This is a genomic window from Diaphorobacter oryzae DSM 22780, from assembly GCF_059568935.1.
This window is the reverse complement of sequence record NZ_JCANUL010000001.1, coordinates 111458-167744: the sequence shown is the minus strand read 5'-3', so window position 1 is coordinate 167744 and position 56287 is coordinate 111458. Positions and strand designations below refer to the sequence as shown.

The following is a 56287-nucleotide window of genomic DNA, read 5'->3' as shown; positions in this document are numbered from 1 at the left end:
ATCCGCGACCGCGAAACCATGTCGGCCGCCATCGCCTACGCGCAGTCGGGCCACCTGTGCCTGGCCACGCTGCACGGCAACAACAGCTACCACGCGCTCAACCGCATCCTGTCCTTCTACCCCGTCGAGGTGCGCCCCACCATGCTGGGCGACCTGGCCTCGGCGCTCAAGGCCATCGTCTCGCAGCGCCTGGTGCGCTCGAGCGCCGGCGAGCGCCTGCCCGCCGCCGAGGTCATGCTCAACACCAAGCTGGTGGCCGACCTGGTCGAGAAGGGCGACTTCTCCGGCGTGCGCGAGGCCATGGAAAAGTCCATGGCCGAGGGCTCGCAGACCTTCGAGGAGGCGCTGGCGCGCCTGATCCTGGACGGCAAGATAGACCGCAAGGAAGGCATGGCCTACGCCGATTCGCCCACCAACCTCATGTGGCGCCTGCAAAACGACTTCTCCATCGCGGCCAAGGCGGCGCAGGCCAGCCAGGAGGCCGGCCATCAGTCCGAGGACGACGAGCCCTCGTTCACCGAGATCGTGCTGGACGTGAAGCCCGCCTGAGGCCCATTCCCCAGGGGCCCTGCGCCGCGCAGGGCCCCACCACCCGCTTCCCCCATGTCCCCCACCCTGCTACTGACCGAACAACTCATCGCCCGCCCCTCCGTCACGCCCGACGATGCGGGTTGCCTGGACCTTCTGGCCGACCGGCTGGCCCCCCTGGGCTTTGCCTGCGAACGGCTGGACAGCGGGCCCGAGAGCTTCCGCGTCAGCAATCTATGGGCAAAACGGGCTGCAGCGCCCGCCACTCAAGCGCAAAACGCTATCAAAACAGTAGTATTCGCCGGACACACCGACGTGGTTCCCACCGGGCCGCTGGAGCAGTGGAGCAGCCCGCCGTTCACCCCCACGCACCGCGGCGGCCGCCTGTACGGCCGTGGCGCGAGCGACATGAAGACCTCCATCGCCGCCTTCGTCGTGGCCGTGGAGGAGTTCCTGGCGGCCACCCCCGCGCCCGCGATCGCCATCGCGCTGCTGCTCACCAGCGATGAGGAAGGCCCGTCGGTGGATGGCACCAAGGTCGTGGTCGAGCAGCTGCGCGCGCGCGGCGAGCGCCTGGACTGGTGCATCGTCGGCGAGCCCACCTCGGTCGAGAAGACCGGCGACATGATCAAGAACGGCCGCCGCGGCACGCTGTCGGGCCGACTCACCGTGCGCGGCGTGCAGGGCCACATCGCCTACCCGCAGCTGGCGCGCAACCCCATCCACCAGGCCGTGCCGGCGCTGGCCGAGCTGGCCGCCACCGTCTGGGACGAGGGCAACGCCTTCTTCCCGCCCACCAGCTGGCAGATGAGCAACATCCACGGCGGCACGGGCGCGACCAACGTCATCCCGGGCCATGTGGTCATCGACTTCAACTTCCGCTTCAGCACCGAATCCACGGCCGAGGGCCTGCAGCAGCGCGTGCACGCCCTGCTGGAGCGCCACGGCCTCGAATACGACCTGGCCTGGACGCTGGGCGGCCAGCCCTTCCTCACGGCGCCGGGCGAGCTGGTGACCGCCGTGCAGCAGGCCATCCACGCCGAGACGGGCCTGAACACCGAGCTGTCCACCACCGGCGGCACCAGCGACGGGCGTTTCATCGCCCAGATCAGCCCGCAGGTCATCGAGCTGGGCCCGCCCAACGCCAGCATCCACAAGATCGACGAAAACGTGCTGCTGGCCGACATCGAGCCGCTCAAGAACATCTACCGCCGCACGCTCGACAACCTAAACGCACAGGCCTCGGCATGACGGCGGCGGTTCACGGCTACACCGTGGGCGCGCTGGTCGCCAGCGGGGCGGCCTGCCTGACCGCTGCGGGCGTGGGCTTCGGCCACGGCACCACCAACGCACACGACGAGGCCGCCTGGCTGGTGCTGTGGCGCCTGGGCCTGCCGCTGGACAGCGTGCTCGACGACGGCGCCCCCGATTCAGTGGCAAATCAACCCGTAGCGCCCGCCAGTCAAGCGCAGGTAGCTACACTTTTTGAAGAACGCATCCGCACCCGCAAGCCCGCCGCCTACCTGACGCACGAGGCCTGGCTGCAGGGCGTGCCGTTCTACGTGGACGAGCGCGCCATCGTGCCGCGCAGCTTCATCGCCGAGCTGCTGGCCGACGGCAGCATCGACGGCTGGCTCAGCGACCAGACGCGCCAGGTGCTCGACCTGTGCACCGGCAACGGCAGCCTGGCCTGCCTGGCCGCCATGGCCTGGCCCGACGTGCAGGTGACGGGCGCCGACATTTCGCCCGACGCCCTGGCCGTGGCGCGCATCAACGTGGACAAGCACGGCCTGCAGAAGCGCGTGCGGCTGCAGCTCTCCGACGGCCTGGCGGCCCTGCCCGGCCCGTGGGACCTGATTCTGTGCAACCCGCCCTATGTGAATGCCGCCAGCATGGCAGCGCTGCCTGCCGAATACCGGGCCGAACCCGCGCTGGCCCTGGCCGGTGGCGACGACGGCATGGACTTCGTGCGCCAGCTGTTTGCCGCCGCGCCCGCCTGCATGAGCGAAGACGCCGTGATCGTCCTGGAGATCGGCAACGAGCGCGCTCACTTTGAAGCGGCCTTCCCCCAACTGCCTGTTTTCTGGCTCGACACCAGTGCCGGCGAGGACCAGGTTGTGCTGGTCAGCCGACAGGCCCTGGCCGCCCAAACCCGGCTCACGGCACAATAGAGGGCTGCGCGCCACCGCCTGGGCCATTCATTGGCAGGCGCATTGCGGCCCCCGATTTTTCATGCCACCCGCCGCGCGCGCGGGTGCGCCTTTTTCTGAATCCCGGATGATCACCCTTAAAAACGTCACCTTGCGACGCGGCACCAAAGTCGTGCTCGACAGCGTGTCTACCACCATCAACCCCGGCGAAAACGTCGGACTCGTGGGCCGCAATGGCGCGGGCAAGTCCAGCCTGTTTGCACTGCTCAGCGGCAAGCTGCACGAGGATGGTGGCGATTTCCACATCCCCACGAGCTGGCGCATGGCCGAGGTCGCGCAGAACATGCCCGAGACCGACCAGTCGGCCACCGACTTCGTGCTGGAGGGCGACACCCGCCTGGCCGAGGTGCAGCAGCAACTGATAGCCGCAGAGGCCAGCGATGACGGCATGGCCATCGCCCACGCCTACTCCGACCTGCACGACGCGGGCGCCCACGATGCCGTGGCCCGCGCGCAGGCGCTGATCCTGGGCCTGGGCTTTCGCGTGAGCGAGCTGGACCAGCCCGTCAACAGCTTCTCGGGCGGCTGGCGCATGCGCCTGCAGCTGGCGCGCGCGCTGATGTGCCCCAGCGACCTGCTGCTGCTGGACGAACCCACCAACCACTTGGACCTGGACGCCCTGGTCTGGCTCGAAGCCTGGCTCAAGCGCTACGCGGGCACCATGATCGTGATCAGCCACGACCGCGAGTTTCTGGATGCCATCACCAACGTCACGCTGCAGATCCAGCAGGGCGAACTGAACCGCTACGGCGGCAACTACAGCAAGTTCGAAGAACTGCGCGCCCAGCAGCTGGAGTTGCAGCAGGCCAGCTTTGCCAAGCAGCAGGAGAAGATGGCCCACCTGCAGAAGTTCATCGACCGCTTCAAGGCCAAGGCCAGCAAGGCCAAGCAGGCGCAAAGCCGCGTCAAGCAGCTCGAACGCATGGAGAAGATCGGCCCCGTGCTGGCCGAGGCCGACTTCACCTTCGAGTTCAAGGAACCGGCCAGCCTGCCCAACCCGATGCTGGCCATCAGCGAGGCCTCGTTCGGCTATGTGGACGATGAGGGCACGCCCACCACCATCCTCACGGGCGTCAACCGCTCGGTGCTGGCGGGCCAGCGCATCGGCATCCTGGGCGCTAACGGCCAGGGCAAGTCCACCCTGGTCAAGACCATTGCGCGCACCATGAAGGCCCTGGGCGGCCACATCACCGAAGGCAAGGGCCTGAACATCGGCTACTTTGCCCAGCAGGAGCTGGACGTGCTGCGCCCCGCCGAGAACCCGCTGGAGCACATGATCCGCCTGGCCAAGGAGCTGGGCCCCGACGCCAAGCAGCCCAGCCGCGAGCAAGACCTGCGCAGCTACCTGGGCAGCTTCAACTTCACGGGCGACATGGTCAAACAGGCCGTGGGCACCATGAGCGGCGGCGAGAAAGCCCGCCTGGTGCTGGCCATGATCGTCTGGCAGCGCCCCAACCTGCTGCTGCTCGACGAGCCCACCAACCACCTGGACCTGGCGACCCGCGAGGCCCTGGCCATGGCCCTCAACGACTTCGACGGCACCGTCATGCTGGTCAGCCACGACCGCGCGTTGCTGCGCTCGGTCTGCGAGGACTTCTGGATGGTCGGCCGGGGCGTGGTTGGGCCGTTTGACGGCGATCTGGATGACTACCAGCGCTACCTGCTCGAAGAATCCAAGCGCCTGCGCGAAGAAGCCCGCCTGGCCGAACAGGCCCAGGTGGCGGCTGCCCCGGCTCCAGCCCCTGCAGCAGCCCCGCCTTCTTCACGGGGGGACGGACGCGAACAGCGCAAGCTCGATGCCCAGGCACGCCAGCAGCAGGCAGAAAAGACCCGCCCTCTCAAGAAGGAGTTGGAGCAGATCGACAAGCGCCTGGCAGCCCTGTCCGCCGAGCGGGCGGCCCTGGAGCAAAAACTGGCCGACCCCCTGCCACCCGCTGAGATTGCCGAGTGCGGCCGGCGCCTGAAGGCAGTCCACGATGAAACGGCCCAGTTGGAGGAACGCTGGCTGGAAATTTCTTCGGCGCTCGAAAGCATCTCGGCGGCGGTGGCCAATTGAAGATGTAAATCTTCGTACACAACCCACGGTGTTTTATGGCTCTATCGCTTACTCAACAAGCGTGAATAGCTATTAATTTAATAGCGAATCAAGACGCGTACATTCGGGCACTTGCGGTTGCATCTTTTTGCAGAGTACTGTCAACGGACTGTGGTTTGACCGCGTTGTTGGTGCATCACAGGAGTTTTTCAGCATGAACACCACCGCAATCTTGTCCGCTTGGCCCGAAGACGAACGCGATCGCAAGCGCGCCCCGGCCCGCTTCTGAAGGCGCGGCAGCCCGCCCCCATTCGCAGCCCCTCCAATGTCCGCCACCGCAGTGACGCACGCAACGTACCCAGGTACGGCCAGCGTTTCTACGGCAGGGTGCATTGCCTGAGCCCACCGAAGAAAGGCCCCCGGCAGCCCCTTCCCCCTTGCTCCTTCCCACAAAAAACCCCGCATCGCGGGGTTTTTTGTTGTCCAAAGGGCCTCTGTTCGGCCCCAGGCATCAGCCCATGTGCAGGCCACCGTTGACGGAGAAGTCCGCACCCGTGGCATAGCCGCCCTCTTCCGAGGCCAGCCAGGAGATGATGGAAGCGATCTCGCTGGGCTCGCCCAGGCGTTTGACGGGCACGGTGGCCACGATCTTTTCCAGCACGTCGGGACGGATGGCCTTGACCATGTCCGTGCCGATGTAGCCCGGGCTCACGGTGTTCACCGTCACGCCCTTGGTCGCCAGCTCCTGCGCCAGCGCCATGGAGAAGCCATGCATGCCGGCCTTGGCGGCCGAGTAGTTGGTCTGCCCCGCCTGGCCCTTTTCGCCGTTCACGCTGCTGATGTTGACGATGCGGCCCCAACCCTTTTCCACCATGTCGGCCACGACCTGCTTGGTCACGTTGAACATGCTGTTGAGGTTGGTTTCGATGACGGCGTCCCAGTCCTCGCGCGACATCTTCAGGAACATGCGGTCGCGCGTGATGCCCGCGTTGTTGACCAGCACATCCACCGTGCCGTGCTCGGCCTTGGCCTTGGTGAAGGCCTCCACGGTGGAGTCCCAGTCGCCCACGTTGCCGACCGATGCGTGGAAGGTATAGCCCAGCTCCTTTTGCTCGGCCAGCCACTTGCCGTAGTCACGGGTGGGGCCGCAGCCCGCGATGACCTTGAACCCGTCCCGGTGCAAGCGCTGGCAGATGGCCGTGCCTATCCCACCCATGCCTCCTGTGACGTACGCGATTTTCTGGCTCATTGTGTGCTCCTGGTTTTATGAAGAAATGGACCGACTCGACAGCCACTCTACCCAAGAATCGCGACAGAACCGAGGAGGAAAACGCGGGTGCCATGGCATTGTTGTCATAGCGCACAGATGAGGCATTATGCGGGGTTCGGCGCGGGCGGCATGCCAGCCCGCGCCGGTGCCCCGGCCAGAGGAATCAGCGCTCCAGCGCCATGGACACGCCCATGCCGCCGCCAATGCACAGCGCGGCCAGGCCCTTGCGGGTGTTGCGGCGCTGCATCTCGTGCAGCAGGGTCACGAGCACCCGGCAGCCCGACGCCCCGATCGGGTGGCCGATGGCGATGGCGCCGCCATTCACGTTCACCTTGGCCGGGTCCAGCCCCAGTTCCTGGTTCACCGCGCAGGCCTGGGCGGCAAAGGCCTCGTTGAGTTCGAACAGCTCCACCTCGCCCGCACTCCAGCCCGCGCGCTGCAGGGCCTTGCGCGATGCATGCACGGGGCCCATGCCCATGGTGGCGGGGTCCAGTCCGCTCGTGCCATAGGCGGCGATGCGCGCCAGCGGCGTCAGGCCCAGGGCCGCGGCCTTTTTGGCGCTCATGACCACCACGGCGGCGGCGCCATCGTTGAGGCCCGAGGCATTGCCCGCCGTCACCGAGCCCGCCTTGTCGAACGCGGGGCGCAGGCCGGCCAGTGCGTCGGCGCTGGTCCTGCGGTTGAGGTACTCGTCGGCCGCGAAGACGATGGGATCGCCCTTCTTCTGCGGCAGCGCCACGGGCACGATCTCGTCCACGAAGCGGCCGGCGTCCTGCGCGGCCGCGGCCTTTTGCTGGCTGGCCAGGGCCAGGGCGTCCTGCATCTCGCGCGTGATGCCGTATTGCTTGGCCACGTTCTCGGCCGTGATGCCCATGTGGTACTGGTGATACACATCCCACAGGCCATCGACGATCATCGTGTCGACCAGCTTCCAGTCGCCCATGCGCTGGCCCTCGCGCGAGCCATTGAGCACATGCGGCGCCAGGCTCATGTTTTCCTGGCCACCGGCCACCACGATCTCGCTGTCGCCCGTGGCGACGGCCTGTGCGGCCAGCATCACGGCCTTCAGGCCCGAGCCGCACACGGCGTTGATCGTGAGCGCCGGCGTTTCCTGGGCCACGCCGGCCTTCATCATTGCCTGGCGCGCGGGGTTCTGGCCCACGCCGGCCGTGAGCACCTGGCCCATGATGACCTCGCCCACCTGGTCGGGCGCAACCCGCGCCCGCGCAAGCGCCTCGCGAATGACGATGGCGCCCAGGTCCGTGGCCGGAGTCTTGGCCAATGCGCCGCCGAACTTGCCCACGGGCGTGCGCACGGCGGAAACGATGACGATGTCTTCCATGGTGAGTCCTTTCGGTTCGGCACGAAGGCTCCGGGCTGGGCCTGCGCATGCCATCAGCCGCCCTGCGGCGGCACAAGGACAGCATTTTCCGCCGATCCGGCATCAGGACGATTGCGTACGCACAAGGGGGCCGCAAGCCCCCCGGTTTTCAGGCCTTTTGCTGCACGTAGCGCCCGGGCGCGGGCTCGGTGGCCTTGAATTTCGGTGCCTTGCCGTAGGCCTTGGGCGCCAGGACCTGGCGGCCGGCGTGGCCCTTGAGCCAGGCGCACCAGTCGTCCCACCAGCTGCCGGGCTGCTCCGTCGCTCCGGCCAGCCAGGCATCCAGCGTGGCGGGCAGCTTGCCATCCTCGCGCAGCCAGTGGCTGCGCTTTTTCTTGGCCGGCGGGTTGATCACGCCGGCGATATGGCCCGATGCGCCCATGACGAAGCGCTTCTTGCCCGGCAGCACCTGGGTGGACGCATAGGCCGCCGCGGCGGGAACGATATGGTCCTCGCGCGAGCCGTAGATATAGACCGGCAGCTTGAGCTGGCGCAGATCCAGCTTTTCACCGCACACGGTCAGCACGCCGGGTTGGATGAGGTTGTTTTCCAGATAGAAGTTGCGCAGGTACCAGGCGTAGTAGGGGCCGGGCAGATTGGTGCTGTCGCTGTTCCAGTACAGCAGGTCGAACGGCGGCGGCGTCTCGCCCTTGAGGTAGTTGCCCACCACGTAGTTCCACACCAGGTCGTTGGGCCGCAGGAAGCTGAAGGTGGATGCCAGGTCCTGCCCCTTCATGAGCCCGCCCTGCCCCATCTGCAGCTCGCGCATGCGAACGAAGGGCTCGTCGATGAACACGTCGAGGATGCCGGTGTCGGCGAAGTCGATGAGGGTGGTGAGGAAGGTGGCGCTGGCCACCGGCTCCTGCCCGCGCGCGGCCAGCACGGCCAGCGCAGTGGCGAGCATGGTGCCGCCCACGCAGAAGCCCAGGGCGTTGATCTGCTCGGCGCCGCTGATCTGCTGCACCGTGGCGATGGCGGTGAGCACGGCGCCGTCGATGTAGTCGTCCCAGGTCTTGTGCGCCAGCGAGGCATCGGGGTTGCGCCAGCTCACCACGAAGGTGCGGTGGCCCTGGGCCACGGCGTGGCGGATCAGCGAGTTCTCCGGCTGCAGGTCCAGGATGTAGAACTTGTTGATGCAGGGCGGCACCATGAGGAAGGGGCGCTCGAACACCTTGGGCGTGAGCGGCTTGTACTCGATGAGCTGGAACAGCTCGTTCTCGAACACCACCGCGCCCTCGGTCGTGGCTACGTTGCGGCCCACCTCGAAGCGGCTCTCGTCGGTCATGGAAATGTGGCCCTGGCGCATGTCGCGCAGCAGGTTGGCTACGCCCTTGGCGATGCTCTCGCCCTGGGTGTCCAGCGCCTTCTTCTGGGCATCGGCGTTGAAGGCCAGGAAGTTGCTGGGCGCCATGGCCGCCAGCCACTGCTCCACGCTGAAGCGGATGCGCGCGCGGGTCTTGTCGTCGGCCTCCACCGCATCCACCAGGCCCATGAGGGTGCGTGCCTGCAGCTGGTAGGCCGCCACGGACAGGGCAGAAAGCGGGTTCTGCGCCCAGCCCTCGCCGGCGAAGCGCTTGTCGGCGGTGCCCGGCGCTTCGGGATGCAGGCTGTGGCTCCAGAGGGCGCGCAGTTCATCGAAGTACCGCTGCTGCAGTGCGGCCAGCTTGTCGGGCGCGAAGCCGACCGGTGCGGCATGCGGTATGGACAGCGAGGCGTTCGCCTCCGCGGGCTGCAGGGCCTGCAGCATCTTGCTCCAGCCCTCTCCCAGCGTCTGCTGGAACTGCCGGGCGCTCTCGGCCCAGTCTGCGTCGAAATTCATGCGGCCTCCGTGGATAGACCCGGGCGTGGGCCTTCGCCCTGATTGTTGCCGAGGCGGGCGCGGCGTGGGAATCCGCAGCGGCCCCGCAGGGCTTTGCGTTCCCCGCGCAGTGGCGGGCCCGCCACAATCCCTGTTTTATCGGCGGAAATCGATCATGTACCTGGTGGTTATCGGGTGGCTGTACGTCACCTTGCTGATGGCCGTGGCCGAGGCCACGGCCGCCAATGGCTCGGTGCTGGGCGCCATCGTCACCTTCGTGCTCTACGGGCTGCTGCCCATGGCCATCGTGCTCTACATCCTGGGCACGCCGGCGCGCAAGCGCGCCATCCGCGCGCGCGAACTGGCAGAGGCGGCCGTGCAGGCGCCCGCCGCGTCAGGCGTCCATCCAGACGCAGGCAGCCATGCGGCCGCTGGTGCCGAGCACGGGGGTGTCGCGCCGGTGCGAAAAGAACCGTGAGGGGTTGCCCACGGTGCACCAGGCGGGCGAGCTGTCGTTGCCGTACAGCGCGGTAACGCCCTGGGCGCGCAGGCGGTGGCGCGCCAGTCCTGCCAGATCGGCCAGCAGCTTGCCGGCGCTGCCGTGCGGCCTGAAATACGCGCCGGCCTGCGGGTCTTGCGCGCAGAAGGCGTCGCGCACCTCGGGGCCGACCTCGAAGGCCTCGGGGCCTATGCAGGGGCCCAGCCAGGCGATCACCTCATCCGGCTCTTCGGATGCTATTTTTTTTATAGCCACTTGCGCTTGATCCACCTGCGCTGGAGCACTAAAAGGCTTCAAGGCCGCCTCCAGCATCCCGCCCGCCAGCCCGCGCCAGCCCGCATGGGCCGCCGCCACGCGCGTGCCGGCGCGGTTGGTGAACAGCACGGGCAGGCAGTCCGCCGCCATGACGATGCAGGCCACCCCGGCGGCCTGGGTGGTGCAGGCGTCGGCATCCAGGCCGTCGGGCGTTTGCGGGTCCAGCGGCTGCACGTCTGTTCCATGCACCTGGCGCAGATAAACGGCCCGCACGGCGCAGCCTCCGGCGCTCAGCGCGGCCTGCAGCGTCGCCCAGTTGGCCTGCACGGCCTCGGAGGCGTCGCCCACGTAGCGGCCCAGGTTGAAGCTGCCGTAGGGCGCCGCGCTCACGCCGCCGCTGCGCGTGGTGCACAGCGCCCGCACATGGGGCGGCGCGGGCCAGTCGGGCCGCAGCCAGTCGAAGGGCACGGGGTGTGTCATCGGCTCAGGCCTCGCTGTCCGGGCAGGCCGAGGGCTGGGCGCGCTGGAAGGCCGCCAGCTGCATGCAGGCGTCGTGCGCGGCCATGGTGAGCGGCAGTCCGTCCAGGTCCACGTTGAAGCGCCGGCCGTTGTAGATCTGCGGTACCAGGCAGCAGTCGGCCAGCGTGGGCGTGTCGCCCCAGCACAGGCGCGAGGGCGCCAGCCCGGCGGCGGCGCGCTCCTGCGCCAGCAGCGCGAGCTGGCGCTCGAAGGCTTCCAGCCCGCTGCGCACCCAGTGGCGGTACCAGGCGTCCTTGGCCGCGTCGTCAACCTGCAGCTGGTGCTTGAGGTACTTGAGCACGCGCAGGTTGTTGAGCGGGTGGATCTCGCAGGCCACCATCTGCGCCAGGGCGCGCACATGGGCGCGGCCCAGGGCGTCGGCGGGCAGCAGCGCCGGTGCGGGGTGGGTCTCTTCCAGGTATTCGATGATGGCCATGGACTGCGCGAGCAGGTGGCCGTCATCGGTCTCCAGCGCCGGCACCAGCGCATCGCCCAGGCGGCTGGCGTAGGCCGGCGCGCGGTGCTCGGCCTTCACCAGGTGCACGGGCACGTAGTCGTAGGGCAGGCCCTTGACCTCCAGCGCGATACGCACACGAAACGATGCCGAGGAACGAAAATAGTTGTAGAGCTTCATGCGGTCACAGCATAAGCCAAGCCACAGGGCCCGGAATGCACCGCGGCGCCCATGGCCGCGTCCGCGCCATGGCACACTGCATCCATCCCGAAAACCCCTTCAGAGACAGCCGCTTCCATGAGCTACGTGTTCCCCCCCGCTCCCCAGGCCAGCGTTCCCGTGACGGGCTCCGCCCAGCGTTTTCCGGTGCACCGCATCTACTGCGTGGGCCGCAACTATGCGGAGCACGCCAAGGAAATGGGCTTCACCGGCCGCGAGCCGCCCTTCTTCTTCATGAAGCCGGCCGATGCCGTGCTGCCCGTGGACCAGGGCACGACCGGGCAGTTGCCCTACCCCACGCTCACGGCCAGCCTGCACCATGAGATCGAGCTGGTGGTGGCCATCGGCCGGGGCGGCAAGAACATCGCCGCACAGGACGCGCTGCAGCATGTCTGGGGCTACGCCGTGGGCCTGGACATGACGCGCCGCGACCTGCAAAACGATATGAAGAAGCAGGGCCGCCCCTGGTGCATCGGCAAGGGCTTCGAGGCCAGCGCGCCCATCGGCCCGATCACGCCTGCCGCGCAGGCCGCCGGCGTGGAGCAGGCCGCCATCTGGCTGCAGGTGAACGGCACGGACCGCCAGCGCAGCAGCGTGGGCCAGCTGATCTGGAACATCGCCGAAACCATCGAGCACCTGTCCGCCGCCTGGGAGCTGCAGCCCGGCGACCTGATCTTCACGGGCACGCCCGAGGGCGTGGGCGCCGTGGTGCGCGGCGATGTGCTCGAAGGCGGCATCGACGGCCTGGGCACGTTGCGCATGGCGGTGGCCTGACGCGCCTTGCTATCTTAAGAATAGCTGCTAGCGCTTGATGTATAAGCGCTGCAGCCTTTTTTGATTCATAAACCCCAATGACCTTCCGCCGCCCCATCCAGCATTGCCGCGACTGCGGAACGGCCGTGGCCTACCGCGTGCCCGACGATGGCGACACGCGCGCGCGCGCCGTCTGCCCCGCCTGCGGCACCATCCATTACGAAAACCCCCTGATGGTGGTGGGCACGGTGCCGGTGCTGGGCGACCGGGTGCTGCTGTGCAAGCGCGCCATCGAGCCGCGCTGGGGCAAGTGGACGCTGCCCGCCGGCTTCATGGAGCTGGACGAAACCACGGCGCAGGGCGCGGCGCGCGAGACCGACGAAGAGGCCGGCGCCCAGATCGAGATGGGCCCGCTGTTCTCGCTGCTGAACGTGCCGCAGGTGGGCCAGGTGCATCTCTTCTACCTGGCCACGCTGCAGAGCGACCGGTTCGACCCCGGCCACGAGACCATCGAGGCCCGCCTGTTCAGCGAACACGAAATTCCCTGGGACGAAATCTCCTTTCGCACCGTCAAGACCACGCTGGAACAGTACTTCGCGGACCGGCGCGCGGGGCGTTTCGGCATGCACACCTTCGACATCCTCTAGCCGCGCAGGCCGCACGGGCAGCGCGAGCGCCCTCGCGCCACGCCACGCCTGCCATGCCCGCCTGCTACGCTCGGCAGCACCACCGCTACCGCATCACAGCATCGCCCATGAACACCCTCGCACACCCCGCTCCTTCCACGCCGCGCCGCGCCCTGCGGCAACTGCTGGCCATCGGCCTGGGGCTGGCGGCCGCCAGCGCGGCCATGGCCCAGGCCCCGGCCGAACCCCAGATGCAGCTGCCGCGCACGGAGCTCACGGCCGGCATGCACCGCATCGACGCCCAGGTGGCCGCCGCGCCGCAGGAGCGCCAGACCGGCCTGATGTTCCGCAAGGACATGCCGCAGCACGAGGGCATGCTGTTCGTCTTCGAGCAACCCGCCACGCAGTGCTTCTGGATGCGCAACACCCTGCTGCCCCTGACCGCGGCCTTCGTGGCCGACGACGGCACCATCGTGAACCTGGTCGACATGCAGCCCCTGTCCGAGGAATCGCATTGCTCCGCCAAGCCCGTGCGCTTCGTGCTGGAGATGAACCAGGGCTGGTTCGCCAAGAAGGGCCTCAAGGCGGGCAGCAAGCTGGCGGGCAAGCCCTTCCACGCCGCGCGCCCCTAAATAAGGGCTCCACAACAAAGAAACCGGCCGACCCGCCCCCGCGCAAGGCGGGGTGGGTCGGCCGGTTTCGGCCGTTGCGCGCCAGGGCCGGTCACACGACCGGCTCCGGCGTCACGGCACGGCTCAGGCCGTCAGGGAGGCGATGGCCGCGTTGAACGTGGTGCTGGGGCGCATCACGGCATTCAGCTTGGCCAGGTCCGGCTGGTAGTAGCCGCCGATGTCGGCCGGCTTGCCCTGCACGACGCGCAGTTCTTCGACGATCTTGGCCTCGTTCTCGGCCAGCTGCTTGGCCAGCGGCGCGAACTTGGCGGCCAGGCCGGCATCCTCGGTCTGCGCGGCCAGGGCCTGGGCCCAGTACAGGGCCAGGTAGAACTGGCTGCCGCGGTTGTCGATCTCGCCCACCTTGCGCGAGGGCGACTTGTTCTCGTCCAGCAGCTTGCCGGTGGCCTGGTCCAGCGTCTTGGCCAGCAGCTTGGCCTGGGCGTTGTTTTCCTTCAGGCCCAGGTCTTCCAGCGACACGGCCAGGGCCAGGAACTCGCCCAGCGAATCCCAGCGCAGGTAGTTCTCTTCCACCAGCTGCTGCACATGCTTGGGGGCCGAGCCGCCGGCGCCCGTCTCGTACATGCCGCCGCCGGCCATCAGGGGCACGATGGACAGCATCTTGGCCGAGGTGCCCAGTTCCATGATGGGGAACAGGTCGGTCAGGTAGTCGCGCAGGATGTTGCCGGTCACCGAGATGGTGTCCAGGCCGCGGGCCACGCGCTCCAGCGTGTAGCGCATGGCGCGCACCTGGCTCATGATCTGGATGTTCAGGCCGGTGGTGTCGTGCTCCTTCAGGTACTTCTCGACCTTCTTGATCAGCTCGTTCTCATGCGGGCGATAGGGGTCCAGCCAGAACACGGCGGGCATGCCGGAATTGCGGGCGCGGGTCACGGCCAGCTTCACCCAGTCGCGGATCGGCGCGTCCTTGACCTGGCACATGCGCCAGATGTCGCCCTCTTCCACGTTCTGCGTCAGCAGCACTTCGCCGGTGGCGATGTCCACGATGTTGGCCACGCCGTTCTCGGAGATCTCGAACGTCTTGTCGTGCGAGCCGTACTCCTCGGCCTTCTGCGCCATCAGGCCCACGTTGGGCACCGTGCCCATGGTGCGCGGGTCGAAGTTGCCGTGCCACTTGCAGAAGTTGATCATCTCCTGGTAGATGCGGGCGAAGGTCGACTCGGGCATCACGGCCTTGCAGTCGTAGGTCTTGCCGTCGGCGCCCCACATCTTGCCGCCCTGGCGGATCATGGCGGGCATGGAGGCGTCCACGATGATGTCGTTGGGCGAGTGGAAGTTGGTGATGCCCTTGGCGGAATCGACCATCGCCAGCTCGGGGCGGTGCTCGTGGCAGGCGTGCAGGTCGCGGATGATCTCCTCGCGCTGCGAGGTCGGCAGCGTCTCGATCTTCTCGTACAGCGTGGCCATGCCGTTGTTCACGTTGATGCCCAGCTCGTCGAACAGCTTGCCGTGCTTCTCGAAGGCTTCCTTGTAGTAGATCTTCACGCAGTGGCCGAACACGATGGGGTGCGACACCTTCATCATCGTGGCCTTCACGTGCAGCGAGAACAGGATGCCGGCCTTCTTGCAGTCGGCCAGTTCCTTCTCATAGAAGGAGCACAGGGCCTTCTTGCTCATGAACATGGAGTCGATGACCTCGCCGTCCAGCAGCTTGACCTTCTCCTTCAGGACGATGGTCTTGCCGGACTGCGTCTCCAGCACCATCTTCACCTCGCGGGCCTTGTCCAGCGTCATGGACTTTTCACCGTGGTAGAAGTCGCCCTCGTGCATGTGCGACACATGCGTCTGCGACCACGGCTTCCACTCGCCCATGGAATGCGGGTGCTTCTTGGCGTAGTTCTTCACCGCCAGCGGCGCGCGGCGGTCGGAGTTGCCCTCGCGCAGCACGGGGTTCACGGCCGAGCCCAGGCACTTGGAGTAGCGCGCCTTGATCTCCTTGTCCTGCTCGCTGGTCGGGTTCTCGGGATAGTCGGGAATCTTGTAGCCCTTGCCCTGCAGCTCCTTGATGGCGGCCATCAGCTGCGCCACCGAGGCGCTGATGTTGGGCAGCTTGATGATGTTCACATCCGGCTCCAGCGTCTTCTTGCCCAGCTCGGCCAGCGTGTTGGGCACGCGCTGATCCTCGCTCAGGCAATCGGGGAACTCGCCCAGGATGCGTGCGGCCACCGAGATATCGCTCTCGGTCACGTCGATACCGGCCACCGAGGTGAAGCTGCGCACGATGGGCAGGAACGAGGCCGTGGCCAGGCGCGGCGCCTCATCGGTCAGGGTGTAGATGATGGAGGGTTTTTGGTTGCTCATCTCGTCTCTCAGGTAAACAAAACAGAGGTCTTGCGCCGCCGGTTCGCAGCCTTGCGCGCAGTCATCCGGTGTGACAGGCGGATTGTGCGCGAGTCGCCGCCCGGAAATCGTGTAATTTGCAATCGAATATCGCATTGCAAAAAATCAGAGGCGAAACAGGCCTCTTTTTTTGCAAGTCTTCTACAAGACTGTCCGCCCAGCGCCAAAGCAAGCCTGTCAACCTGACCTCCAGCCTGCCGCAAAAAGCCGCCGCCCCGCAGCGGGCCAACCCGCACACCGACCGGGCTGCACCGGCCATGCAGCCGCCTCACTCCGTTGCCCCCCCGGCAGGCTGTGTCCTGGGCGACGCAAATTACCCAATTTCAGGGATGTTGCAAAACGCCACAAATGCCTACAGTGGCGGAGCCCGGCGCAGTGCGTTTCTCATGTTTTTGGCCTCTAGCGCTTTCAGAGCAATCGCTAGCAGCTATCAAATAAAGAGCAACCCAGCACCCCGCCAGCCCGCGCCGCTTTTTGGCATGAACGCCCCCGGAGACCCTGCACATGGCCATCACCCCCCTGCTTTTTCACCGCAACCGCGTGCCGCACGGCCCGCCCGCCTGGCTGGCGCGGTGGCATCTGGGCCTGCTGTGCTCGGGCGCCCTGCTGCTGTCCTGGGGGGTGCGGGCGCAAACCATCCAGACCGTGGACGAATCCGGCCTGGTGCCGGAAGGGGCGCCCGCCACCTCCATAGCCATCCATTCCCCACAAGCCATCGCCCGGGACGGCGCGGGCAGCCTCTATATCGCGGACACCGAAAACAACCGCATCCGCAAGGTGGATGCCGCCACCGGCGCCATCACCACCGTGGCCGGCAACGGCATCCAGGGTTATGGCGGCGACAACGGCACCACCACCGCCGCGCAGCTGGACTTCCCCACCGATGTGGCCGTGGACGACGCGGGCCACCTCTATATCGCAGACACCTACAACCACCGCATCCGCAAGGTGGACGCCGCCACCGGCGCCATCACCACCGTAGCCGGCAACGGCACAGCGGGCTCCGGCGGCGACAACGGCGCCGCCACCAACGCGCAGTTGAGCTACCCCAGCGGCGTGGCCGTGGACAGTGCGGGCCACCTCTATATTGCGGACACCTACAACCATCGCATCCGCATGGTGCACGCCGCCACCGGCACCATCACCGCCGTGGCCGGCAGCGGCACAACGGGCCTTGGCGACGACAGCGGCACCAGCGCGCAGTCGAACACCCCCAGCGGCGCGGCAGCAGAAGGTGCGGCTCACCTTGATCGCGCGGACCAGGGCAGCCGCCGCTTACGCCAGGTGGCGCCTGCGGCGCCGCGCCCGGCGGGTTCGTCCATGGCGCGGTCAGCGGCGATACCGTGAGCTGCCAGGTGAGCGACAACGGCTCGGACGACAGCAACACCCACCCCGCCACGCCCGGCGTGACCGAAGCCCCTCGCACCATGCTGGGGCTGGCCGCGCTGGCGCCGAGGATTTAATTTTCTCAGGGCTGCAGCGCTTGTGCAGTAAGCGCAAGCAGCTCCTTTTTCAATAGCACCTTCCACCCCGCAGGCGCTGCGGCATGGCGCCCGCGAGGCGCAACAAGAAGGGGCCCGGAGATCGCTCTCCGGGCCCCTTGTCGTGGTGGCCGGCGGCCTGCGCCGGCGCCGCCGCGATCAGGCGAAGTTGGCTTCGGCGAACTTCCAGTTCACCAGCTTGTCGAGGAAGGTTTCGACGAACTTGGGACGCAGGTTGCGGTAGTCGATGTAGTAGGCGTGTTCCCACACGTCCACCGTCAGCAGCGCCTTGTCGGCCGTCGTCAGGGGCGTGCCGGCCGCGCCGGTGTTGACGATGTCCACCGTGCCGTCGGCCTTCTTGACCAGCCAGGTCCAGCCGGAGCCGAAGTTGCCCACGGCCGACTTCACGAAGGCTTCCTTGAAGGCGGCGTAGCTGCCCCACTTGGCGTTGATGGCGGCGGCCAGCGCGCCGGTGGGTTCACCGCCGCCCTGGGGCGCCATGCAGCTCCAGAAGAAGGTGTGGTTCCAGATCTGGGCCGCGTTGTTGTAGATGCCGCCGGACGACTTCTTGACGATCTCTTCGAGCGTCATGGACTCGAACTCGGTGCCCTTTTGCAGGTTGTTCAGGTTCACCACGTAGGCGTTGTGGTGCTTGCCGTGGTGGTACTCCAGCGTTTCCTGGCTGTAGTGGGGAGCCAGGGCGTCGATGGCGTAGGGCAGCGGAGGCAGGATGTGTTCCATGGTGAGGTCCTTCGTGGGTTGGGATTCTGGGCGGTCACCGGCGCGGGGCGCGCGGTGCAGCAACGGGCATTGTAGGAAAGGAATCGCCGGCGCCGCTGCGCGCGGCGCGCGACTCCCGCCGCCGGGTGCGGGTATGGCGGCGCTGGCGGCGCAGGTGGCCCGCGGTCACAGCAGGCCGCGCTGCGACACGGTGAGGTCAAGCTCGCCCTCGGCCAGGGCAGCGTGCACGGCGTCGCCCGGGCGCACCTGGGCCGGGCGCGTCACGGGCTGGCCCCGCTCGTCGGTCAGCAGGGCGTAGCCGCGGCGCAGCACCAGTTGCGGGTTGAGCAGCTCCAGGCGCAGGGCGGCGCGCTCCAGGCGCTCGGTGCGCTGCGCCAGGCCGCGCCGCAGGATGTGGGGCAAATCGGCCTCCAGCGCTTTCTGGGATTGCGCAAGGCGCTGCGTTTTCAATAGCAACCCATGGCGCATGCGCTGGGCCAGGCGGGCCAGCTGCATCTGCTGGCGGGCCACGAAGCCCGAGGGCCGGCCCAGGCGCTGCGCCGCCAGGTCCAGCCGCTGCAGGCGCAGGTCGATCTGGCGCTGCGCCCCGTCGGCCAGCCGCTCGCCCAGCAGGTCCAGCGCCCCCAGCCAGACGGCGCGCGGCTGGGCCACCAGCTCGGCGGCGGCCGTGGGCGTAGGCACGCGCAGGTCGGCGCAGAAGTCGGCGATGGTGAAGTCGGTCTCGTGCCCCACGCCGCTGACCAGCGGCACCGGGCTTTGCACGATGGTGCGGGCCACGCGCTCGTCGTTGAAGGCCCACAGGTCCTCGATGGAGCCGCCGCCGCGCACCAGCAGGATGACGTCGATGATTGGCGGCGCCTCCGCGTTTGCAGCCAAATCGCCCTCTGGCGCCCGCCCCTTCTGCGCAAGCAGATACAGTTTTGATAGCGCATCGGCGATGGACGCGGGCGCCTGCGCGCCCTGCACCAGGGCCGGCACCAGCACCACGGGAATATGGGGTACGCGCCGGCGCAGCGCCGTCACCACGTCGTGCAGGGCCGCCGCCCCGGCCGAGGTGACCAGGCCGATGCCGCGCGGCAGGGCCGGCAACGGCCGCTTGCGCGCGGCGTCGAACAGGCCCTCGGCCTCCAGCTGGGCCTTGAGGCGCAGGAACTGCTCGAACAGCGCGCCCTGCCCCGCGCGCTGCAGCCCCTCCACGATGAGCTGCAGGTCGCCGCGCGCCTCGTACACGCCCAGGCGGCCGCGCACCTCCACCAGTTCGCCGTCGCGCGGCGTGAAGTCCAGCTGGCCCGCCGCGCGGCGGAACATGGCGCAGCGGATCTGCCCCTGCCCGTCCTTGAGGGTGAAGTAGCAATGTCCGCTGGACGCGCGCGAGAAGCCCGTAATCTCGCCGCGCACCGCGACAGGGTTGAACCGCGCCTCCAGCGCATCAGCAATGGCGCGGCACAGCGCGCCAACTTCCCAGACAAGCGGCGCCGCGCCTGCATTCGTGCGCTCAAACATAGGCGGCTCCAGGCTTTGGCGCGCCAGCGGGGGCGGCATTAGTCCACAGATACTGGCGAGCGGCGGCCAGCTCGGCCACAGGGCACGCAACCCGCCCGAAATCACGAATACACATGCAAGTCATTGATTTCCATTGATTTTTTGCTGCGCGATTTTTCATCAATCTAGCCAAACCACGCAACGGCGCCGTCTGCAGCGGTCTGTCCAGGCGGTTTCCCACAAAGTTATCCACAGAAAATGTGCGTGAGCGGCCCGTCAGGGGCGGCCGGGGTATCACCCCGCGGCGTGAGCGTCCGGCCCGCGGGGGCATCCGCAAGCTGCGCCATAATCCCCGCTGCTTTTATCGTGAGCGGAGTGAGAATTGCTGTCGATCATACAAGCCGCAGGCTGGCCGATCTGGCCCCTGATTGCCTGCTCCATCCTGGCGCTGGCGCTGGTTTTCGAGCGCTTCGTGGCCCTCAAGACGGCCCGCGTCGTCCCCCCCAAACTGCTGGACGAGGCCATCTCGGTCTCCTCCAAATCCGTTCCCGCGCCCGACGTGGTGACCCAGCTGGCGCAGAACTCGGCCCTGGGCGAGGTGCTGGCCAGCGGCCTGCGCACCCTGAACGGCAATCCGCAGAGCAGCGAGGCCGACCTGCGCGCCGCCATGGAGGGCACGGGCCGCGCCGTGGCGCACCGGCTTGAGAAATACCTCACGGCCCTTGCCACCATCGCGTCGGCCGCGCCGCTGCTGGGCCTGCTGGGCACCGTGATCGGCATGATCGAGATCTTCGGCTCCCAGGCCGGCACGGGCGCCGTGGGCGCCACGGGCGGCGGCAACCCGGCGCAGCTGGCGCACGGCATCTCCATCGCGCTGTACAACACGGCCTTCGGCCTGATCGTGGCCATTCCCACGCTGATCTTCTGGCGCTATTTCAGGAGCCGCGTGGACGCCTACCTGCTGGCGCTGGAGCTGGCCTCCGAACAGTTCGTGCGGCACATCAACCGCCTGCGCAAGTAAGCGCCCAAGGCACAGGCCCGCCATGAACTTTCGCCCCCGCCAGAAGGAAGAGCCGGAGATCAACCTGATCCCGTTCATCGACGTGCTGCTGGTGATCCTCATCTTCCTGATGCTGTCCACCACCTACAGCAAGTTCACCGAACTGCAGCTGTCCCTGCCCGTGGCCGATGCGCAGCAGCTGCGCGACCACCCCAAGGAAGTCATCGTGGCCGTGGCCGCCGACGGGCGCTACGCCGTCAACAAGACCACGCTGGAGGGCAAGCAGGTCGAGCAGGTGGCCCGCGCCCTCGCCGAGGCCGCCACCGCCGGGCCGAACAGCGTGGTCATCATCAGCGCCGACGCCTCGGCGCCGCACCAGTCCGTGGTCACGGTGATGGAGGCCGCGCGCCGCGTGGGCCTGTCGCAGATCACCTTCGCCACCCAGTCGTCGGCCACGGCCCGCAAGTAAGGCCCATGGCCGCCGACGGCCGCGCCCCCACCCTCTCCACGCGCCTGCGCCAGGCCTGGCTGCGCCGCGGCCCGCTGGCCATCGCGCTGTGGCCGCTGTCGCTGCCCTACCGCGCGCTCACGGCGCTGCGCCGCGCGTTCTACCGGCGCGGGCTGCTGCGCAGCGAGCGCCTGCCGGTGCCGGTCATCGTCGTCGGCAATGTGATCGCGGGCGGCGCCGGCAAGACCCCCGTGACCCTGGCCGTGGTGCGCCACCTGCAGGCCGCGGGCTGGCACCCGGGCGTGGTGTCGCGCGGCTACGGGCGCACCACCACCGACTGCCGCGAGGTGCTGCCCGCCAGCACCGCCGCCGAGGTGGGCGACGAGCCCGCGCTGATCGCCCGCGCCGGCGCGGTGCCGGTCTTCGTGGCACGCCGGCGGGCCGAGGCCGGCCGGGCGCTGCTCGCGGCCCATCCGGCCACCGACATCCTGGTGTGCGACGACGGCCTGCAACACCTGGCGCTGGCGCGCGACGTGGAGATCTGCGTCTTCAACGACGAGGGCACGGGCAACGGCTGGCTGCTGCCCGCTGGCCCGCTGCGCGAGCCCTGGCCGCGCGCCGTCGATCTGGTGCTGCACGCCGGCCCCGCGCCCGGCGGGCCGGCACCCCAGTTCGCGCTGGCGCGCACCCTGGCCCCGCATGCGCTGGACGCCGCCGGCCGCCGCGTGCCGCTGGCGCAGCTGCGCGGCGAGCCCCTGCACGCGCTCGCGGCCATCGCCCGGCCCCAGGATTTCTTTGCCATGCTGCGCGCCCAGGGTCTGGCACCCGCCACCGAAGAGGCACTGCCGGATCACTATGATTTTCATAGCTGGAAACGATTACCAGACAAGCGTGAAAGGCTTGTTTGCACCGAAAAGGACGCCATCAAGCTCTGGCCCGCGCACCCCGACGCCCTGGCCGTGCCGCTGGCCCTGGAGATCGCGCCGGCCTTCTACGCCGCGCTGGACCAGCGCCTGGCATCGCTATCATCGCCACGCCATTGAGAGCGTGCACACGTTCTGAGGAACACCATGGACCCCAAACTGCTTGAACTGCTGGTCTGCCCCGTCACCAAGGGCCCGCTAACCTATGACCGCGAACACCAGGAACTCATCTCGCGCAGCGCGCGCCTGGCCTACCCCGTGCGCGACGGCATTCCCGTGCTGCTGGAAAACGAAGCCCGCACCCTGACCGACGAGGAGCTGGAGCAGTGATCGCCGCCGCGCCGTTCACGGTGCTGATACCGGCGCGCCTGGCCTCCACCCGCCTGCCCGACAAGCCGCTGGCCGACATCGCCGGCCTGCCCATGGTGGTGCATGTGGCGCGCCGCGCCGCCCGCAGCGGCGCGCAGCGCTGCGTGGTGGCTGCCGACGACGCCCGCATCGTCGACGCCTGCCGCACCCACGGCGTGGAGGCCCTGCTCACCCGCACCGACCACGCCAGCGGCAGCGACCGCCTGGCCGAGGCCTGCGAGCTGCTAGGCCTGCAGGGCGACGACATCGTAGTCAACGTGCAGGGCGACGAGCCGCTCATCGACCCGCAGCTGATCAACGCCGTGGCCGCGCTGCTGCACCACCGCGCCGACGCCAGCATGGGCACGGCCGCCCATGCCATCGACAGTGCAGCCGACTTTGCCAACCCCAACGTGGTGAAGGTGGTGCTGGACGCACAGGGCCTGGCGCATTACTTCAGCCGCGCCCCCATCCCGCACGCGCGCGACCACGCCGCGGGCAGCGCCTGGTGGCAGCAGGGCCAGGGCGTGCCCGCGGGCTTCGCGCCGCTGCGCCATGTCGGCATCTACAGCTACCGCGCGGGCTTTCTGCGCCGCTTTCCGCAGCTGCCGCCCGCCCCCACGGAGATGCTGGAGGCGCTGGAGCAGCTGCGCGCCCTCTGGCACGGGCACCGCATCGCCGTGCATGTGACCGGCAGCCCCCCCGGCCCCGGCGTGGACACGCCCGCCGACCTGGAACGCGTGCGCGCCCTGCTAGCCGCCTAGCCCGCGCCTCCTGGCGCCGCTCCGGCGCGCGTCAGTCTCGTGCATGCCACGCGTGCTATCCTTGACCGCCTCAAGAGCACATGTCCCGCGCAGGCGCGCCGGCGGCAGCCGTGCCCGCTGATTTCAAAACACAAGAGGACATCCATGAGACTGATTCTGCTCGGCGCTCCCGGCGCCGGAAAGGGCACGCAGGCCGCGTTCATCTGCCAGAAATTCGGCATTCCGCAAATCTCCACGGGCGACATGCTGCGCGCCGCCGTCAAGGCCGGCACGCCCCTTGGTCTGCAGGCCAAGGCCGTCATGGACGCCGGCCAGCTCGTGAGCGATGACCTGATCATCAATCTGGTGAAGGAGCGCATCGCCGAAGCGGATTGCGCCCAGGGCTTCCTGTTCGACGGCTTCCCGCGCACCATCCCCCAGGCCGACGCCATGAAGGCCGCCGGCGTGAAGCTGGACTACGTGCTGGAAATCGACGTACCGTTCGACGCCATCATCGAACGCATGAGCGGCCGCCGCTCGCACCCCGCCTCGGGCCGCACCTACCACGTCAAGTTCAACCCGCCCAAGGTGGAGGGCCTGGACGACGTGACCGGCGAACCCCTGGTGCAGCGCGAGGACGACAAGGAAGAAACCGTGAAGAAGCGCCTGCAGGTCTACAGCGACCAGACGCGCCCGCTGGTGGACTACTACTCCGGCTGGGCCCAAACCGACCCCGCCGGAGCCCCCAAGTACCGCGCCATCCAGGGCACGGGCAGCGTGGAAGAGATCACCGCACGCGCCTTCGAGGCCCTGGCGAGCTGATCCGCCCCGCCCCCATGGCACAACGCCCCGCTCTGCGGGGCGTTGTGGTTTGTGGCGCGTGGTTTCTCAGGCCTGGGCGATGGCCGCCTGCATCAGCTCCAGCAGCAGGCTCACACGGGCCTTCACGGGGCTGAGCCCGTCCGCGTCGCGCCACGGCGCATCGCGCAGGCTCACCATGCGCCCCTGCGGGCAGCGCGACGCCACGCGCACCTGCACGCCGGCGGCCGCGGCGCGCGCCAGGGCGGCCTCCAGGGCATGGTGCAGCGTGCCATCGCCCGTAGCGGCCGCCACGATGCCCTGCACCTGCCCGTGCACCAGACAGTCCACCAGCCTGCCGTCGGCGCCGGCATGGCTCATCACGATGTCCACCCGCGGCCAGGCCACGCCGTCCAGGGCCGGCACCAGCGCGCCATGGAGCGGCACGCCCGCCTGGGGTGCGCAGCCGCGCGCCCAGCGCACGCGCCCCGCCTCTATCCAGCCCAGGGGGCCCACGTCGCTCGACTCAAAGGCGTCCAGCCGCAGCGGATGCACCTTGCTCACCTCGCGCGCGCCGTGCACCACGCCCGCGGCCACCACCAGCACGCCGCGCGCCGACGCCTCTGCCGCCAGCGTCACCGCGTCGAGCAGGTTCTGCGGCCCGTCCGGCGCGAGCGCGGTGGCCGGACGCATGGCACAGGTCAGCACCACCGGCTTGGTTGCGTCCAGCAGGTTGTGCAGCAGCCAGGCCGTTTCCTCCAGCGTGTCGGTGCCATGCGTGACGACGATGCCGGCCACCGCCGGGTCGGCCAGCAGCGCCGCGCAGCGCTGCGCCAGGCGCGTCCAGACATCGAAACCCATGTCCTTGCTGTCGAGCTGCGCGAGCTGCTCGGCCTCCAGCACGCCGCCCGCCGCCTGCGCCAGGCCGGGCACGGCGGCCAGCAGCTGCGCCACGCCGATCTGCGCCGCCGTGTAGCCCACGTTGGCACCGGGCACGTTGGACGTGCCGGCAATCGTGCCCCCGGTGCCCAGCACCACGATTTTTCTGTCTTGTCCCACTTGCATCCCTTTGGAAACTGTTTAAAAATACAGATACTGGATTAAAAAACAGTTGTTCATCCACCCGCCTGCATTGGATCGCACCATGCTCGACAGCCCCAAGCTCACCGCCCGCCAGCAGCAGATCCTGGACTTGATCCAGACCGCCATCGCGCGCACCGGCGCGCCACCCACGCGCGCCGAGATCGCGGCCGAACTGGGCTTCAAGTCCGCCAACGCCGCCGAAGAGCACCTGCAGGCCCTGGCGCGCAAGGGCGTCATCGAGCTGGTGAGTGGCACCTCGCGCGGCATCCGGCTGCGCGGCGAAACCGTGCGCAACATCAACGCCGCACGCGGCACCCAGTTCAGCCTGCCGATTCCCGGCCTGTCGCAGCTCACGCTGCCGCTGATAGGCCGCGTCGCCGCAGGCTCGCCCATTCTCGCCCAGGAGCATGTGGACCAGACCTACACCGTGGAGGGCAGCCTGTTTGCGCACAAGCCGGACTACCTGCTCAAGGTGCGCGGCATGTCCATGCGCGACGCCGGCATCATGGACGGCGACCTGCTGGCCGTGCAGACCACGCGCGAGGCGCGCAACGGGCAGATCATCGTCGCCCGACTGGGGGACGACGTGACGGTCAAGCGCCTGCGCCGCACGGGCAGCGCCATCGAGCTGCTGCCCGAGAACCCCGACTACCCCGTGATCCGGGTCGAGCCCGGCGAGCCCTTCGAGATCGAAGGCCTCGCCGTGGGCCTGATCCGCAACACCATGCTCATGTAGCGCGCACCCCTCCGGTGCGAGCGCCGCCGCAGGTGGCGGGCGTCTGGCATGGAGGTGCGCAGCGGGCATCACGCCCGGCGGCGGCCGCATGCCAACCCTGCGGATGCGCGCTTTTTTGGCAATCCTGCCTGTGTTCCACCTTCATGCCCCTGGCATGCCGGAGTTTTCACATGGGATTTGCCCTCTCCACACTTTCCGCCCTCTACCGCCCCCTGCGCCGCGTCGCCGTATGGGTGCGGTCGCACGCCTCCCGCCCTGTGGCCGGGGCCTGTACGGAAGCCTTGCGCGATGGCGTGCCAGGCGCCACGGCGTTGCGCCCCCTGCACGTGCAGCGGCTGCCAGCCTTGGCCAGGCCGCTGCCTGTTGGCCAGAGCGCACGGCTGGCGCCGGCCGGGGAGCTGGCCCGCTGCGCCGCTGCATCACCGCCGACCCGTCCGCTGCGCGTGATCCTGAACCGCCACGAAGGCAACGCCTGCCGCCTGGTGATTTCCGGGCGCATGGCCGATGTGTGCGCAGAGCTGGAGCGGCTCGCCCTGCCTTAATGGCCGCTGCGTGGCCGTGCTGGCGGCCGGCGATGACGGGAACGGGCACCCAGCGCATGGCCTGTTCCTACAATGGCTGGCACCGCACCCCGCCCGCCCACCGCCATGCCCCATGAATCCCGCCTGGACCAGTCCCTGCGCCAACTGCTGCAGGGCCGCCGCACCGCTGCGCTGGGCACGCTGCAGGCAGCGCCCCCGGAAGCAGGCGCCACAGGCCAAGTCGCCGCGGTGTCGTTCGTGCCCTATGCCATCGACCCCGCTGCTCGGGTGCTGTTGATCCATGTGAGCGCCCTCGCCGCCCACAGCCGCAATCTGCAGCACTCGCCCCTGGTGTCGCTGCTGATCACCGCGCCCGAGGAGCCAGACCAGCCGGTGCATGCGCTGGAGCGCGTCACGGTGTACGGCCGGGCCACGGTGCTGGCGCCAGAGGCGGCCGGCGCGGCCCGGGCGGCCTACCTGCGGCGCTTCCCCGAGGCCGAGCCCATGACCGCCCTGGGCGACTTCCGCTTCGTACAGATCGCGCCGCTGGGCGCGCGCCATGTCGCGGGCTTTGGCGCCGCGCGGGATCTGTCGGCCGACGCACTGGCCGCGCTGCTGGCGCCTTGACCGCCCCCGCGCCCCGGCAGGTGACGCCGGCGCGGCATGCCAGCCGCTATGAGGCTATGAGGCGAGCTGGAACCAGACCTTGTCCAGCCGCTTGATGCTGACCGGGTACGGCGTGCGCAGCTCCTGCGCGAAGAAGCTCACGCGCAGCTCCTCCAGCATCCAGCGGTACTCCTGCATGCGCGCGTCCACCTGGCCCTTGCACTCGGCCACCAGGCGCCAGTAGCGCTGCTCCAGCGGCTGCAGCTCCTTCAACTTGGCGGCGTCGCGGGCCGGATCGGCACGCACCTTGTCCAGGCGCGCGACGATGGCCTTCAGATAGCGCGCGTAGTGCTGCAACTGCACCCAGGGCGCGGCGGCGATGAACTGGCGGGGCATCAGCCTTTGCAGCTGCTGGGCCGCATCGGCCGTGGCCTCGGGGGCGTTCTTGGTGTCCTTGATCTTGCGCTGGGCCGCCGCGTACTCGACCAGGATCACGCCGGCCATGCGCGCCACTTCGTTGGCGATCAGCGTCAGCCGCCCGCGTCCGTCCTGCACACGCTGCTGAAACTGCGCCGCGTTGGCCGGCAGCGGCTCCTGCAGGAAGGCGCGGTCGATGGCCACGTCGATGATCTGGGCGCGCAGCTCCTCCTGCGTGCCCAGCGGCATGTAGGCCACGGCCATTTTCTGCAGGTCGGGGATGTTCTTCTCCAGGTACTTGAGCGCATCCTTGATCTGCAGCGCAAACAGCCGGCGCAGGCCGACGCGGTGGCGGGCGGCCGCGGCCTCGGGTTCGTCGAACACCTCGATGCCCACGGCATCGCCCTGGTCGATGAGCGCCGGAAAGCCGATCAGCGTCTGGCTGCCCTTCTGGATTTCCATCAGCTCGGGCAGTTCGCCAAAGGTCCACTGGGTATAGCGCGCGTCCACCTGGCTGGCCTGGCCGCCCTTGGGGGCGGCGCCCTCATTTTTGATAGCTGCTTGCGCTTGCCTTCCCTTGGTTTCAGGTACTTTTTTATCTGAAACTGGCTTCTGGTCTGCGCCAGCAGCTATCTTTAATGAGGCCAGCGCCTGGAAGGCGCCCCGGGCCTTGGCGCCCAGCTCGGCTTTGAGCGCGCCCAAGTTGCGGCCCTGGCCCAGCTGGCGGCCATGCTCGTCGGTCACGCGGAAGTTCATGAACAGGTGCGGGCTCAGCATGTCGAGCTTGAAGTCCGCGCGTTTCACGTCGAGCGAGGTCTCGCCCTGCACCTGCTTGAGCAGCGCGTCGATCAGCCCGCCCTGGGCCCAGCGCTCTTCCGAGGCGAACAGCGCGGCCAGCCGCGCCGCGCTTTCGGGCAGCGGCACGAAGCGGCTGCGCGGGCGCTGCGGCAGGCTCTTGAGCAGGGCCTGGATCTTGTCCTTGAGCATGCCGGGCACCAGCCATTCGGCGCGCTCCTCGCTCACCTGGTTGAGCACGAACAGCGGCACCGTCACGGTGACGCCGTCGCGCGCATCGCCCGGGCTGTGCAGGTAGGCGGCCGTGCAGTCCACGCCGCCCAGCTTGACGGTCTTGGGGAAGTTGTCGGTGGTGATGCCCGCGGCCTCGTGGCGCATCAGCTCGTCCCTGGACAGGCGCAGCAGCTCCGGCCGGCCCCGGCTCTCCGCGCGGAACCAGTGGTCGAACGTGGCGCCGCTGTAGATGTCCTGGGGCAGGTGCTGGTCGTAGAAGGCGTAGATCAACTCGTCGTCCACCAGCACGTCCTGGCGGCGGGACTTGTGCTCCAGCTCCTCCACCTTGCGCACCAGCTTCAGGTTGGCGGCCAGGAAATGCCACGGCGTCTCCCACTCGCCCTCCACCAGCGCCTGGCGGATGAACAGCTGGCGCGCCTCGTAGGGGTCGATGCGCCCATAGCTGACGCGGCGGCCGTTGTAGACCACCAGGCCGTAGAGCGTGGCCCGCTCCAGCGCCACCACGTCGGCCTGCTTCTTGGACCAGTGCGGGTCCAGCAGCTGCTTCTTGAGCAGGTGGCCGCCCACCTCTTCCAGCCACTGTGGCTCAATGGCGGCAATGCCCCGGCCGTACAGGCGGGACGTCTCCACCTGCTCGGCCGCCACGATCCAGCGCCCGGGCTTCTTGCTCAGGTGCGCGCCGGGGTGCGGGTGGAACTTGATGCCGTGCGCGCCCAGATAGGCGTCGCTTTCCTCGGCGCGGTAGCCGATGTTGCCCAGCAGCCCCGACAGCATGGACAGGTGCACCGCCTCGTAGCCGGCGGGCTCCACGTTCACCTGCCACTTGTGCTCCTTCACCACCGTGAGCAGCTGGCTGTGGATGTCGCGCCACTCGCGCACGCGGCGGATGTTGATGTAGTTCTGCCGCAGCAGCTGCTCCCACTGGCGGTTGCTGATCTTGTGCGTGGCGTCCAGCGGCTCGGCGGGGTCGAACAGCGCCAGGCGCTCCTGCACCGAGCCCTGCACCTGCGCGCCGCTGCTGCGCTGGCTGACGGGCAGGAAGGCCTGGTTGCGCGGCTTGGCCGCGGGCGCGCTCTGCGCCGCCATCTCCTTGCGCGTCTGGGCCACCACCTTGCCGCCGCGCGCGTCCTGCAGCCACTTCCACAGCCGCAGGTAGCCGGTGAACTCGCTTTTCTCGTCGTCGAACTTGGCATGCTGCTGGTCGGCCTGCTGCTGCGCCTCCAGCGGCCGGTCGCGCACGTCCTGCACCGACAGGGCCGAGGCGATGACCAGCACCTCGGCCACGGCGCCGCGCCCGCGCGCCTCCAAAATCATGCGGCCCACGCGCGGATCCAGCGGCAGGCGGGCCAGCTCCTGGCCCATGGGCAGCAGGTTGCCGCGATCGTCCACCGCGCCCAGCTCGGCCAGCAGCTGGTAGCCGTCGGCAATCGCGCGGCCCGAGGGCGCCTCCAGGAATGGGAAGTTCACCACATCGCCCAGGCCCAGCGACTTCATGCGCAGGATGACGCCGGCCAGCGAGCTGCGCAGGATTTCAGGGTCGGTGAAGCGGTCGCGCTGATTGAAATCCGCCTCGTCATACAGGCGGATGCAGATGCCGTTGGCCACGCGCCCACAGCGGCCCGCGCGCTGGTTGGCCGCCGCCTGGCTGATGGGCTCTACCAGCAACTGCTCCACCTTGCTACGAAATGAATAGCGCTTCACGCGCGCCGTACCTGCGTCAATGACGTATCTGATGCCTGGGACCGTGAGCGAAGTCTCGGCCACATTGGTGGCCAGCACGATGCGCCGGCCCGTGTGGCCGTCGAAGATCCGGTCCTGCTCGGCCTGCGACAGGCGCGAGAACAGCGGCAGCACCTCGGCAGAGCGCAGCACCGGCGAGTGCTGCAGGTGCTTGCGCAGGTGGTCGGCCGCCTCGCGGATCTCGCGCTCGCCGGGCAGAAAGACCAGAATGTCGCCGCCCTTGCCACCTTGCCAGAGTTCATCGACCCCATCGGCGATCGCGTCGTTGAGGTCGAAGTCCTTTTTTTCCTCGAAGGGCTTGTAGCGCATCTCCACCGGGTAGGTGCGGCCCGAGACCATGATCACCGGCGCCGGCCCGGCCTTGCTCTCAAAGTGCTTGGCGAAGCGCTCGGCGTCGATGGTGGCCGAGGTCACCACCACCTTCAGGTCCGGGCGCTGGGGCAGGATCTGCTTGAGGTAGCCCAGCAAAAAGTCGATGTTCAGGCTGCGCTCGTGCGCCTCGTCGATGATCAGCGTGTCGTAGGCGCGCAGCAAGGGGTCGGTCTGCGTCTCGGCCAGCAGGATGCCGTCGGTCATCAGCTTGACCGAAGCGCCCTTGTGCAGCGTGTCTTGAAAGCGCACCTTGTAGCCCACCACCTCGCCGGGCGGCGTGTTCAGCTCCTCGGCAATGCGCTTGGCCACGCTGCTGGCGGCAATGCGGCGCGGCTGGGTGTGGCCGATCAGGCGCCCGCGCGTGCCCTCGGGCGCATTGCACCGGCCGCGCCCCAGGGCCAGGGCGATCTTGGGCAGCTGCGTGGTCTTGCCCGAGCCCGTTTCGCCGCAGACGATGATGACCTGGTGCCGCTGCATGGCCTCCATGATTTCCTCACGGCGGCTGGAAACGGGAAGTTGCTCGGGAAAAGTGATCGTGAGGGGCATAGGGGCCGGGATTATCCCAGCCCCCAGCCGGCCGCGCCGTCCCCCTGCCGGTCAGCCGGCGAACATGGCCTCCATCTCGCGTCGGACCCGGTAGGCGTGGGTGGTGGTGTCCATCGCCACGTCGTCCCAGGAAAGCGACTGCCCCCGGGCCACGGGGCGCACCACGCGAGCGTTGTGCGCCATGCCCAGCGGCAGTCCCTTGATCTGGCGCGAGGTGGCGGCCGGCAGCAGCTTGCCCCAGACGGTGTAGCCGCCCTCGCCGTCCAGCATGTCGCCGGGGCGCAGGTCGCGCTTGGCGGTGGCCACCACGTCGGCGTTCCAGTCCAGGGGCACGCCCGTGGGCTCGCCGCGCAGGGCCACGCTGGCCACCGACATGCCCACCTCCAGCCCGATGAGGTGCCAGCGCTTGTACAGCGTGAAATAGCGGCCGGACGGGTCGGTGTGGGCGTTGTACTCCTCGAAGCAGTGCTTGATGTAGTCGGTCTCGGCCTCCACGGTCACCCACACGCCCATGCGGATGTCGTAGGGAATCTTGCGGCCGTCCTTCTCCAGCGAGGAGACCACCTCCACCATGCCCTTCTGCTCCAGCACCCCGCCCTCGCTCACGGGCCGCGTGACATAGGGAATGTCTTCCACGCTGGCCGGCGGGTACAGCAGGCCGTTGCTGGGCACGGCCAGGCCCGTGGCGTTAGACACCGCCGTACTCTCGATGCTGGGCTTGGAGCCGTCGAGGAAGCTGTTGAACATCTTGGGATTCAGGCCGCCGCGCTGCGCCTGCTCGGGGCTCAATCCGTAGTGGCCCCACACCGTCTCAGGCGTGGACTCGCAAAAGTGCGGCAGCCACTTGTGGCCGCGCCCCGCCGCCACCACCGGAAAGCCGCAGGTGCGCGCCCAGTCCACCAGCTCGCAGATCATGGCGGGCTGGTCGCCATAGGCCATGGAATACACCACGCCCGCCGCGGCCGCCTTGCGCGCCAGCAGCGGGCCGCAGAAGGCATCGGCCTCCACGGTCACGTTCACCACATGCTTGCCGTGCTCGAAGGCGTGGAGGATGTGGTCCACCGCCGCCATGGGGTTGCCCGTGCACTCCACGATCAGCTCGATCTGCGGGTGGCTCACCAGGGCCTGCCAGTCCTCGGTGATCCAGGTCGTCCCTTGGTCCAGCGCTTCCTGCGCCGTCGCCGCAGACGACTGCCCGGGCTGCCAGCCCACGCGCGCCAGGCTGGCGCGGGCATTGGCGGGCGACAGGTCGGCAATGCCGACCAGGTGCACGCCGGGCATGCGCGGCACCTGCGCCAGGTACATGGCGCCGAACTTGCCCGCGCCGATCAGGCCAATACGAACGGGGCGCCCTTCCTGGGCGCGCTGCAACAGTTTCCGATGGAGGTTCATGGACACACGGGTCGAGGTGAGCGTCGCCGGGGACGCAAGGCCGGCGCCTGCGGGCAGCCGGAGCGGAGGTCAAGCCGCAGCCACCCTAACCCAGGGGGCGGCCGGCGTCTCTCGGGACAAGACCTGAGCCCACCGCCCGCGCCTCGCGGCGTTCAGCGCAGCACGGTGAAATACCGCGCCAGCGCCTCGCGCTCGGTGCGGGCTCGGTTCACCGGCGCCTGCCCGTCCTCCCAGCCCAGGGCCATGCCGCACACCACCAGCTCGGTGGCGGGCAGGCCCAGGGCGTCGCGCACGATCTGCGGGTAGCTGGCCAGCGCGCCAATGGCACAGCTCGCCAGCCCCCGGGACTGCGCGGCCAGCATCAGCCCATGCAGGCACATGCCCAGGTCCATGAAGCCGCCGGCGCCGAAGTCGCGGTCGATGGTCACCACCAGCGCCACGGGGGCATCGAAGAAACGGAAGTTGCGCTCGAACTGCAGCGCCCGCCCCCGGCCATCGCCCCGCGCCACGCCCAGGGCGCCGTAGAGGGCCTGCGCCGCGGCCACCTGGCGCTTGCGCAGGACCAGCGGCATGGGGCGGGGAAAGTAGCCGTAGTCCTCGGCCTCGGGAACCTGGTCGCGCCAGGCCTGAGTCAGTGCGGCGCTGAGCCGTTCGCGCGCCGCGCCCTCCACCGCCCAGAAGCGCCCGGGCTGCAGGTTGGCGCCGCTGGGCGCCAGCCGCGCCGTGACCAGCAGGCTTTCCAGCATGGCAGCGGGCACGGGCAGCGGCAGAAAGGCGCGCACGGAATGGCGGGCGCGCGCCAGCGCCTCGAAGGAGTCCTCCGCCTGGGGTGTCGCCAGGGGCTCGGACCTCAACATGCCGCCACCTCCACCCATGTGGCTGTGCCCAGGCCGCCCGCGCCGGCAATGCAGGCAAGGCCGCGCAGCGCGCGCCGCAAGCCCGTGCGCTGCTGCGCCTGCAGCTGCGCCAGCACGCGTACCAGGGCGATGGCGCCCGATGCGCCGATGGGGTGCCCGCGCGCCAGGCCACCGCCCTGGCGGTTGACGGCCTCGTGCGGCAGGCCGAAGGCGTTGCAGAACGCCAGGCCCTGGGCGGCGAAGGCATCGTGCAGCTCCAGCGCATCCAGCGCATCCAGCTCTTCCAGGCGCCAGCCGCTGCGTTCGCGCGCAGCGCGGGCCGCGTCGATGGCGCACAGCATGGGCGCCTCGGGCGATCCGCCCACGCTGGCGCTGCCGCACCAGTGCGCGCGCGGCCGCAGGCCCCAACGTGCGCAGGCGGCCGGCGTGGCCAGCAGCAGCAGGGCCGCGCCGTCGGCCTTGGGCGATACCGCGACGGTACTGACGCCGCAGTCCACGCCATCGGGCGCCTGGCCCTGTACCACGGCGGGCATGCGCGCCACGCGCTCGGCGCTCAAGCTGCGGGGATAGGTATCGTGCGCCAGCCCGTGCAGCGGCACGATCTCGGCCGCCATCGCGGCGCGCGCGGCCACGGCGCGGGCATGGCTGGCCTGGGCGTAGGCGTCCTGCGCGGTACGCGTCAGCCCCTGGCACCGCGCCCAGGCGCCTGCGGCCTGCAGCATGTCGGGGTCGCGCGTGGGCCAGGGCGTGAATGCGGGGCGCTCGTAAGCCACGGGCGCGGCGCCGGCCTGCGCGGGCCGGTGCAGGCGCAGGGGCGCCCGGCTCCAGGCCTCCGCACCGCCGGCAATCACCACCTGCGCCTGACCCAGGGCCAGCAGGCCGCAGGCATGGGTGACAGCGTCCAGCCCTGCGCAGCATTGCGTGTCCAGCGTCACGGCGGGAATGCGCTCGGCCAGTCCGGCCGCCAGTGCCAGCACACGCGCGGGGTTGCCGCCCGCGCCCAGCGCGTTGCCCAGCACCACGGCATCCACGGCCTGCGGCGGCAGGCCGGTATCGGCCAGCAGGCGCGCCACCAGCGGCGCCGCCAACTCATGCGGTTGGCAGCCCGCCAGCGCCCCACCCACGGGGGCCACCGGCGTGCGTGCCCAGGCCAGGATGGGCATGGGCGCGCCCTTCATTTCCAGGCCTCCAGCACGGTCGCTGCCTCCTGCCCGGTGGCCGCCCGCGCCTGCAGCGTGCGGCCGATGGCCGCATGGTCGGTCTTGCCGCTGGCCGTCTGGGGCCAGTCGCCCGTCCATACCCACCAGTGGCGCGGCGTCTTGAAGGGCTCCAGCGCCTCGCGGCACCACGCTGCCAGCGCCAGCCCGCCGGGCGGCCGCGCCTGCCCGCGCCACTGCAGCACCGCATGCACGCTGGCGCCGCGCAGGCCGTCGGCCACGCCCTGCAGGCTGGCCTGCGCGACCTGGGGATGGGCCAGCAGACGCGTCTCCACCTCTTCGGGAAAGAGGTTCTTGCCCTGCGTGACCAGCATGCGGTTTTCGCGCCCGCACAGGTGCAGCAGGCCGCTGTCGTCGAGGTAGCCCATGTCGCGCACCGACAGCCAGTCGCCCTCGCGCAGCGCGGCCGTGGCATCGCTCTGGTTCACATAGTCCATGAACAGCATGGGACTGCGCACCCAGATCAGCCCCGGCGTACCCGGCGGCTGCGCCTGGGCATGCGGGTGCGTGCCGATGTGCAGGTCCACGTTGCTGAAGCGCCGCCCCACGGCCTGCGCGGGGGCGCCGGCGTCCGCGTCCATCCAGGCGACGTAACTGGCCTCGGACGCGCCGTAGAACTCCACGATGCGCGCCCGCGGGAACAAAAGGCGCAGCGCGGGCGTGCGCTCGCGCAGCCAGCGCGCGCCGCTGATAAGCACCAGCTCCACGCCCTCGATGGGGGCCAGCCCCCGCCGCTGCGCCCATTCCAGCATCAGCACCAACTGGCTGGGAACGGCCACCAGCAGGCGCGCGGCGCCCGACTGCAGCGCGGCCAGCGCGCGCGGCGCGGAAAAGCGCTCCTGCAGCACAGCGCCCGCGCCGGTCCACAGGCCCAGCAGCGCGCCGAACAAGAACAGCGAGTGCGACATGCGCCCCGGTGCCAGCACGCGCGTGGCGGCGGCGGGGCCGAAGTCCTGCAGGCTGACGCGAAAGCTCTCGGCCCACGAACGGTGGTGGCGCATGAAGCCCTTGGGCACGCCCGTGCTGCCCGAAGTGAAGCCGATGTAGAACGGCGACTGTGGCGTGGCCGCTGCCGCCCGGGCCTGATCGAGGGGCAGCCGCCCGGCCACGGCCTGGGCCACGCCTGCCGGCCACTCCGGATCGCCCATGGCCGCGCAGCGCCCGCTGGCGATCACGCCCAGAAAGGCCAGCACGCTCTCCAGCGTGCCGCCCTGCCCGCGCAACAGCACGGTGGCGGGTGCGCCTTCGGCGTCCAGCCGGCGGGCCTCGGCCTGCACGCGCTCATGCAGCTCGGCAAAGCCGATCTGTCGTGTCTCGTTGGCCAGCGCCAGGGCATGGGGCCGCGTGCGCGCCCAATGGGCCAGCGGCCCGTGCACCCAGTCGAACAAGGCCGGCAGCGCCTCGCCGGCCAGCAGCTGCGCCATGGGCATATCCGGCTGCTCCTGCATACAAAGGCCGGCGCTCAACGCTGGCGCCCACCGAACTGCCAGTCCGGCAGCGCCTTGGCGACGGTGTGCACCACCACCGCGCACAGCACGCACTTGACCAGGTCACCCGGCACGAAGACCAGGTCGGCCCAAATGGCCTTGTCCAGCGGCATCTGCGCGACCAGCACCAGCCCCGCGATGCCCATGGCATGCAGGAACACCAGGCCGCCCAGCACCGAGGCGATGAACGCGCTGAGCGCCGTGCGCAGCGGCGTGGTATGCGGCAGCAGGCGCATCAGCGCGCCCGTCACACCCGCCGCCACCGCATAGCCCACCAGGTAACCGGCCGACGGCGCCATAAACACCCCCAGGCCGCCGCGCCCGCCCGCCAACAGGGGCAGGCCCGCCGCCACGGCCGCCAGGAACAGCAGCATGGATTGGAAGCCCCGGCGCGCGCCCAACAGGCAGCCGGCCAGCATGACGCCCAGCGACTGCAGGGTGATGGGCACGCCCAGCGGCAGGTCGATCTTGGGGATCAGCCCCATCACGGCCATCAGCGCGGCGAACAGCGCGACCAGCGCCATGGAGTGGGAGGTCTTGCGGGATACGGCAGTCGTCATGAAAACATCCTTGTTCAAAATGAGAAAGGGCCAGGCTTATCCACCCAGACGGACATAAATGGCGTCGGCCACGCGCTGCGCGCCCTGCAGCATCTGCACCGTGAGTGGCGCAATCAGCCGCAGGCCGCCTGGGCGGCCGGTGCGCAAGCGGTGGGCCTCGTCCAGCTTTTTCCACTGCACGAAGAAATGTTCGGTAAAGCGCAGCATGAGCGCGAGCTGCAGCGACACGCGCTCGGGCCGCAGGCCCAGCCGGGCCAGGGGTGCCAGCAGCGCGTCCAGCACCTGCAGCAGGTCGGTGGGGCGCGTGCTCACGGTGAGCGCCACGCCCAGCGTGGAGGCGCAGGCCAGGCGCAGCGCGCTCACAGCCGCCACATCGGGGCGACCCATCCACAGGTGGAACCCCGCCACCAGCAGCGCCGCCACCAGCACCGACACGATGAGCCGCCGCGCCACGCGCGTGGCCGCGCCCAGGCCGAACCACAGCAGCGCGCAGACCAGCCCCGCTGCCGCCAGGGCCCATGGGCTGGACACCAGGAACAACAGCGTGCCCAGCACCGCCATGCAGGCCAGCTTGCGGCCCGCGGGCCAGCGGTGCAGCCAGGTGAGGTGTTCGCTGTAGAGGCTGCCCATGGCTTCGGCCCTCGCTTCAGGCCGCCCGCGCTGTGCGCATGCCGGCACGCCCGGCGCGGGCCTGGTGCACCTCGTGCGCGACGCTAGCCTCGTAGGCGGCGCACACCTCGCGCCCCGGCCCATCGGCACGCACGCACCCGCCGTCCAGCCAAATCACCCGCGGATAGTCGCGCACATGGTCCAGCACATGGGTGGACACCAGCACCTGCCGGTCGCAGGCCTCAATGTCGTCGGACAGCCGCGCCTGGCCCGGCAGGTCCAGGCTGGCGTAGGGTTCGTCCAGCAACAGCGTACGCGGCCCGGCCAGCAGCAGGGCCAGCCAGCAGACCTGCTGGCGCTGACCCTGGCTCAACGATGCCACGGCACGCACGGCCCAGTCCGCCAGCCCGCGCTCGGCCAGAAAGGCCCGGGCGCGCGCCAGCGCCTCGCGCCGGGACAGGCCCTGGGGCTGCAGGCCCAGCGCCAGCTCTTCCTCCACCGTGGGAAAGATGATCTGGTCGTCCGGGTTCTGGAACATCATGCCCGCGCGCTGGGCGCGCAGCTGCCCGTGCGGCAGTGCATGCAGATCCTGGCCCTGCGAAAGCACCTGGCCGGCGTCCGGCACCTCCAGGGCGCACAGCAGCCGCAGCAGGCTGGTCTTGCCCGCACCGTTGTGGCCGATCAGTCCAATGCGCGGCTGTGCCAGCGCCAGGTTCAGGCCGGCAAACACCTGCGTGATGCCGCGGCGCAGATGCACCTGCCGCAGCTCCAGCAAGGGCACGGCGGTGGAAACGGTGGCGCAAGGGGACAGGGTCATCCGGCGAGCAAAAGAAACGGTGGGGCCGGAAACCGTCATTGCCATGAACCGTCCCGGCAGAGAAATGACCACCCGTGGTGGCCATGCGATGCGCAAATTCTAACCACCAAAAAATCTGCCATCACACGCCAAAAATACCTCTTTTACATTTAACTCCATTCATTTTTCACCCAAAACCAGATGCCATCAGCATGCATTTGACAGCAAAGATATCGGCGGATCGGTGCAATTGACAGGCATCTACTGCAACGAACAATAAATGGCCGCCTTCTTGTGCACATTTGCCGTCTTTGCCACCAAAAGTACGGCGCAGCAATCTTCAGAAGACACCTGCGGCCGAGCACACCCAGGGAAGCACGCACAATACGGGCCGTGCGCGAACTCGCCGCCTCCCCCGTCCGCCCCCCAAATTCCATGACCACATCCGACACCCCCGCGCAGGAGCGCCGCAATCTGGGCCTGCTGGTGGCCGCCCAGTCACTGGGCGGCGCATCGCCCCCGATCATCATTTCGCTGGGGGGGCTGGTGGGGCAGATGCTGTCGAGCTCGCCCACGGCCTCCACCCTGCCCGTGAGCCTGTACCAGCTGGGCCTGGCGCTGTCCACGCTGCCCGTGGCCTGGCTCATGCACCGCGCCGGGCGGCGCACGGCCTATGCACTCGGTGCCGTGATGGGCGCGTTGTCGGGACTCGTCGCAGCCTGGGGCATTGCCCAGTCGGACTTCGTGCTGTTCTGCCTGGGCACAGCCCTGGCGGGCTTCTACGGGGCCTGCGTGCAGAGCTATCGCTTCGCTGCCATCGATGCCGTGGGTGAGCCCGCGCGGCACGCCGGCGCCATCTCGCGCGTGATGGTGGGCGGGCTGATCGCCGCCATCATCGGCCCGCAGGTGGTGATCTGGACGCGCGACAGCCTGCCCATGACCCCGTTCGCCGGCAGCTTCTACAGCCAGGCCGCCCTGGCCCTGCTGGCTTTGCCCCTGCTGCTGGCGCTGCGCCTGCCGCCCGCACCGCCCAAGGCCGCCACGCACGGCGCACGGCCGCTGTCCGAGATCGCCCGCACGCCGCAGTTCATCGTGGCGGCCACGGCGGGCGTGGTGAGCTACGGCCTGATGGCCTTTCTCATGACCGCCGCCCCGATGGCCATGGTGGGCTGCGGCCACAGCGTGGGCGAGGCGGCGCTGGGCATCCAGTGGCATGTGCTGGCCATGTTCGCACCCAGCTTTTTCACCGGGCGGTTGATCGCGCGCTTTGGCAAGCGCACCATCACCGGCCTGGGCCTGGTGCTGATCGCGGCCTCGGGCGCGCTGGCGCTCATGGGGCTGGCGCTCACACATTTCTGGGGGGCGCTGGTGCTGCTGGGAGTGGGCTGGAACTTCGGCTTCATCGGCGCCACCGCCCTACTCACCGAGTGCTACCGCCCGTCCGAGCGCGCCAAGGTGCAGGCGCTGAACGATTTTCTGGTGTTCGGCACCGTGGCCCTGGCCTCGTTCGGCTCGGGCCAGCTGCTGCACAGCGTGGGCTGGAGCGGCATCAACGCCGGTATGCTGCCCATGGTGGCGGCCGTACTGGGACTGCTGCTCTGGCAAGGCGTACGGCAACACCGCCATGCACACGCACAGCCCTGAGCGGGCACCCTCCGCCGCACCCAGGACGACCAGGCGGTCGACCTCCCCCTGGCGTCAGAGCTGAAACTTCAGCTTGGACTTGCGCACCCAGTCGTTGCTGAAGGTCTTGTCCAGCTCCACCCGGGCCGGCGCAAACTCGGGCTGCAGCCGTGCCACCGCGCGCAAGGCCGTGGTGGGTCCGTCGTCGGGCATCAGTCCGTCGGGCGACCAGGTCTCGCGCACCTTGTGGAAGGCCGCCATGTAGGCGCTGCGATCGCCGAGCAGATGGGCTGCCGGCACCACACGCGCCAGATCGGCAGGGCTGGCCGTCTGCAGCCACTTGAGGGCATGCACCATGGCATGGACCAGGGCCTGCACCTCGCCCTGACGGTGCTGCACGAACGCTTGCGGCGCATACAGGCAGGCGCCCGGCATGGTGCCGCCAAAGATGTCGGACGAGCCCTTGAGCGTGCGCGTATCGGCCAGCAGGCGCACCTCACCGCGCTGCTCCAGCAAGGTGATGACAGGGTCGGCATGGCACAGCGCGTGGACCCGCCCCTGGCGCAGGGCCGAAACGGCCGAGCTGCCCGACCCCACACCCACGAAGCGGACCTCGTTGAGCGGCACGCCCGCCTGACTCAGCCACAGGCTGGCCAGAAACTGCGTAGAAGACCCCGGCGCCGTCACGCCCACGCGCAGCCCCTTGAAACCGGCAACGCTTTTGAGCGGCCAGTTGCGCACCGAAGCCGCCAGCGCCAGCTGCGGCGCGCGCCCCAGCAGCGCCAGGCTGCGGTGCATCACCCCCCGCGGCTGCTGGCGCACGACGTGGTCATAGGCGCCGCAGCACAGGTCGGCCTTGAGATCATGAACCGCCTGCAGCGCCGGCGCACCGCCCGGATAGTCCACGACCTCCACGTCCAGCCCTTCTTCGCGGAAGAAGCCCAGCCCCACCGCCACGGTCAGCGGCAGGTAGTACAGCACCGACTGCCCTCCCACGGCGATGCGCACCGGAGCGGCCGACCCCAGGCGCGACTGCGCCCGCAGCACGGCGGGCCCGGCCAGGCAAGCCGAAGCGGCGGACAGCGCGCAGAACTGGCCCAGCTGGCGGCGTGTGATGGACAGGGATGGCATTCTTGAGAGCAACGGACATACTGCATGTTGCAGCGCAACAATCGTGCCCGATGCCCTTGAAGACAGCATCGGGGGGAACCCTTCAGGAGGACTACGTACAAGGCCGCGCGGCCGGATGGCAGGGGCATTCCATCCCCTGCCACACCAGCGCTGAAATCGGCGAGGGCGGGATTGTGCCAGCCCCGGCGCCCGCGCGCCGCTCCCCGGCGGGGGAATCGCCAGGTGAATTCCCACTCACGCCCGGCGCAAGGCATGCCTTGCCCTACCAGGTCATTGAGATAATACGGACATGCCCCAAATTCAATTGACGCCCGCCGAGCGCCGGGAACACCGCGCCAACGCCCACCACCTGGACCCCGTGGTCCTGATCGGGGGGGACGGCCTCACGGCCGCCGTCCAGAAAGAGGTCGATGCCGCGCTGAATGCCCACGGCCTCATCAAGGTGCGGGTGTTCAGCGACGACCGCACGGCGCGCGAGCAGATGTACCAGCAGCTTGCCGATGCGCTGAATGCCGCCCCCATCCAGCACATCGGCAAGCTGCTCGTGCTGTGGCGCCCCATACCGGAGAAGGAAAAGACCATCGACGAGGACCGCAAGCCCGGCCCGCGCGATGTGAAGGTGCTCAAGTTCAGCAAACGCGGCGGCCAGCGCCCCGAGGTCAAGCAGCTGCGCGTGCTGGGCAACCAGCGCCTGACGCCCGGCGGCCAGATCAAGCGCGCCAAGCCCAAGCAGAAGTCGGTGAAGAAGCGCCAGGCCGACTGACCTCATGAGCGCACCACAGCCCCCAGAGGCGCGCCAGCGCCACATCCTGTGCATGAAATGGGGCACGAAGTACAGCCCCGAGTACGTCAACCGCCTCTACGCCATGGTGCGCCGCCACTTGAGCGGCGACTTCAATTTCGTCTGCCTCACCGACGACGCCACCGGCATCCACCCCGAGGTGCAGTGCCTGCCCATCCCGGCGCTGAACCTGCACCTGGCCCCGGGCCAGCGCGATGGCGCCTGGAAGAAGCTCACCACCTTCGAGGCCGATCTGCACGGACTGCGCGGCACCGCCCTCTTCCTGGACGTGGACGTGGTGATCGTGGGCTCGCTCGATGGTTTCTTCGAGCAGCCCGGCGAGTTCCTGATCATCCACGACTACCCGCGCTTCTGGCGCTTCGGCCAGCGGGTCACGGGCAACTCCTCGGTCTACCGCTTCGAGCTGGGGGCGCATGCCGACGTGCTGGCCCATTTCCGTGCGCACATGGACGAGGTGCAGGCCCGGCACCGCAACGAGCAGTCCTTCCTGTCGCAGTTCCTGCACGCGCAGGGCAAGCTCTCCTACTGGCCCGCCGCCTGGTGCCCCAGCTTCAAGTACCACGGCATCCCCAGCTGGCCCAGCAACTACTGGCGCGAGCCCTTTGTGCCGGAGGGCGCGCGCATCATGATCTTCCATGGCGAGTGCAACCCGCCCGATGCGCTGGCGGGCCGCCGCAACAAGCGCTTTCACTTCATCCGGCCGGCGCGCTGGGTGGAGCGCCACTGGCACGAGTGAGGCCGCCGCCCGCCGGCGACCTCAGGCGGGCGCCGCTTCCACGCCGTAGAGGGGCCGACCCATCAGCCGCGTGAGGATCGCCAACGGGCTGGCGCCCGGGTCGTACGCATGGCCTGGCGGCAGGTGCAAGGTCTGCTCCAGCATGTACTGGCCCGACATCACCGCGTGCGAGGCCTGGTCCGAAAAGCACACCCACACCGAGCCCGCAGGAAACGGCACCGTCTCCTGCGGGCCGTGCTGCTGGTAATCCTGGTCGCGCTTCATGCCGTCGTGCAGCTGCAGCATCAGGTGGTCGTACTCGGTGCGAAAGGACTTGGTCACGCCTAGCTTCTCCAGCAGCCTGGCCTGCCAGGCCACGTAGGGCCTGGCCCTGGGCAGGAACTTGCGGGCCACCGTCTCGAAGGGCTCGCCCACCCGCCACACGCGGGGAACGCCGTCGGGGTTGATGTTGGCGAACACGCGCAGAATGCGCTCGCCATGGTTAGGGCGGGATGGGAAGGCGTCCACATGCAGCCGCCGGTCATCGGCCCGCCATGACTGCTGGCGGGTCTCCACCTGCATGGGCCGAAAGCTCGTCAAACCGAGGCGCAGCGCCGGCGAGTAGTGGGGCAGCAGCGCCCCGATCAGGTTCAGCGCATGCGCCCGAAAGCGCGTGACCATGGCCAGCAGCGCGGCCTGCGTGGGCCCATCGCCCACGGCGCCCTTGAGCTGCCCGTTGGCATCCAGGCTGATGTTGCGCGCTCCGGGATCGAGGATATCGGGCCGCAGCAGCGCGCGCTCCGGGGGCGGCAACGCAAAGCCGAGATGCGGGAAAAGCAGTACCTTGCCGGCCTCCAGCCCTGCGCGCCAGGCGTCGTTGTCCGTCACGGCCCGCCATTCGCAGGAGGAAATCCGAATGATCTGGGGTTCCATGATCCGTCAGCTCCCGGGGCCCTTGCTGCGCCCCCTTCAAGTGGCGGGTTGCTTACCCGCCGTTATCCACAAAGTGACCCCTGCACACAGCCACTGCACCAGGTACATGCCGCTGCCCACGGTGTGCCACAGGCGCAGATTGTCGCGCGCCACGATGCGCGGCGCCACTCCGTACTGCACCAGCAGCGCCAGCAGCAGGCCCAGGATCACAAAAATCATAGCTGCTCGCGCCCATTCCTCCTGGTGTTCAGCGTGTTTTCTCTTTGAAATCACCAGCAGGAAAGCGCAACATGCTATGGAAATATAAGTCTGCGCCTCGAACAAGCGGGCCGCCATGTGGCCCGCCATGGCCGGCGTGGGCAGGTGCGCAAACAGCATCGGCACGGCCACGAAGCCGATGGCCGACAGGCTGCCCCACCACAGGGCGGCGGCCAGCACGGGCAGGCGTTCGCGCATGGCGTGCGGCCCTTCAGATGTAGCTGACGGCCACCACCTCGTAGCGCCGCACACCGCCCGGTGCCTGCACTTCCGCGGTGTCGCCCTCTTCTTTGCCGATCAGGGCGCGGGCGATCGGGCTGGAGACATTGATCAGGCCATGCTTGAGGTCGGCCTCGTCCTCGCCCACGATCTGGTATTTGACGGCATCGCCCGTGTCCTCGTCCTCCAGCTCCACGGTGGCGCCGAAGACCACGCGGCCCCCCGCGTCCAGCGCCGTGGGATCGATGATCTGGGCGGCCGATAGCTTGCCCTCGATCTCCAGGATGCGGCCCTCGATGAAGCCCTGGCGGTCCTTGGCCGCCTCGTACTCTGCGTTCTCGCTCAGGTCGCCCTGGGCGCGCGCCTCGGCGATGGCATTGATCACCGATGGGCGCTCCACGGTCTTGAGCCGGTGCAGCTCTGCCTTCAGTTTCTCGGCGCCTCGCTTGGTGATGGGAATGGTGGCCATGGGTCAGTCTCCAGATTCCAGATACAAAAAGCAAACCGCCGCGCGTTGCCGCGCGGCGGTCTCATGTCAGTGGCGAATTATGCCGCGTTTGCCGCGGCCGTCATCCGCCAAAACCGCTCACGCCACTCAGGCAGCGGCCAGACGCGCGTGCAGTTCCTGCACCGAATACACGTCCAGGTTGTCCAGGTGCTTCATGCCTTCCACTGCCGCCTCGGCGCCGAAGATGGTCGTGAAGGTGGTCACGCGCGCCAGCAGCGAGCTGGTGCGGATGGCACGCGAGTCGGCGATGGCGTTGCGGCGCTCCTCCACCGTGTTGATGACCATGGCGATCTCGTCGTTCTTGATCATGTCCACGATGTGCGGGCGGCCTTCGGTCACCTTGTTAACCACCTGCACCGGCACGCCGGCGGCCTCGATGGCCGCGGCCGTTCCCTTGGTAGCCAGCAGCTCGAAGCCCATGGCCGCCAGGTCGCGGGCAATCGCCACCGCGCGCTGCTTGTCGGCGTTCTTCACGGTGAGGAACACCTTGCCCGAGCGCGGCAGGCGCGTACCCGCACCCAGTTGGCTCTTGACGAAGGCCTCGCCAAAGGTCTTGCCCACGCCCATGACTTCGCCGGTGGACTTCATCTCGGGGCCGAGGATGGTGTCCACACCGGGGAACTTCACGAACGGGAACACGGCCTCCTTCACGCTGAAGTACGGCGGCGTGACTTCCTGGGTCACGCCCTGCTGGGCCAGCGTCTGGCCGGCCATGCAGCGCGCGGCCACCTTGGCCAGTTGGATGCCGGTGGCCTTGGAGACGAAGGGCACGGTGCGCGAGGCACGCGGATTCACCTCCAGCACGTAGATCACGTCGCCGCCGTCCGTCTCCTGGATGGCGAACTGCACGTTCATCAGGCCCACCACGCCCAGCGCATTGGCCATGGCGGCGGTCTGGCGCTTGATCTCGGCCACGGTCTCGGCCTTGAGGTAGTACGGCGGCAGCGAGCACGCCGAGTCGCCCGAGTGCACGCCGGCCTGCTCGATGTGCTCCATCACGCCGCCGATGAACACGGCGCCGGCCTGGTCGCGCACGCAGTCCACGTCGCATTCGATGGCGTTGGACAGGAAGTGGTCCAACAGCACCGGCGAGTCGTTGCTCACCTTCACGGCCTCGCGCATGTAGCGCTCCAGGTCGCGCTGCTCATGCACGATTTCCATGGCGCGGCCGCCCAGCACGTAGGACGGGCGCACGACGAGCGGGTAGCCCAGGCCGGCGGCCTTCTCCAGCGCCTCGGACTCGGTACGGGCCGTGGCGTTGGGCGGCTGGCGCAGGCCCAGGTCGTGCAGCAGCTTCTGGAAGCGCTCGCGGTCCTCGGCGGCATCGATCATGTCGGGCGTGGTGCCGATGATCGGCACGCCTTCTGCCTCCAGGCCCAGGGCGAGCTTGAGCGGCGTCTGGCCGCCGTACTGCACGATCACGCCGACCGGCTTTTCCTTGTCCACGATCTCCAGCACGTCTTCCAGCGTCACGGGCTCGAAGTACAGGCGGTCGGAGGTGTCGTAGTCGGTGGAGACGGTCTCGGGATTGCAGTTGACCATGATGGTCTCGTAGCCGTCCTCGCGCATGGCGAGCGCGGCGTGCACGCAGCAGTAGTCGAACTCGATGCCCTGGCCGATGCGGTTCGGGCCACCGCCCAGCACCATGATCTTCTTCTTGTCCGACGGCTCGGCCTCGCACTCGTCCTCGTAGGTCGAGTACATGTAGGCGGTATTGGTCGCGAACTCGGCCGCGCAGGTGTCCACGCGCTTGTACACCGGGCGCACATGGAGCGCGCGGCGCGCATCGCGCACGGCCTTCTCGCCGGTCTTGAGCAGCTTGGCCAGGCGGCGATCGGAAAAGCCCTTCTTCTTGAGCGCGCGCAGCGTGTCGGCGTCGATGGCCGCCAGGGCGCCCTCGCCCTTCTCGGCCGTGAGCTGGTCGAGTTCGAGCTCGATCTTCACGATCTCCTCGATCTGCACCAGGAACCACTTGTCGATCTTGGTGAGGTCATGCACCTCGTCCACCGACAGGCCCATGGCGAACGCGTCGCCCACGTACCAGATGCGCTCGGGGCCGGGCTCGCCCAGCTCCTTCTCCAACACCTCGCGGTCCTGGGTCTTTTCGTTCATGCCGTCCACGCCCACTTCCAGGCCGCGCAGGGCCTTCTGGAAGGACTCCTGGAAGGTGCGGCCCATGGCCATGACCTCGCCCACGGACTTCATCTGCGTGGTCAGGCGGCTGTCGGCCGTGGGGAACTTCTCGAACGCAAAGCGCGGGATCTTGGTGACCACGTAGTCGATTGAGGGCTCGAACGACGCTGGCGTGGCGCCGCCGGTGATCTCGTTCTTGAGCTCGTCCAGCGTGTAGCCCACGGCCAGCTTGGCCGCGACCTTGGCGATCGGGAAGCCCGTGGCCTTGGAGGCCAGCGCCGACGAACGCGACACGCGCGGGTTCATCTCGATCACGATCATGCGGCCGTCCTTCGGGTTCACCGAGAACTGCACGTTGGAGCCACCCGTGTCCACGCCGATCTCGCGCAGCACCGCCAGGCTGGCGTTGCGCATGATCTGGTATTCCTTGTCGGTCAGCGTCTGCGCGGGGGCCACGGTGATCGAGTCGCCCGTGTGCACGCCCATGGGGTCGAGGTTCTCGATGGAGCAGATGATGATGCAGTTGTCCGCCTTGTCGCGGACCACTTCCATCTCGTACTCCTTCCAGCCCAGCAGCGACTCTTCGATCAGCAGCTCGTTGGTGGGCGAGGCCTCCAGGCCGCGCTTGCAGATGGTCTCGAACTCTTCCGGGTTGTAGGCAATGCCGCCGCCCGTGCCGCCCAGCGTGAAGCTGGGGCGGATCACGGTGGGAAAGCCCACGGCCTTCTGCACGGCCCAGGCTTCGTCCATGCTATGGGCGATGCCGGAGCGCGCGGAGCCCAGACCGATCTTGGTCATGGCGTCCTTGAACTTCAGGCGGTCCTCGGCCTTGTCGATGGCCTCGGGCGTGGCACCGATCAGCTCGACCTTGTACTTGTCGAGCACGCCGTTGCGCCACAGGTCCAGCGCGCAGTTCAGCGCGGTCTGGCCGCCCATGGTGGGCAGGATGGCGTCGGGGCGCTCCTTGGCGATGATCTTCTCGACCGTCTGCCAGGTGATGGGCTCGATGTAGGTGACGTCGGCCGTGGCCGGGTCGGTCATGATCGTCGCGGGGTTGCTGTTGATCAGGATGACCTTGTAGCCCTCCTCGCGCAGCGCCTTGCAGGCCTGCACGCCCGAGTAATCGAACTCGCAGGCCTGGCCGATGATGATCGGGCCGGCGCCGATGATGAGGATGCTTTTGATGTCTGTGCGTTTTGGCATGGTGTATCTGTCAATCGGTCGCTGAGACGGAAGTCTGCGCGGCGCTGGCCGCCGCGGGGCGCCGGGTACTGAGCCTGTCCAGCAGTGCCTGGGCGCGTCCGGCGGGCAGGTTCTTCTGCATCAGCTGCAGCAGGCCGTCGCCATGCACCAGGGGGCGCAGCACCTCGGCCTCGGCCTCGTAGAACGTCACGTCCCACTCCTGCATGGCCTCGGCGAAGGTGGCATCGTCCCAGGTCTTGCCCTTGGCGATCAGCGTGACCAGGGGCATGGCCTTGTTCTCAACGAAGGCCTTCTTGTAGGGCTTTTGCTGCCAGCGCTCGGTGAACCATTCGCGGTGTGGCGAAGCCAGCGTGAGCACGCGCTTGTGGATCGCCTTTTCGAGTGCCGCGGCCGGAAAGCTGAAGAGTTTCATTGCGCCAGACTTCCTTGAAACTACTTGGACTGGGCGGCCTGCATCAGCGCCGCGAAGCGGTCGAACAGGTACGCGATGTCATGCGGCCCGGGCGATGCCTCCGGGTGGCCCTGGAAGCAGAACGCAGGCTTGTCCTTGTGTTCCAGGCCCTGCAGCGTGCCGTCGAACAGACTGATGTGCGTGGCGCGCAACGTGGCGGGCAGCGTCTCCATGTCTACCGCAAAGCCGTGGTTCTGGCTGGTGATGCTCACGCGGCCGCTGTCCAGGTCCTTCACGGGATGGTTGGCGCCATGGTGGCTGTTGTCCATCTTGAAGGTCTTGGCACCGCTGGCAAGGGCCATGATCTGGTGTCCCAGGCAGATGCCGAAGGTCGGTACACCGCTGTCGATGATCTGCTGAACGGCTGCAATCGCATAGTCGCAGGCGGCCGGATCGCCGGGGCCGTTGGACAGGAACACGCCATCGGGGTTCATGGCCAGCACCTCGGCGGCCGGGGTCTGCGCCGGCACCACGGTGAGCTTGCAGCCACGCTCGGCCAGCATGCGCAGGATGTTCTGCTTCACGCCGAAGTCATAGGCCACCACGTGAAAGCGCGGCGCGGTCTGCGTTCCATAGCCCGAGCCCAGCACCCATTCGGTCTGGTCCCAGGTGTAGGTGGTGGGCGTGGTCACGACCTTGGCCAGGTCCAGGCCGTTCATGCTGGGGGCGGCCTTGGCAGCGGCCACGGCTGCGTCAATGCGCGCCTGCGTCACCACCTCGCCCGCGGCCAGGCCGACGATGACGCCGTTTTGCGCGCCCTTGGTGCGCAGCAGGCGGGTGAGCTTGCGGGTGTCGATGTTGGCGATGGCCACCGTCTTCTCGCGCACGAGGTACTCGGACAGAGTCTCTGTCTTGCGAAAGTTGCTGGCCAGCAGGGGCAGGTCCTTGATGACGAGGCCTGCGGCATGGACCTTGTCGGCCTCGATATCCTCACCGTTGACGCCGTAGTTGCCGATATGCGGATACGTCAGGGTGACGATCTGCTGGCAGTAGCTGGGGTCGGTGAGGATTTCCTGGTAACCGGTGATGGCGGTGTTGAACACCACCTCGCCGACTGCGGTGCCCGTGGCACCGATCGAGTTGCCGATAAAGACCGTGCCGTCTGCAAGCGCCAAAATGGCGGGCGGGAAAGTTCCCTTGAGAGACAAAAGCACTGGGTTCTCCGAATGGTTACGGGTCGCCCGGGAGCCCGCAGGACGACACATCCTGGGACTGCTGCTAGTTGAAGATTGCTTTGGATGCGGCCGGGCGACTTTTTTGCGGGAAAGCCCCCAATTGTAGCGCGAGAGTCACATCGTCACACCGACTGGAGCCCCATTGCCCGACACATTCCGACGTGCATCCGGGCCTCGGGCGACCCGCCACAGGCCGCGCCCATCGGCGCTGCGGCCCGCGGCGGCGCCCGGCCGCCGGCTCAGTCCTCGATGCCGCGCTGGGCCGGCACGCCGGCCTTGAAGGCGTGCTTGATGAGCCGCATTTCGGTCACCGTGTCGGCGATTTCGATGATCTCCTCGGGGCAGCGGCGACCCGTGAGGCACACATGCACGTCGCGCGGGCGGTTCCTGAGCGTCTCCAGCACGCCTTCGAGCGGCAGCCAGCCGTAGATCAGCGGGTAGGTGATCTCGTCGAGCACCACCAGGAAATGCTCGCCCGAGAGGATGGCGGCACGCGCCTTCTCCCAGCCGTCGCGCGCCAACTGGGCCGAATGCTCCAGGTCCCTGCTCTTCCAGCTGAAGCCGTCGCCCAGCCCTTCGACGGGCAGGCCAATCTGCTCGAACATGCGGTGCTCGCCGAAGCGCGCCGTGGGCACCTTCATGAACTGGTACACCTTCACGGCCTTGCCCCGGCCGTGGGCGCGCAGCGCCAGGCCAAAGGCCGCCGTGCTCTTGCCCTTGCCGTCGCCGGTGTTGACGATGATGAGGCCGCGGCGCTCGCCCTCGGGCTTTTCGTAGCGCTTCTCGGTCGGTGGGGTTTCGATCTGCATGGGATTCCTTGCGATAGGGGTCGGGGTTCAAGCGGGCCGCGGCGGTGCGCCCAGCGCCTGACGCGCCGCGCCCGCAGCCATGACCAGGGCCATGAGCAGCAGTGCGATGGCACGCGACATGCGTTCCAGCACGGTAGGGTCCGCCATGGGGGTATCGGGCTGGCGCTCCAGCAGCACGCCCTGCAGCGGCGCACTGGGCTGCGCCGCGGCCTCGGGCACCGGGGGTGCGGGCGGCGGCGCAGCCCGGTCGAGCGCGGCGGCGGCCAGGCCCGCCAGGGCCTGGGGGTGCGCGGGCTCGCCCCCCTTCTGCGCCCAGCGGCGTACCGAATTCAGTTCATTGGCGAGTGGCGCGGCCTGGGTCAGCTCGCGGTACAGGCCGGCCAGTTGGGCGCGCGTGGCGGCATCGGCCTGCCAGTAGCCCTGCTGCTGCGCCTGCACCAGGCGCTCCAGCGCCTGGGCGTAGGCCTGGGGGTGCTCGCGCAGCCACGCCGGCACGCCCAGCTGGTGCTTGTCCTGCACCAGCACGTCGTAAAAACTTTGCCAATGGTCGCTGCGCACCGTGCCGGGCTCGACCGACTGCCAGCCCCAGGCGAACTGCACGGCCTTGAGCACCTGCAGCGTGCCGGCGTAGCCCTCGGCCTGCTGCGCCTGCAGCCAGCCGGGGTGCAGGTAGCGCGACTGCATCTCCAGCGCAATGGCGCGCTGCGCGCTCTCGGTCGTGGCCTCGCCCACATCCTGCAGCTGGCTCACATGCAGCTCCAGCCCGTCTTTGCGGCCCGCCGCGCGCGCCGCCGCCGAGAGGCCGCCCAGGTACTGGAACGGATCGTCCGAGCTGGCCATGGCGTACAGGTGCGAGCTGCGCGACATCAGCGCCGCATCGGTGCGGCGCAGGTGGGCCGACAAGGCGCGCACCGCCGCCCCGTCGGACGCACCGGCCTGCGTGCCGGCCAGCGGCGAGCCATCCAGGTACGGCTGGCTCATGCGCTGCAAGAACATCTCGCCCAGGCGCGCGTCCTGCGCGCGCAGCCCATCGGACTGCACGGCATTCGCCAGGCCCGTGCCGTAGTCGCCCGCCGCATTGCCAAACGCCCGCACACGCGCCAGCTGCGCCGCCTGCGCGCGCGGCACGCCGGCACGGCGCAGCTCGGCGCCGACCTCCTCGGTGTGGCGCGCCACGGCGTTGCCGGGCTCGGCTACGGCGGCCCCTTCCACGGCCCGGTCGATCAGCGCCATCAGGGCCGGGAACTGGTCGCGGTACGAGCCCGTGATGGACAGCAGCACATCCACCCGAGGGCGGCCCAGCTGGTTCGCCGGGATGGCCTCCACACGCACCGGGCGGCCAGAGGCATCCCACACCGGACGCATGCCCAGGGCCACCAGGGCCTGGGCCTCCATCACCCCCTGGTGGCGCAGTGTTTCGCCGGCCCACAGCGACAGCGCCAGGCGCGCGGGGGCGCGGCCGCCGTGGCGTGCGCTGTAGTCGGCAAACCAGTCCTTGAACAGCTGCTGCGCCACGGCATAGGCCTGGCGGGTGGGCAGGCGGCTCGGGTCCAACCCGGTGAGGTTGCGGCCCGTGGGCAGGCTCTCGGGGTTGCGGATGGGGTCGCCCCCATAGGCCGCAGGCAGGTAGCGCCCCGCCAACGCCGCCAGCAGGCCGGGTATTTCGCCCTCGGTGGCCAGCAGGCGCTCCAGCTCCTGGGCGCGCTCGGCCAGCGCCAACAGCGCCGGGGTGTCGATGGGTTGGCGCGCGGCGCGGTTGGGCACAAAGTCTTCGGCGCGCACCAGCGCCCCGCCCTGTGCAGCGGCACCGGGCCCATCAGGCTTGTCGGGCAGCGGGGGGCGCAAGTCCAGCCGGCTCGCGGCCTCGGCGTCTTGCAGCGCCACCTCCAGCCAGCGCGCGGGACGGGCGGCGGCCACGGCGTCGTAGCGGATGAGAAAGGCTTCGTCGATGTCTTCGCCCAAGGCGTCGATCAAGGGCTTGCGCAGGGCCTGCAAGATGGTCTGCTGGCGTTGCGCGGGCGGCGGCACCCGGCCGAACACGGCCAGTCCTTTGGGCTGCGAGCTTTGCGCCAGTTGGTCCAGGTAAGGGTGCAGGATGTCCAGAAAGCCGGCAAAGTCCGCCGCAATGCGCTCGGCGCTCCAGCCCAGGTCGCGGTGCAGCTGGTGCTCGACAAAGTGCGCCACCAGCTGCCGCTCCAGTGCGCGGCGCGTGGGGCCTTCGTCCACGGTTTCCCACTCGTGCATGACCTCGTGCATGTGGCCCATGCGCGCGTTGAAGCCTGCGGGCGACAGCGTGGGTGTGCGGTGGCTCACCAGCACGGCGCGCCCGCGCCGCTTGGCGGTGAGGGCCTCACCCAGGTTGTCCACGATGTAGGGGTAGACCACGGGCAGGTCGCCCAGGGGCAGCAGGGCGTCGTCGTGCACGTCCAGCGCGCGCGCCTTGCCGGGCGCCCATTCCTGGGTGCCGTGGGTGCCAAAGTGCACCAGCGCGTCGGCCTCGCGCTGCGCCCACAGGTACACGGCCAGGTAGTGGTGCGACAGCGGGGCTTTGCTCTTGTGCATGAACGGGTTCTGGCCCCGGTGCAGCGTTTCCTCGCGCGGCGGCTGGGGCAGCACGGCCAGGTGGCCTACCTGCAGGCGCGGCACCACGAACACGGGCGCGCCCTGCCAGTCCACCACGTAGCGGCTGCGCGCGGGCTCGCCCCAGTGCGCCAGCATGCGCCGCTGCACCTCGGCCGGCAGTTGGTCGAAATGGCGCTGGTACGCCGCCAGGGGCAGCGCAGCGGCCTGGCCCGAGGCCAGCAGCCCCCGCAGGTCGGCCCCTGGGTAGTAGGCGCCCAGCAAGGGCTGCAGCCCGCTGATCCACTGCGCCTCGGGCACCCGCTCGGTGCGGTAGCCGGCCTGCGCCAGCGCGCCGGACACCTCCTCCAGGCTGCGCGGCACGTTGAGGAACGAGGCGCCAAAGTTCGTGCCCCCCGGGGGGTAGTTGTAGACCATGGCCACCACGCGCTTGTCGGCGGCCGGCAGCGTTTGCAGCGTCACCAGGCGGCGCGCCTTGGCGGCCACGGCATCGGCCTGGCGCTCGATCAACTGGGGGCCCTCCCCCGGCTGGCCTGCGGCGCCGTGGGCCACGGCGAGCACGGGGTCAATGGCACCGGCCGCCTCGGGCTGCGCCAGATAAAACGGCACATCCGACAGGGCCAGACCCGTTGCGTTGCCCGCCCACGCGGCCTCGTCGCCCGCGCGGTAGGGCTGCGTGGCCAGCACGGGCACGCCCCAGCGCGCCAGCAGCGGCTGCAGCGCCGCGGCCTGGGGCACCAGCTGGTGCAGCACCAGCACGGCCGGGTGCGGGCGCCCTGCTCCGCCTGCGTCCTGGGTCGGCACTTCGAGCAGCGCCTGCAGCGACGCGGCGTTGAGCTGCTGGCCAAACACGGCATAGGCCGCCAGGCCCTGGCGCTCGAAGCGGCGCAGCCAGGCGTCGATCCAGGCCGTGCTGCCGTTGACGACATGGTGACGGTGCACCAGCAAGGCCACGGCGGGGCGGCCCGCCAGACCGGCCGGTGCGGCAGAGGCCGCACGCCAGGCATCGAACGCGGCAGCATCGGCCAGCAGGTCGGGGGCATCGGGGTGGTACAGGCCGCGCGCGGGCCAGGTCTGCGGCGGCGGCAAGGCGGGTGCGGGCTGCCCCACCACCACGGCCTGTGCCAGTTGCAGCGCATGGCCCAGGTTGCGCGTGCCCCCGGCCTGCAGGTACGCGGCCATGCGCGCACCCGCGGGCTGGGCCTGCCAGGCGGCCACATCGTCCACCCGGGGCTCGCCGGCGGGCACCCACACCAGGCGCTGCGGCGCCCTGCCCGACCAGGCCTGCAGCTGCGGGCCGACCAGCTGGCGCATGCGCGCCTCCACGCTGGCATGCGGCACATCCACCCAGACCATGGACGCGCCGCGCAGCGCCTGCTGCAGGGCGGCGGTCTGCGCCGAAGACAGCTCGGCCGGGCCGCCCAGCGGGTAGTCGATGTGCGCCAGCGACCACCCCTGGGCCTGGGCCCCCTGTGCCAGAGCGGCCGTGCGTGCGGCGGTAGTGATGTCAGAGGTGATCCACAGCAGGCGGGGGCTGGCCGGTGCGCCCTCCTGCGCCCGCGCCACGCTGCCCCACAGCACCGCCCACCCCAGCAGCACCATCCAGCCGGCCGTGCGCAGGCCGCGCAGCAGCGTCATGGCAGGCCCTGCGGGGCGGCGGGGGCAGATGCCGAAGCGGCCCCTTCCGGGATGTAGACGATGTTGCCGTCCTCCAGTTTGTAGGCCACGCCCGCGCGCACGCCCGCGCCCTGGGCAGCGCTGCCCGCACCCTTGTAGCGCACCTCGCGCCCTTGCTCGCGCACCACGATCTCCATGTCGGGCTTGCCAGGGTTGCGGATGATGGTCACGTCCTCGTGCGCCGTGGCCTGGCTGCGCACGGCCACCGCCGTGAGCAGCGCCACCACCAGCACCAGGAACACGTCCACCAGGTTCACGGCCGAGAGCATGGGATCGTCGTCGTCCTCGGCCAGGATGTTCACGTGCTGCAGGCTCATGCCGGCACCTGCGCGCGGCGCTTGCGTTCGGCCAGCAGTTCGGCCAGCAGCCAGCGGCGGCGCACCGAGTACACCACCAGCCCGACCGAGGCCGCCGCCAGCGCCAGCACCACGCCCGCAAAGGCGCCGCTGAACACGGCCAGCGCCTGCTGCCCCTGGCCCTGGGCTACGCTTTGCAGCGCCGGGCCCAGCGGCACCATGGTGGCGATCAGGCCCAGCATGGGGGCCAGGCGGCTGAGCAGGCGCACGGGCTCGATCTGGCGCACCAGCTGCAACTCCAGTTCCTCCATCGACAGCTCGGGCGCCACGCGCAGCGCGCGGTAGTGCGGCTGGCGCCAGCGCTGCCACGCCTCCATGAGCGTGGCCCCGCCCACCCACAGGGCATAGGCAAAGGCCAGCCCCACCAGCACCAGCACCGGCCACAGCAGCAACTGCGCGACCTGGGCAAAACCCGCTTCCAAATCCATTTCTGACTCCCTGAATGCCCCACACCGGCGCGGCGGCCGGATCCGGCGTTTGTCTGATTCGATCGAACGGCCCTAGCGGCCCATGCGCGGCAGCGCGACCCACATGCCATCGATGTGGCGCACATGGATGCGGTGGTCGAACACGCGCTCCAGCGCCGCGTGCGTGGCCGGGTCGCCGCAGGCGCCCTGGTGCACCACGCGGCCCCGGGCCATCACCACCAGGTCGTCGGCCTGCAGCGCGATCGATACCTCGTGCAGCACGCTGACCACGGTGCCACCGCCCGCCACCAGGCCGCGCACGGTGTGCAGCCAGTCGGTCTGGTGCGGCGGGTCGAGGTTGGCCAGCGGCTCGTCCATGAGCAGCACCGGCGCCTGCACGGCGAGCGCGCGCGCCAGCAGCACGCGCTGGCGCTCGCCGCCCGACAGCTCCGACAGCGGGCGATCGCGCCAGTCCCAGGCCTGCGTGGTGTGCAGCGCCTGGCGCACGGCGGCGTGGTCGGCGCTGCTCGCCGGCGCCATCCAGGCGCGGTGCGGCAAGCGGCCCAGCATGGCCACGTCGTAGGCGGGCAGGTCTTCGGCCGCAGCCTCGTTCTGGCCCAGCCAGGCCAACTGGCGCGCCCGCTCGCGCGCGGGAATGTCCATCAGCGGGCGGCCCAGCAGCTCCACCCGCCCCTGCACGCGCGCGTGGCGCAGCAGGCCCGCCAGGGCCTTGAGCAGCGTGGACTTGCCCGCGCCGTTGGGACCGACCACGCTGGTCCAGCGCCCCGCGGGCAGGTCGAGGTCGATGCCGTGCAATATGGAGACTTTTCCGATGCCGGCGCTTATCTGGCAAGCGCGAATAGCTATGCTTTTCATAGCGAACTACCCAGCGATCGGCGGTGCATCAGCCACAGGAGGTAGCTGCCGCCCAGTGCCGCGGTCAGCACGCCCACGGGCAGTTCCTGCGGCGCGATGACCCAGCGCGCCAGGATGTCGGCCGCCAGCAGCAGCACCGCCCCCATGAGGCTGGACAGCCACACATGCCACTGGTGCGTGACCCGCGCCATCGACCGCACCAGGTGCGGCGCCGCCAGGCCCACGAAGGCGATCAACCCCGTGTGCGCCACGGCCGTGCCCGTGGCCAGCGCCATGGCCAGCACCAGGCCAGCGCGCATGGGCAAGAGCGGCAGGCCCAGGCTGGCGGCCGTGGCCTCGCCCAGCATCAGCCCGTCGAGCAGGCGCGACAGCGCCCAGGCCGCACCCGCGCACAGCGCCCAGGCCGCGGCCATGAGCAGACAGGCCTGCCAGCCCACGAAGGCCGAGCTGCCCATGGTGAACACCTGCATGGCCTCCAGGATGTTGGGCTTGGCCACCTGGATCAGATCGCGCGCGGCGCTGAGCACCACGCCCACGATCACGCCCGCCAGCAGCAGCCGCAGCGTGTGCTGCACGCCGCGCGCCAGCACCAGCGTGAGCAGCACGGCCCCGGCCGCGCCGACGAAGGCCATGCCAGTCACGCCCAGGCGCGCCAGCCAGCTCGCCGTGCTGGGCGAGACACCCAGCATGGCCATGGCCACGGCGCCGCCCAGCGCCGCGCCCGATGCGCTGCCCAGCAGGTACGGGTCGGCCAGCGGGTTGCGAAACAGCCCCTGCGCCACCGAGCCCGCCAGCCCCAGCAGCGCCCCCGCCAGCCAGGCGCCCAGCGTGCGCGGCAGGCGGATGTCCCACACGATCTGCCGCGCCAGCGGGTCGCCCGCCATGTTCAGCACGCTGTCGAAACCGGTGCTGCCCACGCT

At 69.2% G+C, this 56287-nt stretch carries 51 protein-coding genes (2 of these 51 cut by a window edge); 21 read left to right on the top strand and 30 right to left on the bottom strand.

Features of this window, described 5'->3' with window-relative positions; genetic code table 11:
- The 4 genes from BP68_RS00805 to BP68_RS00790 all read left to right on the top strand — a co-directional run.
- Window positions 1-549: the final stretch of a PilT/PilU family type 4a pilus ATPase gene (locus BP68_RS00805; protein WP_496368101.1), read on the top strand. Its footprint begins 615 nt before the window's first position; the window shows 549 of its 1164 coding nt (coding positions 616-1164); the start codon falls outside the window, past its left edge; the stop codon is at window positions 547-549.
- Between the two features lie 54 nt (window positions 550-603).
- A complete protein-coding gene (gene dapE, locus BP68_RS00800; protein ID WP_496368099.1) occupies window positions 604-1779 on the top strand; it encodes a succinyl-diaminopimelate desuccinylase in 1176 nt (391 codons plus the stop codon).
- Window positions 1776-2699 carry a 50S ribosomal protein L3 N(5)-glutamine methyltransferase gene (prmB, locus tag BP68_RS00795; RefSeq protein WP_496368097.1) on the top strand — a complete coding sequence of 308 codons (924 nt, stop codon included), beginning with the start codon at window positions 1776-1778 and terminating at the stop codon, window positions 2697-2699. The genes dapE and prmB overlap by 4 nt, the downstream gene beginning before the upstream one ends.
- Window positions 2700-2805: 106 nt before the next feature.
- Complete coding sequence (locus BP68_RS00790; protein WP_496368095.1) at window positions 2806-4794, top strand: ATP-binding cassette domain-containing protein; 1989 nt, start codon at window positions 2806-2808, stop codon at window positions 4792-4794.
- Between the two features lie 490 nt (window positions 4795-5284).
- Here the strand turns inward: BP68_RS00790 and phbB are convergent, their stop codons facing one another.
- The 3 genes from phbB to BP68_RS00775 form a co-directional block, all read right to left on the bottom strand.
- Window positions 5285-6022: an acetoacetyl-CoA reductase gene (gene phbB / locus BP68_RS00785; protein WP_496368093.1), complete on the bottom strand. Its 738-nt coding sequence runs from the start codon at window positions 6020-6022 to the stop codon at window positions 5285-5287.
- Between the two features lie 184 nt (window positions 6023-6206).
- Entirely contained in the window at window positions 6207-7385 is a 1179-nt protein-coding gene (locus BP68_RS00780; protein ID WP_496368091.1) for an acetyl-CoA C-acetyltransferase, read from the bottom strand.
- Window positions 7386-7533: 148 nt separating this feature from the next.
- Window positions 7534-9243: a PHA/PHB synthase family protein gene (locus BP68_RS00775; protein ID WP_496368089.1), complete on the bottom strand. Its 1710-nt coding sequence runs from the start codon at window positions 9241-9243 to the stop codon at window positions 7534-7536.
- 154 nt (window positions 9244-9397) lie between these two features.
- On the opposite strand from BP68_RS00775, the gene BP68_RS00770 reads away from it, so the two are divergent.
- Window positions 9398-9700 (top strand): hypothetical protein, encoded by a 303-nt coding sequence (locus BP68_RS00770; protein WP_496368088.1) that lies wholly within the window; start codon window positions 9398-9400, stop codon window positions 9698-9700.
- Here BP68_RS00770 and pgeF read toward each other — a convergent pair.
- Both pgeF and maiA read right to left on the bottom strand, forming a co-directional pair.
- The gene (gene pgeF / locus BP68_RS00765) at window positions 9617-10456 is read right to left on the bottom strand and encodes a peptidoglycan editing factor PgeF (RefSeq protein WP_496368087.1); all 840 of its coding nucleotides are present in this window, start codon (window positions 10454-10456) and stop codon (window positions 9617-9619) included. The two genes, BP68_RS00770 and pgeF, sit on opposite strands and share 84 nt — an antisense overlap.
- A 4-nt stretch (window positions 10457-10460) precedes the next feature.
- Entirely contained in the window at window positions 10461-11129 is a 669-nt protein-coding gene (gene maiA / locus BP68_RS00760) for a maleylacetoacetate isomerase (protein WP_496368085.1), read from the bottom strand.
- 117 nt (window positions 11130-11246) lie between these two features.
- Between maiA and BP68_RS00755 the strand changes: the two genes are divergently transcribed.
- The 3 genes from BP68_RS00755 (at window position 11247) to BP68_RS00745 (ending at window position 13179) form a co-directional block, all read left to right on the top strand.
- On the top strand, window positions 11247-11942 hold the full coding sequence (locus BP68_RS00755) for a fumarylacetoacetate hydrolase family protein (RefSeq protein ID WP_496368083.1): 696 nt from the start codon (window positions 11247-11249) through the stop codon (window positions 11940-11942).
- A 77-nt stretch (window positions 11943-12019) separates the two neighbouring features.
- Window positions 12020-12568, top strand: coding sequence for an NUDIX hydrolase (locus BP68_RS00750; protein WP_496368081.1), 549 nt, complete (start codon window positions 12020-12022; stop codon window positions 12566-12568).
- 107 nt (window positions 12569-12675) lie between these two features.
- Entirely contained in the window at window positions 12676-13179 is a 504-nt protein-coding gene (locus BP68_RS00745; protein WP_496368079.1) for a DUF192 domain-containing protein, read from the top strand.
- Window positions 13180-13302: 123 nt separating this feature from the next.
- Here BP68_RS00745 and BP68_RS00740 read toward each other — a convergent pair whose 3' ends face one another.
- Entirely contained in the window at window positions 13303-15540 is a 2238-nt protein-coding gene (locus tag BP68_RS00740) for an NADP-dependent isocitrate dehydrogenase (RefSeq protein ID WP_496368077.1), read from the bottom strand.
- Between the two features lie 543 nt (window positions 15541-16083).
- Here BP68_RS00740 and BP68_RS00735 point away from each other — a divergent pair.
- Window positions 16084-16926, top strand: coding sequence for an NHL domain-containing protein (locus tag BP68_RS00735; protein WP_496368075.1), 843 nt, complete (start codon window positions 16084-16086; stop codon window positions 16924-16926).
- 293 nt (window positions 16927-17219) lie between these two features.
- Here BP68_RS00735 and BP68_RS00730 read toward each other — a convergent pair whose 3' ends face one another.
- On the bottom strand, window positions 17220-17801 hold the full coding sequence (locus BP68_RS00730) for a superoxide dismutase (RefSeq protein WP_496368073.1): 582 nt from the start codon (window positions 17799-17801) through the stop codon (window positions 17220-17222).
- A gap of 165 nt (window positions 17802-17966) precedes the next feature.
- Window positions 17967-19304 (bottom strand): exodeoxyribonuclease VII large subunit, encoded by a 1338-nt coding sequence (gene xseA / locus BP68_RS00725; protein ID WP_496368071.1) that lies wholly within the window; start codon window positions 19302-19304, stop codon window positions 17967-17969.
- Between the two features lie 361 nt (window positions 19305-19665).
- On the opposite strand from xseA, the gene BP68_RS00720 reads away from it, so the two are divergent.
- The 6 genes from BP68_RS00720 (at window position 19666) to adk (ending at window position 23567) form a co-directional block, all read left to right on the top strand.
- Window positions 19666-20304, top strand: a complete 639-nt coding sequence (locus tag BP68_RS00720; RefSeq protein WP_496368069.1) for a MotA/TolQ/ExbB proton channel family protein — start codon at window positions 19666-19668, stop codon at window positions 20302-20304.
- Between the two features lie 22 nt (window positions 20305-20326).
- The gene (locus BP68_RS00715; protein ID WP_496368067.1) at window positions 20327-20752 is read left to right on the top strand and encodes an ExbD/TolR family protein; all 426 of its coding nucleotides are present in this window, start codon (window positions 20327-20329) and stop codon (window positions 20750-20752) included.
- Window positions 20753-20757: 5 nt separating this feature from the next.
- The gene (gene lpxK / locus BP68_RS00710) at window positions 20758-21774 is read left to right on the top strand and encodes a tetraacyldisaccharide 4'-kinase (protein WP_496368065.1); all 1017 of its coding nucleotides are present in this window, start codon (window positions 20758-20760) and stop codon (window positions 21772-21774) included.
- A gap of 27 nt (window positions 21775-21801) precedes the next feature.
- Window positions 21802-21984 (top strand): Trm112 family protein, encoded by a 183-nt coding sequence (locus BP68_RS00705; RefSeq protein ID WP_496368063.1) that lies wholly within the window; start codon window positions 21802-21804, stop codon window positions 21982-21984.
- Window positions 21981-22766, top strand: a complete 786-nt coding sequence (gene kdsB / locus BP68_RS00700) for a 3-deoxy-manno-octulosonate cytidylyltransferase (protein ID WP_496368061.1) — start codon at window positions 21981-21983, stop codon at window positions 22764-22766. Before BP68_RS00705 ends, kdsB begins: the two co-directional genes overlap by 4 nt.
- Window positions 22767-22910: 144 nt before the next feature.
- Window positions 22911-23567, top strand: coding sequence for an adenylate kinase (gene adk, locus BP68_RS00695; protein WP_496368059.1), 657 nt, complete (start codon window positions 22911-22913; stop codon window positions 23565-23567).
- Window positions 23568-23633: 66 nt separating this feature from the next.
- On the opposite strand, the gene BP68_RS00690 is transcribed toward adk, so the two are convergent.
- The gene (locus BP68_RS00690; protein ID WP_496368057.1) at window positions 23634-24608 is read right to left on the bottom strand and encodes an asparaginase; all 975 of its coding nucleotides are present in this window, start codon (window positions 24606-24608) and stop codon (window positions 23634-23636) included.
- Between the two features lie 79 nt (window positions 24609-24687).
- Between BP68_RS00690 and lexA the strand changes: the two genes are divergently transcribed.
- From lexA to BP68_RS00675, 3 genes are all read left to right on the top strand, one after another.
- A complete protein-coding gene (gene lexA / locus BP68_RS00685) occupies window positions 24688-25362 on the top strand; it encodes a transcriptional repressor LexA (protein WP_496368055.1) in 675 nt (224 codons plus the stop codon).
- Between the two features lie 170 nt (window positions 25363-25532).
- Window positions 25533-25904 carry a hypothetical protein gene (locus BP68_RS00680; RefSeq protein WP_496368053.1) on the top strand — a complete coding sequence of 124 codons (372 nt, stop codon included), beginning with the start codon at window positions 25533-25535 and terminating at the stop codon, window positions 25902-25904.
- Window positions 25905-26009: 105 nt separating this feature from the next.
- Complete coding sequence (locus BP68_RS00675; protein ID WP_496368051.1) at window positions 26010-26510, top strand: pyridoxamine 5'-phosphate oxidase family protein; 501 nt, start codon at window positions 26010-26012, stop codon at window positions 26508-26510.
- A 54-nt stretch (window positions 26511-26564) separates the two neighbouring features.
- On the opposite strand, the gene hrpA is transcribed toward BP68_RS00675, so the two are convergent.
- The 8 genes from hrpA to BP68_RS00635 all read right to left on the bottom strand — a co-directional run bounded on the left by hrpA (window position 26565) and on the right by BP68_RS00635 (window position 37532).
- On the bottom strand, window positions 26565-30593 hold the full coding sequence (hrpA, locus tag BP68_RS00670) for an ATP-dependent RNA helicase HrpA (protein ID WP_496368049.1): 4029 nt from the start codon (window positions 30591-30593) through the stop codon (window positions 26565-26567).
- A gap of 51 nt (window positions 30594-30644) precedes the next feature.
- On the bottom strand, window positions 30645-31985 hold the full coding sequence (locus tag BP68_RS00665; RefSeq protein WP_496368047.1) for an NAD(P)H-dependent oxidoreductase: 1341 nt from the start codon (window positions 31983-31985) through the stop codon (window positions 30645-30647).
- Window positions 31986-32137: 152 nt separating this feature from the next.
- Window positions 32138-32842 (bottom strand): nitroreductase, encoded by a 705-nt coding sequence (locus BP68_RS00660; protein WP_496368045.1) that lies wholly within the window; start codon window positions 32840-32842, stop codon window positions 32138-32140.
- Window positions 32836-34020: an acetyl-CoA C-acyltransferase gene (locus BP68_RS00655; RefSeq protein ID WP_496368043.1), complete on the bottom strand. Its 1185-nt coding sequence runs from the start codon at window positions 34018-34020 to the stop codon at window positions 32836-32838. Before BP68_RS00655 ends, BP68_RS00660 begins: the two co-directional genes overlap by 7 nt.
- On the bottom strand, window positions 34017-35483 hold the full coding sequence (locus tag BP68_RS00650; RefSeq protein ID WP_496369042.1) for an AMP-binding protein: 1467 nt from the start codon (window positions 35481-35483) through the stop codon (window positions 34017-34019). Before BP68_RS00650 ends, BP68_RS00655 begins: the two co-directional genes overlap by 4 nt.
- A gap of 38 nt (window positions 35484-35521) precedes the next feature.
- Complete coding sequence (locus BP68_RS00645) at window positions 35522-36106, bottom strand: biotin transporter BioY (protein WP_496368041.1); 585 nt, start codon at window positions 36104-36106, stop codon at window positions 35522-35524.
- 36 nt (window positions 36107-36142) lie between these two features.
- Window positions 36143-36736, bottom strand: coding sequence for an energy-coupling factor transporter transmembrane component T family protein (locus BP68_RS00640; protein WP_496368039.1), 594 nt, complete (start codon window positions 36734-36736; stop codon window positions 36143-36145).
- Between the two features lie 16 nt (window positions 36737-36752).
- Window positions 36753-37532, bottom strand: a complete 780-nt coding sequence (locus BP68_RS00635; RefSeq protein ID WP_496368037.1) for an energy-coupling factor ABC transporter ATP-binding protein — start codon at window positions 37530-37532, stop codon at window positions 36753-36755.
- A gap of 414 nt (window positions 37533-37946) precedes the next feature.
- Between BP68_RS00635 and BP68_RS00630 the strand changes: the two genes are divergently transcribed.
- Entirely contained in the window at window positions 37947-39155 is a 1209-nt protein-coding gene (locus tag BP68_RS00630) for an MFS transporter (RefSeq protein WP_496368035.1), read from the top strand.
- A gap of 54 nt (window positions 39156-39209) precedes the next feature.
- On the opposite strand, the gene BP68_RS00625 is transcribed toward BP68_RS00630, so the two are convergent.
- Window positions 39210-40265, bottom strand: coding sequence for an ABC transporter substrate-binding protein (locus BP68_RS00625; protein ID WP_496368033.1), 1056 nt, complete (start codon window positions 40263-40265; stop codon window positions 39210-39212).
- A 289-nt stretch (window positions 40266-40554) separates the two neighbouring features.
- On the opposite strand from BP68_RS00625, the gene BP68_RS00620 reads away from it, so the two are divergent.
- Window positions 40555-41028: a YhbY family RNA-binding protein gene (locus tag BP68_RS00620; RefSeq protein ID WP_496368031.1), complete on the top strand. Its 474-nt coding sequence runs from the start codon at window positions 40555-40557 to the stop codon at window positions 41026-41028.
- A 4-nt stretch (window positions 41029-41032) separates the two neighbouring features.
- On the top strand, window positions 41033-41803 hold the full coding sequence (locus tag BP68_RS00615) for a glycosyltransferase (RefSeq protein WP_496368029.1): 771 nt from the start codon (window positions 41033-41035) through the stop codon (window positions 41801-41803).
- 21 nt (window positions 41804-41824) lie between these two features.
- On the opposite strand, the gene kdoO is transcribed toward BP68_RS00615, so the two are convergent.
- The 12 genes from kdoO to BP68_RS00555 form a co-directional block, all read right to left on the bottom strand.
- The gene (gene kdoO / locus BP68_RS00610; RefSeq protein WP_496368027.1) at window positions 41825-42715 is read right to left on the bottom strand and encodes a Kdo hydroxylase KdoO; all 891 of its coding nucleotides are present in this window, start codon (window positions 42713-42715) and stop codon (window positions 41825-41827) included.
- Window positions 42716-42751: 36 nt separating this feature from the next.
- The gene (locus BP68_RS00605) at window positions 42752-43171 is read right to left on the bottom strand and encodes a DUF4149 domain-containing protein (RefSeq protein ID WP_496368025.1); all 420 of its coding nucleotides are present in this window, start codon (window positions 43169-43171) and stop codon (window positions 42752-42754) included.
- 13 nt (window positions 43172-43184) lie between these two features.
- Window positions 43185-43661, bottom strand: a complete 477-nt coding sequence (gene greA, locus BP68_RS00600) for a transcription elongation factor GreA (protein WP_496368023.1) — start codon at window positions 43659-43661, stop codon at window positions 43185-43187.
- Window positions 43662-43787: 126 nt separating this feature from the next.
- Complete coding sequence (carB, locus tag BP68_RS00595) at window positions 43788-47036, bottom strand: carbamoyl-phosphate synthase large subunit (protein ID WP_496368021.1); 3249 nt, start codon at window positions 47034-47036, stop codon at window positions 43788-43790.
- Between the two features lie 10 nt (window positions 47037-47046).
- Entirely contained in the window at window positions 47047-47448 is a 402-nt protein-coding gene (locus BP68_RS00590; RefSeq protein ID WP_496368019.1) for a hypothetical protein, read from the bottom strand.
- Window positions 47449-47468: 20 nt separating this feature from the next.
- Window positions 47469-48641: a glutamine-hydrolyzing carbamoyl-phosphate synthase small subunit gene (gene carA / locus BP68_RS00585; RefSeq protein ID WP_496368017.1), complete on the bottom strand. Its 1173-nt coding sequence runs from the start codon at window positions 48639-48641 to the stop codon at window positions 47469-47471.
- 260 nt (window positions 48642-48901) lie between these two features.
- The gene (gene cobO, locus BP68_RS00580) at window positions 48902-49471 is read right to left on the bottom strand and encodes a cob(I)yrinic acid a,c-diamide adenosyltransferase (RefSeq protein WP_496368015.1); all 570 of its coding nucleotides are present in this window, start codon (window positions 49469-49471) and stop codon (window positions 48902-48904) included.
- A 27-nt stretch (window positions 49472-49498) separates the two neighbouring features.
- Complete coding sequence (cobN, locus tag BP68_RS00575; protein WP_496368013.1) at window positions 49499-53689, bottom strand: cobaltochelatase subunit CobN; 4191 nt, start codon at window positions 53687-53689, stop codon at window positions 49499-49501.
- On the bottom strand, window positions 53686-54045 hold the full coding sequence (locus BP68_RS00570) for a DUF2149 domain-containing protein (protein WP_496368011.1): 360 nt from the start codon (window positions 54043-54045) through the stop codon (window positions 53686-53688). The genes cobN and BP68_RS00570 overlap by 4 nt, the downstream gene beginning before the upstream one ends.
- The gene (locus tag BP68_RS00565; RefSeq protein WP_496368009.1) at window positions 54042-54512 is read right to left on the bottom strand and encodes a hypothetical protein; all 471 of its coding nucleotides are present in this window, start codon (window positions 54510-54512) and stop codon (window positions 54042-54044) included. The genes BP68_RS00570 and BP68_RS00565 overlap by 4 nt, the downstream gene beginning before the upstream one ends.
- 72 nt (window positions 54513-54584) lie before the next feature.
- Window positions 54585-55367, bottom strand: coding sequence for an ABC transporter ATP-binding protein (locus BP68_RS00560; protein ID WP_496368007.1), 783 nt, complete (start codon window positions 55365-55367; stop codon window positions 54585-54587).
- A protein-coding gene (locus BP68_RS00555) for a FecCD family ABC transporter permease (RefSeq protein WP_496368005.1) crosses the window boundary here: on the bottom strand, window positions 55364-56287 show its 3' portion. The gene runs 135 nt beyond the window's last position; only the last 924 of its 1059 coding nucleotides appear in the window; its start codon lies beyond the right edge, outside the window; the stop codon is at window positions 55364-55366. Before BP68_RS00555 ends, BP68_RS00560 begins: the two co-directional genes overlap by 4 nt.

Coding starts and splice junctions, on each gene's coding strand:
- dapE (WP_496368099.1), top strand. CDS start 604: ATGTCCCCCACCCTGCTACTGACCGAACAACTCATCGCCCGCCCCTCC.
- prmB (WP_496368097.1), top strand. CDS start 1,776: ATGACGGCGGCGGTTCACGGCTACACCGTGGGCGCGCTGGTCGCCAGC.
- BP68_RS00790 (WP_496368095.1), top strand. CDS start 2,806: ATGATCACCCTTAAAAACGTCACCTTGCGACGCGGCACCAAAGTCGTG.
- phbB (WP_496368093.1), bottom strand. CDS start 6,022: ATGAGCCAGAAAATCGCGTACGTCACAGGAGGCATGGGTGGGATAGGC.
- BP68_RS00780 (WP_496368091.1), bottom strand. CDS start 7,385: ATGGAAGACATCGTCATCGTTTCCGCCGTGCGCACGCCCGTGGGCAAG.
- BP68_RS00775 (WP_496368089.1), bottom strand. CDS start 9,243: ATGAATTTCGACGCAGACTGGGCCGAGAGCGCCCGGCAGTTCCAGCAG.
- BP68_RS00770 (WP_496368088.1), top strand. CDS start 9,398: ATGTACCTGGTGGTTATCGGGTGGCTGTACGTCACCTTGCTGATGGCC.
- pgeF (WP_496368087.1), bottom strand. CDS start 10,456: ATGACACACCCCGTGCCCTTCGACTGGCTGCGGCCCGACTGGCCCGCG.
- maiA (WP_496368085.1), bottom strand. CDS start 11,129: ATGAAGCTCTACAACTATTTTCGTTCCTCGGCATCGTTTCGTGTGCGT.
- BP68_RS00755 (WP_496368083.1), top strand. CDS start 11,247: ATGAGCTACGTGTTCCCCCCCGCTCCCCAGGCCAGCGTTCCCGTGACG.
- BP68_RS00750 (WP_496368081.1), top strand. CDS start 12,020: ATGACCTTCCGCCGCCCCATCCAGCATTGCCGCGACTGCGGAACGGCC.
- BP68_RS00745 (WP_496368079.1), top strand. CDS start 12,676: ATGAACACCCTCGCACACCCCGCTCCTTCCACGCCGCGCCGCGCCCTG.
- BP68_RS00740 (WP_496368077.1), bottom strand. CDS start 15,540: ATGAGCAACCAAAAACCCTCCATCATCTACACCCTGACCGATGAGGCG.
- BP68_RS00735 (WP_496368075.1), top strand. CDS start 16,084: ATGGCCATCACCCCCCTGCTTTTTCACCGCAACCGCGTGCCGCACGGC.
- BP68_RS00730 (WP_496368073.1), bottom strand. CDS start 17,801: ATGGAACACATCCTGCCTCCGCTGCCCTACGCCATCGACGCCCTGGCT.
- xseA (WP_496368071.1), bottom strand. CDS start 19,304: ATGTTTGAGCGCACGAATGCAGGCGCGGCGCCGCTTGTCTGGGAAGTT.
- BP68_RS00715 (WP_496368067.1), top strand. CDS start 20,327: ATGAACTTTCGCCCCCGCCAGAAGGAAGAGCCGGAGATCAACCTGATC.
- lpxK (WP_496368065.1), top strand. CDS start 20,758: ATGGCCGCCGACGGCCGCGCCCCCACCCTCTCCACGCGCCTGCGCCAG.
- BP68_RS00705 (WP_496368063.1), top strand. CDS start 21,802: ATGGACCCCAAACTGCTTGAACTGCTGGTCTGCCCCGTCACCAAGGGC.
- adk (WP_496368059.1), top strand. CDS start 22,911: ATGAGACTGATTCTGCTCGGCGCTCCCGGCGCCGGAAAGGGCACGCAG.
- BP68_RS00690 (WP_496368057.1), bottom strand. CDS start 24,608: ATGCAAGTGGGACAAGACAGAAAAATCGTGGTGCTGGGCACCGGGGGC.
- lexA (WP_496368055.1), top strand. CDS start 24,688: ATGCTCGACAGCCCCAAGCTCACCGCCCGCCAGCAGCAGATCCTGGAC.
- BP68_RS00680 (WP_496368053.1), top strand. CDS start 25,533: ATGGGATTTGCCCTCTCCACACTTTCCGCCCTCTACCGCCCCCTGCGC.
- BP68_RS00675 (WP_496368051.1), top strand. CDS start 26,010: ATGCCCCATGAATCCCGCCTGGACCAGTCCCTGCGCCAACTGCTGCAG.
- hrpA (WP_496368049.1), bottom strand. CDS start 30,593: ATGCCCCTCACGATCACTTTTCCCGAGCAACTTCCCGTTTCCAGCCGC.
- BP68_RS00665 (WP_496368047.1), bottom strand. CDS start 31,985: ATGAACCTCCATCGGAAACTGTTGCAGCGCGCCCAGGAAGGGCGCCCC.
- BP68_RS00660 (WP_496368045.1), bottom strand. CDS start 32,842: ATGTTGAGGTCCGAGCCCCTGGCGACACCCCAGGCGGAGGACTCCTTC.
- BP68_RS00655 (WP_496368043.1), bottom strand. CDS start 34,020: ATGAAGGGCGCGCCCATGCCCATCCTGGCCTGGGCACGCACGCCGGTG.
- BP68_RS00650 (WP_496369042.1), bottom strand. CDS start 35,483: ATGGCGCAGCTGCTGGCCGGCGAGGCGCTGCCGGCCTTGTTCGACTGG.
- BP68_RS00645 (WP_496368041.1), bottom strand. CDS start 36,106: ATGACGACTGCCGTATCCCGCAAGACCTCCCACTCCATGGCGCTGGTC.
- BP68_RS00640 (WP_496368039.1), bottom strand. CDS start 36,736: ATGGGCAGCCTCTACAGCGAACACCTCACCTGGCTGCACCGCTGGCCC.
- BP68_RS00635 (WP_496368037.1), bottom strand. CDS start 37,532: ATGACCCTGTCCCCTTGCGCCACCGTTTCCACCGCCGTGCCCTTGCTG.
- BP68_RS00630 (WP_496368035.1), top strand. CDS start 37,947: ATGACCACATCCGACACCCCCGCGCAGGAGCGCCGCAATCTGGGCCTG.
- BP68_RS00625 (WP_496368033.1), bottom strand. CDS start 40,265: ATGCCATCCCTGTCCATCACACGCCGCCAGCTGGGCCAGTTCTGCGCG.
- BP68_RS00620 (WP_496368031.1), top strand. CDS start 40,555: ATGCCCCAAATTCAATTGACGCCCGCCGAGCGCCGGGAACACCGCGCC.
- BP68_RS00615 (WP_496368029.1), top strand. CDS start 41,033: ATGAGCGCACCACAGCCCCCAGAGGCGCGCCAGCGCCACATCCTGTGC.
- kdoO (WP_496368027.1), bottom strand. CDS start 42,715: ATGGAACCCCAGATCATTCGGATTTCCTCCTGCGAATGGCGGGCCGTG.
- BP68_RS00605 (WP_496368025.1), bottom strand. CDS start 43,171: ATGCGCGAACGCCTGCCCGTGCTGGCCGCCGCCCTGTGGTGGGGCAGC.
- greA (WP_496368023.1), bottom strand. CDS start 43,661: ATGGCCACCATTCCCATCACCAAGCGAGGCGCCGAGAAACTGAAGGCA.
- carB (WP_496368021.1), bottom strand. CDS start 47,036: ATGCCAAAACGCACAGACATCAAAAGCATCCTCATCATCGGCGCCGGC.
- BP68_RS00590 (WP_496368019.1), bottom strand. CDS start 47,448: ATGAAACTCTTCAGCTTTCCGGCCGCGGCACTCGAAAAGGCGATCCAC.
- cobO (WP_496368015.1), bottom strand. CDS start 49,471: ATGCAGATCGAAACCCCACCGACCGAGAAGCGCTACGAAAAGCCCGAG.
- cobN (WP_496368013.1), bottom strand. CDS start 53,689: ATGACGCTGCTGCGCGGCCTGCGCACGGCCGGCTGGATGGTGCTGCTG.
- BP68_RS00570 (WP_496368011.1), bottom strand. CDS start 54,045: ATGAGCCTGCAGCACGTGAACATCCTGGCCGAGGACGACGACGATCCC.
- BP68_RS00565 (WP_496368009.1), bottom strand. CDS start 54,512: ATGGATTTGGAAGCGGGTTTTGCCCAGGTCGCGCAGTTGCTGCTGTGG.
- BP68_RS00560 (WP_496368007.1), bottom strand. CDS start 55,367: ATGAAAAGCATAGCTATTCGCGCTTGCCAGATAAGCGCCGGCATCGGA.